Consider the following 57,671-nt stretch of genomic DNA (forward strand, 5'->3'; position numbering starts at 1 on the left):
GGTACCTCAACAGAGCCTGCAGGCACGGTTATAAACATTGTTATTACCGACAGTAACGGTGATGAGCACCCAATCACTGCCACAGTTGATGCCAGCGGTAATTGGCAAGCAACCAGCCCTGAATTACCAGATGGCAGCTACACCGTACAAGCCAGTATCACCGATGATGCAGGCAACACAGGTGGCGCAGTTCAATCAGGCACTCTTGATACCTTAGCACCGACATTAACACTGGATACCGTGGGCGCTACGAACGACAGCACTCCAGCAATCAGCGGAAGCAGCAATGCTCCAGCGGGCACAGTGATAAACATCAGCGTAAGCGACGGCACCACAACCGAAACGTTCACCGCGACAGTACAAGCCGATGGCAGTTGGTCAGCAGATGTGCCGACAGCATTAGCTGATGGAGAGCTTACTATTGAAGCCAGCGTGAGCGATAACGCCGGAAACACCACCACATTAAGTGAAACCGCGACACTCAACACCATCGCGCCGAGCATTAACATTAATGCCTTGGTTGATACCAACGACACCACACCAACCATTAATGGTACAAGTGATGCAGCCGATGGCACCACTATCAGCTTAACGTTTGTAGACAGTGCAGGAGCTGAAACCACCACGACCATCACGGTCACCGGTGGCCTATGGAGCGTTGCAGCGCCTGTTGAGTTAGCTGAAGGCGAATACACGGTCACCGCAGAAGTAGATGATGGACTAGGTAATATCGGCAGCGCCACCGAAACAGGCGAGATTGACTTAACCGCACCAAGCCTTCTTATTGCAGATAATGGTGTTAGCAATGACACGACACCGACTATCTCGGGTACAAGCGATGCGCCACAAGGCAGTGAAGTCACTATTATTGTGACAGACAGTGCCGGTGCAGCGCAAACAATGAGCGCCACCGTGCTTGCTAATGGTACGTGGTCAATTCCTGTACCGGTAGCACTTGCAGAAGGCGCATACAGCATTAACGCGAATGTTGAAGATGTGGCAGCCAACGACACCACTGCCACAGGCACTGGTGAAATAGATACCATTGCACCGACACTTGTGCTTACCAGTCCAGGCTCAAGTAGCGACATCACCCCGACACTCAGCGGCACAAGCGATGCGGTTGAAGGCACGGTTATTAACTTCACCGTAGTGGACGATCAAGGCAATACACAAACGTTCACCACCACTGTGGATGCTGATGGCAACTTCTCAGTTGAAGTACCGACTGCACTGGCTGAAGGGCCGTACACGATCACCGCCAACATCAGCGATGTGGCAGGTAACAGCACCAATATTACCGGCAACGGCACCATTGATACCACAGCACCAAGTGTGAGTGTAGATGCGCCATTATTAACAAACGACAGCACACCGACGGTTACTGGCACCAGTGATGCGCCTAACAGCACCATCACGGTTACGTTTACCGATGCAGCGAATGCAGTGCAAACTATTGATGTACAAATCGATGCAAGTGGTAACTGGAGTGTAACGCCAAGCGGCGATTTAGCGGAAGGTAATTACAGCGTCAGCGCCAGTATCACCGATGCCGCAGGCAATACAGGCACGGGTACAGACACTGGCGAAGTCGATATAACCGCTCCGGATCTTGAAATTATTCCATCGTTTTTATTAGGTAATTTAGTTTCTCTTTCGGGGGATTCTGATCTACTAGGGGGTTCTGTAATCACTATTACAGAGTACCTAGTTGGGGGATTAGTTGGTGCAACTTATACAGCAACGACAAATCCTGATGGTACGTGGGGGCTTGCAAACATAACAGTACCTTTACTAAACCTTGCCTATGTGACTGCCAGTGCAACGGATGCAGCTGGTAATGTCAGAACAATCAATACACTTGATTTTGATAACGTAGCACCAGAATTAACCGTTAGTGTCGATGCTTTATCTAATGACAGTACGCCAGTAATTAGCGGCACCACCGATATGGGGCAAGGCACTGTAATTAATATAACCGTGACTGATAGTGAAGGAGAAAGCCAAGCGTTTACTGCGACAGTTCAAGCCGGTGGCGACTGGTCTGTTGCTGTACCTGCAGAGCTAGCGCAAGGTCAATATACCGTTGTTGCAGAGGTTAGAGACAGTGTTGGTAACTTAACAACGCAGCAGGCTCAAGGTGAAATAGACAGTGTTGATCCTACATTAATTGTGAACGAAGTTAACGCGACAATAGATACAACACCTACAATTTCAGGCACAAGTAATGAGATAGGTGCAGATGTAAGCATTATTATTGGTGGTCAAACACTAACAGCAACTGTGGGTACTGATGGCAATTGGCAAGTAGATGTCCCCGTAGCACTTGTTGATGGTGATTATACGGCGCAAGTAAGTATTACCGATGACGCTAATAATATCAGCAGCACGACTATTGATTTAACAATTGATACCCAAGTACCTGTTATTGTACTTAATGATATAACTGTATTTAACACTAATACACCAATTGTAAGTGGTACTTCAACTGAACCACAGAATACGGTGGTCGATATAGTCATTACAGATAGTAATAATGACATACATACTTTAACCGCAATAGTTGATGCTAGCGGCGATTGGCAAGTTACAGCGCCAAGCTTGCCAGATGGCAATTATGATGTAGAGGTAAGTATTACCGATGATGCTGGTAATACAGGCTCTGATACAGGTTCGAGTTTTGTTGATACTCAAGCACCAAGTATTACTATAAATGCATTAGGTACAATTAATAACAGCACGCCAACTATTTCAGGCACATCCAATGAACCTGAAAACACGAGTATTACAGTAACTGTGACCGATGGAGATAGTACCGAGACTTACACAACTGTTGTTGGTGCAGGAGGTGCTTGGACTGTAGATATTACAGATGTACTGACTGATGGTGAAGTTACAGTTTCTGCAAGTGTTACTGATGCCGCAGGGAATGAATCAGTTGCAAATAGTACCGCAACTTTAAATACCAATGCGCCTACAATTAATATTAATACAATTGTTGATACGAACGATCAAACACCAGCAATATCAGGCACAAGTAGTGCAATAGATAACTCGGTGATCACAGTCGTTATAACTGACGTTAATAACGTTTCACATACTGTAACTACGACGGTAGTAGGCGGGATTTGGAGTGTTGATGCGACAACTATTCTTCCTGAAGGTGAGTTTACTGTTTCGGCAAGTGTAACTGAAGGAAGCTTAACGAGTAATACAACAGGTAGCGGTGTTATCGATTTAACCGCGCCAACGCTTAGTATTACGCCGCTTGTAACTTTAAATGATACAACGCCTACAATTTCAGGCACAACAACCGCACCGCAAGGCGCATTAGTTATTATTTTAATTACTGATAGCTTAGGTGCAGAGCAAACGGTTAATGCTACGGTTGGTGCAAATGGCACATGGTCAGTCGCTGCAAGTACAGAGTTGAGCGAGGGCACTTACACGGTTTTAGCTTCAACAACAGATACTGCCGGTAATCCTGTAAACACAAGTATTACAGGGGAAGTTGACATAACAGCGCCAGTTGTGACCATTAACGATATTGCTGGAAGTACCGATCTAACTCCAAGTATTTCAGGGAATGTGACAGGTGCCATGGTAGGTGATGCAGTTGCTGTGGTATTTACCGATGCACTAGGGAATAAGCATACTGTAAATACAACAGTTCAAACTGGTGGTGTATGGTCTGTAGAGGCAACTAGCTCTCTATCACAAGGAGATTATTCAGTTGAAGTCTCTGTTACTGATAGCGCTGGTAATACCGGGGACGCAACAAATACAGCAACCATTGATACAATTGCTCCTGAGATTAGTATTAATCAAAGTTCATTAATACTGACTCAAGATAGCACTCCATTAATTACAGGCACATCTAACGAAGCAAATACAAACGTTATAGTTACCTTTACTGATTCTGCTGGAGTTTCTCATCAAATGACCGTTCAAACCGATGGCAATGGAGACTGGCAAGCGGCTGCTAATAATATTTTAGCTGACGGTGTTTACAGTGTTAGTGCAACTATTAGCGATGCTGCGGGCAATACTTCGGTCGACAATAAAACCGGTGGTGAGGTTGATACCGTGGGACCAGAGCTAACAATTGTGCCTTCGTTCCTATTAGGTCAGTTGGTTTCTTTATCTGGTACATCTGATTTGGGCGAAGGTAAAACCGTTACGGTTACTCTAGAGCTTGCAGGTGATTTACTCGATTTAACATACGATGTAACCACAGATGCAAATGGTGATTGGGAGCTATTAGGCCTAGCCGTTAATGTTATTGGCTTATCAGTTATTGAAGCCTCGGCAACCGATGATGTGGGTAACACCACCACTATTACGACTGCTGATGTAGATGCTTCAACCCCAGTACTAAATGCGGTAGTTGACTTTGCTACTGGTGAGGGCGATTTACCAATAATTAGTGGTACGACCGACCAAGCACCAGGCACTGAAGTGCTAGTTAAAGTGGTAGATAGCGAAAATGTAGTACAAGAGCTTACGGCTATAGTGCAAGCCGATAATACGTGGGCTGTGCAGGTTCCTCAATCATTAGCTGAGGGGACATTTAGTGTAACAGTTGACGTGTTAAGTGAGGTCGGTATTACTACCACGCAACTACTTACCGCAGTGGTGGATACAATATCGCCAACACTTGGCTTACAGGTTATTGGCACAACATCAGATTCAACGCCAATAATCCAAGGTACCAGTGATTTAATTAATGGTGTTGTTGAAATACAACTAGATGGCGGCACTGTACTAACTACTACAGTTGATGCTTTGGGAATATTTACACTTGAAGTTGATGCATTATCTGAAGGGCAACACGTTGCTAATGTGAGTATTACTGATGATGCAGGTAATGTAGTTACCGATACGCTTGAATTCGTCGTTGATACGCTAGTACCAGTGGTTGGAATTTTACCACTGAGCATTAGCAATACAGATATATTAGAGCTTTCAGGTACATCACCAGAGGCGGAAGGCACAAATATTGATGTAACTGTTATTGGTAGTAATGGCAACGAAACCGTATTTAATACTTTAATTGATGGAGATGGCAATTGGTCTTTAGTAACTACTAGCTTATCAGATGGTATATATACTGTTTCTGCAAGTATAACTGACGCCGCAGGTAATACAGGGCAGTCGGCCATTGAGCAAGTAACGATAGATACTATAGCGCCAGCGCTAGGAATTGATGCGTTTGGTGTACTTAATACGCTAACACCTACTATTGAAGGGACAAGCGATGAAGAGGTAGGAAGTTTAATTACCGTAAATATTACTGACTCTACAGATACATTATATGTAGTTACCACTTCGGTATTAGGAGACGGAACATGGCTTATTGTTACTCCTTTACTTGCTGAAGGTGACTTAACAATTGAGGCAATAAGTACAGATGATGCTGGGAATATAGCAACAGTTACGCAAACGGGCACTATTAGTACAACCTTACCAGGTTTGTTAATTAATCAAATTGTAGATACAAGCGATACAACGCCAACAATTACAGGTACCACAGATATATTAGCAGGTGACGTACAGGTAGTTATTACCGATAGTAGCGGTACAGCAACGACATATAACACCCAAGCTATTGCAGGTGTATGGACTCTAATACCTACAACACCATTAGCTGAAGGTGCCTTTACTGTAAGTGCTACAGTTGAAAACTTAGGGCTTACAAGTTCTACAAGCCTAGGTGGCATTATTGATTTAACACCACCAACAGTTGAAGTTAACCAGTTACCTGTTACTAATAACCCGTTACCAACAATTACAGGTACAAGTGATGCACCAGCAGGTACAAATGTGAGTGTTGTTATTACCGATGCTAATAATGATTCACAAACTATTACCGCTCAAGTTTCAGGAAGTGGCACATGGTCAGTAACAGCTACCACCGCGCTTAGTGAAGGTAGCTTTAGTGCAACAGCATCAATAAGCGATACAGCGGGTAATTCTGCTAGCGATACTATGGTGTCAAGCACAGACTACACAGCGCCAACTGTAGTCATAGATCCAATATTGGTAGGGCAAGATACAACGCCTACTGTTACGGGGTCAGTTACTGGAAGCTTTGCAGGTGCAGCGGTTATAGTTATGTTTACTGATTCAGCTGGTGCCACTCACAATGTTCAAACAACAGTTGGAGCTGATGGGACGTGGAGTGTGACATCAGCAGAAGTACTTCCTGAGGGCAACTACAGCGTTGATGTAAGCATTGTTGATGGTGCAAGTAATACTGGTACGCAATCATCAAGTAGCGCAATTGACTCAGGTATTACAATTGATTCAGGATTGGTACTAACTACAGATCAAAACCCAGTTATAACAGGTACAGCCGCTCCAGGTGAGTCAGTAACGGTGATCTTTAGTGGCGCTACAGAGGCAACTGAAACAGTATTTGCTGATGCATCTGGTGAGTGGAGCGTAACAGCTAATACTACCTTAGCTGATGGGGCTTATACAGTAACAGCTGTAGCGACCGATAGTTCTGGAAACGCAACATCAAGCGGTAGTTTATCTGGATTGGTTATTGATAATACACCGATCAACTTTACAGTAGAACCTGAGTACTTACTTAATTTATTGGGTATAGGGATATTGGTTGGTTACGAAGGTACATCTGATGGCGGTGAGGGAAGTAAGGTCTATATTTTCGACTCATTAGTTTTAGGCATTGATTTAGCATTAACTTCAGCGCCATATGCAGTTGTAGATGCTCAAGGTAATTGGGACTCTACTAATTTAGATCTGAATCTTTTAGGTTTACTGGGTACAGGTCTTGAAAACACGCATTTCTATACTGTGGACGAAGCTGGTAATTATCAAGTTAAAAATGGAAATGATGTATTTATAGAGTCAGGCAATATTTACGATAATGGAGCAAGCGCTGCTTCTGGCGATACAATCCCTGCATCATTTAGCGAAGAGTCGGCTCTAGGCGATACAATTCCTAATGAAGTTTCAAGCAGCAACGTATTAAGCACTGAAACAATTGACTTAGGTAACTTGAGTGGTCTGTCAACACCTGAGCAAACGGTCCAAATGAGTTCGGCGGAACCGCTTAATATTGATGACGTTATTATTAGCGAAGATGCAGAGCAGCTTATAGCGCTAAATACACTGGTTGAGGACGAAGGCTCTGCAATTGCTTATACTCCAGCTCAAAGTGGGGGAAGCATTGATGCAGCAGCACCTGCGGTTGATGTGCAAAATCAATCGGAAGAGATGATTAAACACTTAATTGAAAGTAGTAATAATCAAACGGATATTTAATATTAATAGAGCCCTCTTAATTATTTATTAAGGGGGCTTACATTATTAAGCAAATGGATATTATTTATAACGAAATTTAAGAACAAAGGACATTAAAAAAGCCTTATTGATATATCAATAAGGCTTTTTTAATGTAAAATTTTGGGCTTACGCTTTTAAATTACGAACCAATTTACTCTCGGTATTTACAGATTTACCGGCTTGATCGTAGGTCATTGACGTTGGTGCGCCAATTAATATCTCTTTTAATTGTTTAACACTAAGTTGCGCTTGGCGGGCAGCATGAGCATTAACATTATTTTGTTTTTGGCATTGCGCAAGTTGAGTTTTAACTTGGCTTATTAGCTCAGATATTTCAGGATTTTGTGTATCGTTACTGGCAATAAGCTTACTTAGCTCTTTATCAAGAGTGCTTAGCTTAGTTAAAAAAGACATTTTTTGTTGGGTAATTTCTTTTAAACCAGCACCACGTCGTGAAGCAATAGCAGTAAGCTCGTCGTTTAATAGCGTATGCAAAGAATCTAAACAACTTACTTGTTGGTTTAGTTTTACGCTAATTAAACTATTATGATCAGCCATACACATTAAACTCAAAATCAGCTAAGTTTTTAGCAAGCTTTTCACTGTCCACTTGATATTTACCTTCGGTTATTGCTTTTTTAAGCTCAGCAACTTTATCGCTGTCAAATCCAGACGATTGCTGTGCTTTATCTTGAAGCGTTTTTAATTGCTGCGCTTGCGGCGTTAAGCTTACAGAGTCACTTGCTGCTTTAGGCGAAGGAGTCTGCGTCGCTTGTGTATTTGCGTTATCTTTTTTTAAATCAACTTGTTGTTGCTTTGCATTTGTTAACGCATTAGCTTGTTGATTACTGCCATTAACTTGATTAACCATAATAATAAACCCGTATATTACCCAACTTATGCCATGTTATCGGCATATACGTAGGATACTTTAGTATAAATCTAAATTAAATATTCACCTGAACAGACTCTACACCATCTACTCGCGCATTTAAAACTTTACCTGATTTTTTGTTTTTTATTTGTATTTGTTCGCCCAAAGTACCGTCTTCTAAAGCAATACCTGTGGTTTTAATTCTAAGGCCTCTAAGGTTAGCGTAAATATTAACAGAGTCACCTTTACACACCATACAAATTTGGTTTAGTAATACTGGCATACCACTTCTAATATTTCGTTTACTTCTGCTGCCTATTAGCATTGTGGGGTCATCTAAGTACTGTATTCGTACAAAGTGAGTTGGTTTCATTTCAATACTTAAATGCGATTTAGTTATTACTTCACCGCGGGATAAATTAGCGGTGGCAACAACAACTGGGGCCATTTCAACAACTCTTACATGAACGTATTGAGCCCACGTTTGCGCATCATTGCACTTAGCTTGTAAGGTTACTTGGCGGTTAAATGGTGGCTCATCGGATGTTGATAATTCAAGCTCAGTATTACAGACACGATCAGGAATGCGACTATCTAAAGGCAGTGCACTTAATTGAGTATTAGTATTTTGCAATGTACCAATCTGCTTAGCTATATAAGCAACGGCCATGTCTTGTAATAAATCTTTACTAAACACTTTAGCTTGCAAAGGGAATACAAAGCACAAGCTAGTAACAAAATAAAAAACACTGTATCTTCTGATTTTTTTTAACAAACTCATAATGTTTCGACTATGCTTATGGTTTCAAACAGGGTATAAATATTTTGCGTCAAAAAGTAGACGCACCCGCGATGTTATGTAGCTTTATAAATAGAAAGCAATTATCGTTCCGTATTATTTGTTTTCTTTAGGAGATTTGAATGGCAGGCATTTTAGACTCAGTAAACCAACGCACACAGTTGGTTGGGCAGAACCGCCTAGAATTACTTTTATTTAAGCTCAGAGGGCGTCAGCGTTTTGGTATTAATGTATTTAAAGTGAGAGAAGTGCTGCAATGCCCTCCACTAACAAGCATGCCAAAATCTAATCCGTATATTCGTGGTGTTGCACATATTCGTGGTCAAACTATTTCAGTAATTGATTTATCAATGGCTGTAGGTGGGCGCCCAATCGACAACATTAAAGACAGCTTTATAATCATTGCTGAATACAATCGCTCTGTGCAAGGGTTTTTAGTGGGCGGAGTTGAACGTATTGTAAATATGAATTGGGAAAAAATAATGCCACCACCATCAGGCGCCGGACGTTATTCATATTTAACAGCAGTGACCGAAATCGAAAATGAATTAGTCGAAATTCTCGATGTAGAAAAAATTCTCAACGAAATTTGCCCAGTAAACACAGAAGTAAGTGCTGAAGTTGCACAAAGCGGCGATATTCAAAAAGATTTAGGCGAACGTATCGTATTTATTGCAGACGACTCTGCTGTTGCGCGTAATCAAGTTAAACGCGCCCTAGAGCCGTTAGGCGTGCAAACAGAGCTTGCCAAAAATGGTAAAGAAGCACTTATAAGATTAAAAGAAATAGCAGAGCTTGATTGTAAAAACGATATTACTGAGCGAGTAGCGTTACTTATCTCAGACGTTGAAATGCCAGAAATGGACGGCTATACCTTAACAGCTGAAATAAAAGCAGATCCCAAACTTGCACCTTTGCATGTTATTTTGCATACCTCTTTGAGTGGTGTTTTTAACCAGGCTATGATTGAAAAAGTCGGGGCAGATGACTTTATTGCTAAATTTAACCCAGACGAATTAGCAACAGCGGTTAAAAAGTGGGTTCATTGTGATTAACAAAAATAGGTGCTACTAACTTGAATAATAAAGATTTGCAGCAAAGTGAATACGACCAGTTTCGTTCGTTTTTAGAGCAGCAATGCGGCATTGTTTTAGGTGAAAACAAACAGTATTTAGTTAAAAGCCGACTTGCTCCGTTAATGACTCGATTTAATGTGGGATCTTTATCGGAGTTGGTTAGTAAAACTCTCGGGCCTCACGAGCGGCAATTAAGAGCCGCAGTGGTTGATGCAATGACCACAAACGAAACGTTGTGGTTTAGAGATCAATACCCGTTTGAGTTGCTCCAAAATAAGCTTTTTCCTGAGTTTAAAGACTTAAGAAGGCCTTTAAAAATTTGGTCTGCTGCCAGCTCATCAGGACAAGAACCCTATTCAATAGCTATGTCAGTAGCTGAATTTAATACTAAGCAACCTGGTGTGCTTCGTATGGGTGCACAAATTATTGGTACCGACATATCTAATACCATGCTTGATATGTGTAAAAATGCAGAATATGACGCGCTTGCACTTGCCAGAGGGTTATCTGCAGAGCGTCGTAAAAAGTTTTTTAAAGACAGCGGCAATGGTATGGCACAAGTAAACGATACAATAAAAAAACAAGTTAGTTTTAGGCACCTGAATTTGCTTGATTCTTACGCGTTAATGGGCAAGTTTGATATTATTTTTTGCCGTAATGTACTTATTTACTTTGCGCCTGAAATAAAAGCTAAAATTATTAATCAGTTTGCACAAGCATTAAACCCAAAAGGGTACTTATTTTTAGGAGCGTCAGAGTCCCTAACTGGTCTAAGTACTGAATTTGATATGGTTAGATGCAACCCCGGTATCATTTACCAAAAGAAATAACTAAGTTAATTCATTTCCCTAAAACGACGCACCAAGCGTCGTTTTTCTATTTAGATACATAGTCTTATAAAAATATAACACTTCCTAATATTAATGGCTTATTTTTTGCTTTATTCATGGGTAAGTCAATTTTTTGGAGAAGGTTATGGCTATCAGTTTTGATAAAGCATTAGGTGTGCATCCGCAAGCCATGTTGATCCGTTCACAGCGAGCTGAATTAATTGCAACTAATATAGCTAACGCTGATACGCCTGGCTATAAAGCAAAAGATATTGATTTTGCCTCTGCATTAAAAGCGGCAAGGTCAACCCAGCAAAGCGGCAATACTATGGTAAGAACTAATGATAAACACATTGGTGGAGGTACTCATAGTATGGGCAGTTCAGAATCATTTCGCTTGCCAAATCAATCAGATACAGGTGATGGTAACTCGGTTGATATACAAGTGGAACGAAACTTGTATACACAGAATGCTATGGAGTATCAGGCCAGCTTGCAATTTTTAAGCGGTAAATTTAAAGGCCTGAATAAAGCTCTCGGTAGTCAAGGATAAAAATTATGAGTTTATATAATGTTTTCGATATTGCAGGTTCGGGTATGAGCGCACAAAACGTTCGCTTAAATACTACAGCTAGTAATATTTCTAATGCTAATACCATTAGTTCATCTCAAGACAAAACGTACCGAGCGCGCCAACCTGTATTTGCGGCTGAGCTAACAAAGGCTTCAGCATCAGTAAGTAACCAACAGGGCTCCGCAGTTGGTGTTAAGGTTTTGGGCATTGTTGAAAGTAATGCACCATTACAAATTGAATATAACCCAAACCATCCAAGTGCGGATGAAAATGGCTATATCTATAAACCCAACGTCAATGTTGTAGAGGAGATGGCAAATATGATTTCTGCCTCTCGTTCTTACCAAACAAACGTGCAAGTTGCTGATGCAGCAAAGCAAATGCTAAGTAAAACACTGTTGCTAGGGCAGCGGTAACCGAGGGTAGGTTATGAGTAATGATATTAGTACATCTTCATCCTATTTAGACTCTATACGCTGGCAAGAATCGCAAGTAGCGACCAGTGATAATGAGAGTGATGCGTTAACACAAGAAGACTTTTTCTCTTTGTTAACTCAGCAATTATCGTTTCAAGATCCCAGTAACCCTGCGGATAACGATCAAATGATTGCGCAAATGACTAGTTTCACAATGGCGCAAGGCATCAGCGATTTAAATTCAAATTTTGATAGCTTAGCGTCATCTATGACATCAAATTCAGCATTGCAAGCATCAACACTTGTTGGCAAGCAAGCTTTACTTGAGTCAAACACCCTGGATTTAAATGAAACGGGTGATGCCAGAGGCTCTGCAGTGGCAGAAGAAGCCGTTGATAACTTAAAAATTAAAGTGACAGATGCATCAGGTCAGCTAGTGAGAACTATTGATATGGGTTCTCAATCAGCAGGTGCAGTACGTTTTGCGTGGGATGGCAAAAATGAAGCCGGTGAGCGTTTACCTGAAGGTGAATACTCAGTAACCGCCGAAGGAAGTACTGACGGCGAATTTTCAAGCTTGCCCATTGCTACATTCAAGAACATTGAAAGCGTTAATATTAATGGCTCAAGTGGCATTATTATTAACACTAAAGAAGGTGCGGTTAGGCTGACAGATGTAGCAGAAATCGCGTAATAAATTTTAGTATTTTTCGCCTGCTAGCAGGCCACAGACTAACAGGTTAGAGGTGAATTATGAGCTTCAATATTGCATTAACCGGCCTTGCTGCCGCGCAAAAAGATTTAGACGTAACGGCAAATAATATTGCAAACGTTAATACCACAGGTTTTAAAGAGTCACGCGCTGAGTTTGCCGATGTTTACGCTTCATCAGTGTTTAGCTCTGGTAAGACTAAAAATGGTGACGGTGTGCAAACAACCATGGTTGCGCAGCAGTTTCACCAAGGCTCACTACAATTTACAAATAACTCACTTGATTTAGCAATCACTGGTGAAGGTTATTTTGCGATGACCGACGATTTATCTTCGCAAGATTTAACATATACACGTGCGGGTGCATTTAAGCTTAACCAAGATAACTTTATGGTTGACGCAAAAGGTAACTTTTTACAAGCATTCCCTGTTGACTCATCTACAGGTGATACAACGTCGGTAAGTTTGAGCACAACTGATCCAATTCAAATCCCTGATTCGTCTGGTTCACCTCGCGCAACAGAAAATGTATTTTTGTCGTTTAACTTAGATGCAACGGCGGATCCAACAGGTCTAGATTTTGACCCTACGTCTAGTGGTACTTATAACTCATCTACGTCAACAACGGTATATGATTCACTAGGTGAACCACATATTTTACAATACTTTTTTGCTAAAGAAGATGATGCCGCAGCAGGTGGTACAGATAACAGTTGGGAAGTATACGCAACACTCGATGGCAAAGTAGTTGATGGCACAACTGGTGGAGAACAAACAACGACACCTTATACACCACTGACTACCCTAGGTTTTAACTCAAGTGGTTTGCCATCAACAACAGGTGGTGTGGCAAATACAAATACAACTACTTTTGATGAAATATTACTACCAGCGGGTTCTGGCGCTGGTTTATCAACATTACTAGACAATGGTGCAACTTTCCCTGGTACTGGTATTGAGCTTAACTGGCGCGATGAAAATAACACGGCAGGACGTATCCCAACTCAGTATTCAAGTGGTTTTGAAGTAAAAGCACTCGATCAAGATGGCTCAACAGTTGGTCGTTTAGCCGGAATTGATATAGGAACAGACGGTAAAATTGTCGCTTCTTACAGTAATGGTGACTCAACATTCCTAGGCCAAGTGGCTATGGTACGTTTTCCAAATTCACAAGGGTTATCACAAGTGGGTGATACAAGCTGGAAGCAAAGTATTGATTCAGGTGAACCTGTAGCGGGTGAAGCTGGTTCGGGTACATTTGGTGGAATTAACTCATCAGCGCTTGAGCAATCAAATACAAACCTTACTAATGAACTCGTAGACTTAATTACTGCACAGCGTAATTATCAAGCAAACTCACGTGCGCTTGAGGTTAACTCAACTATTCAGCAAAGTATTTTGCAGATTCGATAAGCTAAACCCCATTAAATATATTAGGCTGCATTTTTGCAGCCTTTTTTATAAGTCCTCTTTGTAAACCCTTCTAAATACCTCTCAATGTTGCGTCAAATTTAATCTGGCACCTATTTTGCATTTATAAGTTCAGAGATTTTTTATGTGAGTCGATACTATGGACAAAATGGTCTACATTGCGGCCTCTGGCGCTAAGCAAAGCCTACAAGGGCTTGCTTTAAAAGCCAATAATTTGGCAAATGCAAATACAACGGGTTTTAAAGCCGACTTTGCGCAAGCACGTTCTATGCAAGCGTTTGGCGAAGGTTTGCCTACACGTGTATTTTCAATGCAAGAGCGTCCGGGTTCAAACATGGTATCGGGTGGCATTGTTCAAACCGGGCGAGACTTAGATATCGCGATGAGCGATAACGCATGGCTTGCTGTGCAAGATGCCTCCGGTAATGAAGCTTACACAAAAGTGGGTACGTTAAACGTTACTGCTCAAGGCATGCTCGTAACCAGCCATGGTCGTCAAGTTATTGGCGAAGGGGGACCTGTTATTTTACCTGTCCCAGTCGAAAAAATAGGGTTTAGTCAAGATGGCGCTATTCAAGTTCGACCACAAGGCGCTCCCGCTAATTTTTTAGAAGAAATAGACACGCTTAGAGTGGTAGAAGCAAATAGCTCTCAGCTCGAAAAAGGTAACGATGGTTTATTTAGGCCAAAAGCCAATGTAATAGTAGATACCTCTGCCAATGTAAAAGTTTTAAGTGGTTCGCTTGAAATGTCGAATGTGAACCCAGTTCACGAAATGGTCGACATGATAAGCCACCAGCGCCAATTTGAATTACAAGTGAAATTAATGAAAACAGCTGAAGAAATTGACGAGCGTCAAGATCAGCTGTTACGCATTGTTTAACTTTAAAGTGAGGACACGATTATGAATCCAGCATTGTGGATCAGTAAAACGGGGCTAGACGCCCAACAAACCGATATATCGGTTATTTCAAATAACTTAGCGAATGCGAGTACCGTAGGTTACAAAAAAAGTCGCGCTATATTTGAAGATTTACTTTATCAAAATATTAATCAGCCGGGCGGTCGTTCATCGCAAGATACCGAAATGCCATCGGGCCTAATGTTAGGTGCGGGTGCAAAAGTTGTAGCTAACCAAAAAGAGTTTACGCAAGGCAACATGTTGACCACCGAAAACTCACTAGATTGGATGATTTCTGGCGAAGGTTTTTTTGAAGTACTGCAACCAGATGGCAATATTGCTTACTCGCGCAACGGCCAGTTTACTACCGATGGCGATGGACGAATTGTTACATCGGGCGCAGGTTATGTGATTCAGCCAGAAATGAATGTACCAGATGACGCGCAATCAATTACGGTTTCGCAAGACGGCGAAGTATCTGTACGTGTTGCAGGCCAAGCCGATAACGTGGTCATTGGTCAGCTGACTATTAGTGATTTTATTAATCCGTCGGGTCTTGAGCCAATCGGTCAAAATCTTTATACCGAAACCGCTGTAAGTGGTGCGCCGGTACAAGGTAATCCTGGTGTTGAAGGGTTAGGTAGCATTATTCAAGGCTCACTCGAAACTTCAAACGTAAATGTAACTGAAGAGCTCGTAAACCTAATTGAAACTCAGCGTATTTACGAAATGAACTCAAAAGTAATTTCGGCCGTTGACGAAATGATGAGTTATATCAATCAACAGCTTTAATAGAGTAGGGGGAATTATGCGTAATATTATTTTATTTACAGCGGGCACATTATTTTTAAGTGGCTGTATGTCTACGCAAAATAGTGAAGTAGTGCAGGACGACCCTTACTACGCACCTATGTACCCCGAGCCTATTTTAGAGCCGCTGGTAGCCACAGGTTCATTGTTTAATACTCATACATCAAACGACTTATATTCTGATAAAAAAGCGCTACGTACTGGCGATATAATTACGGTTAAATTGCAAGAGTCTACTCAAGCAACAAAAGCCGCTAAAACAGAAACAGACAAAGAAACCGACGCAAGCTTAGACCCAGTGATTGGCTTAGGTGGTCTACCTGTAAATATAGGTGGCGATAGTATTCAGTTTGGCATTGGTAGCGATTCGTCGTTTACGGGCGATTCAAAATCAAACCAATCAAACAGCTTAGTGGGCGATATTTCGGTTAATGTAATGCGCGTTTTACCTAATGGTAACTTAGTTATTCGCGGCGAAAAATGGCTAACGCTTAATACCGGTGAAGAGTTTATTCGTTTAGAAGGGCTAGTACGCCCTCAAGACGTAAGCGCCGATAATACGGTTGAATCAAACCGCATTGCTAATGCACGTATTCAATACTCAGGTAAAGGGCAAACGCAAGAAGCGCAAAGTCCTGGTTGGCTTACACGTTTCTTTAGCAGTTCGCTGTTTCCATTTTAGAGGGTAACAACATGAATAGCCTTAAAGCTTTATGTTTAGTTGCGTTATTGGGTTGGCAGTTTACTGCCAGTGCTGAGCGCATAAAAGATGTGTCTATGGTTGAAGGCGTGCGCTCTAACCAATTAGTTGGTTATGGCTTAGTGGTTGGTTTACCGGGCACTGGTGAGCAAAACTCATATACACAACAAAGTTTTAGAGGCATGTTGAACAGCTTTGGTATTACGCTGCCTTCAACTCAAAGTCCTAAAATTAAAAATGTTGCCGCTGTTGCTGTGCATGCAGAATTACCCGCATTTAGAAAGCCCGGGCAAACAATAGATATTACGGTTTCTTCTATTGGTAGTGCAGGCAGTTTACGTGGCGGTACTTTACTACAAACTTTTTTAAAGGGTGTAGACGGTAACGTGTATGCAATTGCACAAGGAAGCTTAATTGTTGGTGGCTTAGGCGCACAAGGCCTTGATGGTAGTAAGGTTGTAATTAACACCCCTACAGTTGGTCGTATACCAAATGGCGCAACAGTTGAACGCACTGTAGAAAGCCCATTTATGCAAGGCGATTACATTACCTTCAACCTAAACCGTCCAGACTTTACAACGGCAAAACGCCTAGAAAAAACAATTAATGACTTAGTTGGCCCAAATAGCGCACAAGCAATTGATTCTGTTTCTATCCGTGTTATTGCACCACGCGATGCATCCCAGCGTGTATCGTACTTATCGACACTCGAAAACTTAGAATTTAAACCAGCTGACATGGCCGCTAAAATTATAGTTAACTCGCGCACCGGTACAATTGTTATTGGCAAAAACGTTAAGCTTCAGCCTGCGGCTATAACTCACGGTGGCTTAACAGTAACAATTGCAGAGCAACAAAATGTGTCACAACCAAACCCGCTAGCAAACGGTGATACAGTTGTCACACAGCAAAGTATTATTGATGTAAACCAAGACGACTCGCGCGCCTTTGTATTTAATCCAGGTGTAAGCCTTGACGATTTAGTTCGCGCAATTAACGAAGTAGGCGCAGCGCCTGGTGACTTAATGGCTATTTTAGAAGCACTAAAAGAAGCCGGCGCAATTAACGGACAGTTAGTTGTTATATAAATAACCCAAGTCAATAAATAACGTATTACTTAAGCCCTATATTTTTGAAGCTAGGGCTTTTTATTTACAGCAACTTAAGTTTATTATTTTTATCTTCCTTGTTTTATCGGTAGTGGCTCAATTTTTGCATTTTTAACTGCATTATTCATTTTGTGTCAAAAAGCCGATGGAAACTAATCACCTCGATAAACAAAACTTTTTTGATTTAGGCAACTTAGATTCACTTCGTAAAGAAGCCTTAACGAGTGGCGATGCATCAACTGATGCTTCCAAAGCTGCGCTCAAAAAAGCGGCCGCACAATTTGAAGCTATTTTTACGCAAATGTTGCTCAAAGGAATGCGCAAAGCTAACGAAGCATTTGAAGACAAAGACAGCCCATTTAATTCAAGTGGCGTAAAGTTTTTTGAAGAAATGCACGATCAGCAACTTTCAACAGAGCTTTCATCAAATGGATCGTTAGGCCTTGCCGATTTAATTGTTCAGCAGTTATCGCCTGAGTCTAAAAACTTTATGCCAGGCTCGGTGCTTAGAACAACCAACGATATTTTCAGCGATACGCAAGTCGGATCAGCTCTTCCTCATGAGCAAAAAAATAAGCAACCCGATCTTATCGTTAAGAGTACTAAAACCGATATTGCTGAGCCTAAAGTCGATACTACAGAGTCTAAAACCGATAGCCCAACATTTAAAAATGCAGAAGAGTTTGTAAGTTCAGTGTGGGAACACGCTAAAACTGCAGCGCAAAAAATAGGTTTAAACCCAGCGGTAATGGTTGCTCAAGCGGCACTTGAAACCGGTTGGGGTAAACACATTATTAATAAAAGTGACGGTGGCAGCTCAAATAACTTATTTAATATTAAGTCAGATAAAAGCTGGGAAGGCGATAAAGCAAGCAAAGTAACGCTTGAGTTTGAACAAGGCACACCCGTTAAAAAACAAGCCAGCTTTAGAGCCTACGATTCAATTAAAGATAGCGTGAACGACTTCGTTGATTTTTTAACGCAAAACCCACGCTACAAAGAAGCATTACAAAATACAGCAAAACCAAATGACTTTTTAGATTCATTACAAAAAGCAGGTTATGCAACCGATCCAAATTATGCCAGCAAAATAAAAAAAGTACTCAATAGCAGTCAGCTAAAAGACATTGCGGCAAACGTGATCCGCCAAGGAGTAGAGTAACATGTCGTTTAATTTATTAAACATTGCCAGTTCTGGGGTTAGAGCAAGCTCGGAGCTATTGCAAACGACAAGTAAAAATATCGCCAATGTAAATACCGTAGGCTACGTACGTGAGCGTACTGAATTTACCACTATGGTTGATAACCAAGTAGGGCGAGGCGAAACATACCGATTACTAAACGAGTTTGCTCAGTCACAGCTAAATCGTGACACCTCTAATAAATCGTTTTTCGATCAGTTTATTACTGAGGCTAATCGAGTTGATACTATTTTTTCTGAAGAGTCGAACAACCTTTCGACCGGAATTAACTCTTTATTTAATAACGTGCAAGAAGCGCTTAATCAGCCGTCATCTACCGTTGCCCGCTCATTAGTAATGACAGATGCGCAAAGCTTAATTGATCAAATGGATAGACTTTCGGGCATCGTGCTTGATCAAAAAAGTGTAGTGAACGAGCAGCTCGAAATATTTTCAGATGAAGCAAACTCACTAATTCAAAGTATTAGCACGCTAAATCAAAATATTGCAGCAGTTAATGGCACTAATAACGCCGCAGATGCAAGCTCTACCTATAACGAACGCGATAAAGCAATACGCGACTTATCAGAGCTCATAGACATAGAAACGCTTGATGGTCCAAATGGCGAAAAACTCGTTTTTATGGGCACAGGCGAAGCGGTTGTTATGCAAAATGGCGCATTTAACTTATTTTCGATGACGGGTGACCCCGATCCTAATTTTAAAGAATTCACGCTTGACGTTAATGGTGGCAAAGCAGTGCCGCTTGAAGTTGATGTAAGTAAACTTAAAGGCAAAATTGGCGGCTTACTTGCTTTTAGAGATGACATATTAGTTCCTGCGCAAAACCAAATTGGTCAAATGGGCTTAGCGATAGCTGACGCATTTAACGAACAAAACAAATTGGGTATGGATGCAACAGGTCAGCTAGGGGGGAATATTTTTAATATTCCTACCGTTGGCGCTTATGCGTATCAAGCTAACACAGGTACTGCCGGTATGACTGCAACAGTAGAGCCAGGTAAGGGCAGTGAACTTCCTGCCAGTGACTTTATTATTACTTATACAGCTAATGCTAATGAAGTAAGTATTCAGCCTATAGATAACAAAGGCGACCCGTTAGGTCAGCCTTCACTTGCTGATATATCTTCAGGTGTTATTGATTCATCGACTACTACCGGAGAATCATTTGGCCTTCAAGTTAATGTATCTGGGGCAGGTGTTGAGGGCGACCAATTTCAAATAAAGCTTAATTCAGATGCCGCTTCAAGTATCACACTTGCAACAGGGCGCGCAGAAGATTTAGCACTAGCATCGCCTATTCGTACTGCTAATGATTTAAATAATATAGGTACCGCTACTATTTCAGCGGGAGAAGTAAAAAGTGTTACCTCCGGTGGATTTACTTCAACACCAAGCTTAACAAACGGTGAAATAACGCTTGTTAAAACAGGTAATGCTAACGAATATCAAATTACTGATAATAGCGGAACGAGTACTTTTACTATTACGCCTCCTGCAAAAGGAATGTTATCGCAAGCGGGTGCTCCATTTGATACCTACGGATTCGATTTTGATATAGAAGGTACGCCAGCAACAGGCGACACCTTTACACTTGAGTTTAACGAAGGCGGCTTTGATGATAACCGTAATGGTTTAAAATTAGCTGATTTACAAAATGGCGAGTTAGTCCGTTTAAACGTAGAAACAACAGCAACGGCCGACAACCATAAAACGTTCAACCAAGCTTATTCAGGATTAGTGAGTGATATAGGTGTTATAACTGGCCAAGCAATCACAAGTGGGGCTGCATTTGACGCTCTAGCACAGCAATCTGAGGCATGGTACGAGTCGTTATCTGGAGTAAACCTAGATGAAGAGGCCGCAAATTTACTGCGTTTTCAGCAATCATACTCAGCATCAGCACAAGTTTTAGCAGCAGCTCAAGAAATTTTTGACACCTTATTAAATGCGGCGAGGTAATTATGCGTTTATCAAATAATTTAATGTACCAAAACAACATAAATAAAATACTCGACAACCAACAAGGTGTTGCAAATGCTCAAGAGCGAGTAACAACAGGTGAAAAGTATTTAACCACCTCAGAAGCGCCAGCTGCTATTTCGCAAGGAATGCTATATTCAAATAAAATACAAACAAACGAGCAATACACTAAAAATATTAACCAGCTAAATGGCCGCCTCGAAACAGAGGAAACCATATTGCAAAGTATAAATACCAATATTCAACAAGCGCAAGAACTCACTATTCAAGCTGGTAATGGTGTTTACACTAAAGACGATTTAAAATCGATTGCATCAGAACTTAGTGGCATTCAACAAACGCTAGCTAACTTAATGAACACCCGATCAGAAGACGGAAAATTCATATTTTCAGGATACCAAGACAGCACGCAGCCGTATCAGTTTGATTCTGCAGCGGGTGAGTACACCTATAATGGCGACCAAGGGCAACACCAAATAACTATAGCTGAAGGTGTATCAATTAAAGCGAGTGATAACGGCTTTGATACGTTTGAAAAAACTAACGCGCGATTAAATGTAGAATCTAACACGGCAAGTGTTTCAGGCTCTATTACAGCGGCAAGTGTATATGTTGACGGCCAAGCTGAGTTTGATAAGTTTCATCAAGCAAATTACAACGCAGACCCAACAGCTTCAGCAACTGCAAATACATATAGCGTATTAGTAAGCCCAGGTGCTACAGCAACAGATCCACAAACCTACGAAATATACCGAGACGGCGCAGCACTAACCCCCGCAGTAACTGGCGAAGTTAACGATGATACAATTGAATACGCAGGTATGAAAATTGAATTTGAAGGCACAGCACCAGGTCAACTCGATTTTAGCCTTGAAAAACCAGGCAAAGAAAACGTACTTAATACATTGCAAGCACTTATTACCGGCCTTAACGACGGTACACTTGAAGGTGATGACTTTCAGCAAGTACTTGCTGATGGCTTAGTGCAATTACAGAATTCTAGTGAGCAAGTAGTATTTACCCAATCAAGTTTAGGCGGGCGTATGAACGCGCTTGAAAGAGTAAGCGATTCTAACTTAGCACTCGATATTCAAAACAAAAGTAATCTTTCTGATTTAGTAGAAGTAGACATGGCAGAAGCTATTAGCGAACTAACTAAACAAGAAACGGCACTGCAAGCATCGCAAGCAACTTTTGGCCGTTTAACTAACCTCTCGTTATTCGATTACTTATAAGCAAGTTATAAGCAGAAATACCTTGCCGCTTTACCTACTTTAAAGCGGCAAAAAAATGTCACTCCTTTCTAAATAACTTCACTCTTTATTTACAATTCAATAAATTATTTATTTTCATTTAGAAACAACCACTTAAAAATAAATTAAAGTTGGCACATTAAATGCTTTTCTTATTGTAAGAAATTATCGAACAGTGGTTCCTGTTAAATCGTGTTGAACCACACTCTGTTTAAACCTAGGAGATGGTAAAATGGCTTTATCAGTAAATACTAATGTGTCGTCACTAAACGCACAGCGTAACTTAACTAAATCTGGCGAAGGCTTAGCAACTTCGATGGAGCGTTTATCATCAGGTATGCGTATTAATAGCGCAAAAGATGATGCCGCTGGCCTACAAATTTCAAACCGTTTAACATCGCAAATAAATGGCCTAGCCGTTGCTCAGCGAAATGCCAATGATGGTATTTCAATGGCACAAACTGCTGAAGGGGCTATGGATGAGTCAACAAGCATACTTCAACGTATGCGAGAGCTGGCACTGCAGTCAGCGAATGGTTCAAACTCAACTGAAGATCGTGAAGCTTTACAAAAAGAAGTATCAGCACTGCAAGTGGAGTTAACTCGTATTGCTGAAACTACATCGTTCGGTGGCCAGCAATTACTAAATGGTGACTATGGTAGTAAGGCATTTCAGGTTGGCGCTAATGCTAATGAAACAATTAATGTTTCACTCTCCAGTGTCGCGGCTGATAAAATTGGAACTAATCAAGTGAACCTACAAGGCGATACGATAGGGCTTGGTGAAGCTATTTCAGGTGTAAGTAGTGGGGTTGGTAGTGGGACATATACAATATCTGGCCGTGAAGATGCGACTGTAAGTATTGCAGCAAAAGCCACTGCAGAAGAAATTTCAGACTCAATAAATAGCTATAGCAGTGCAACAGGTGTAACTGCTCAGGCACGTGCTGAAGCTGAAGTCAGCATTACTACTGGTGCGGATGATGGCGAATCTATTAGCTTTGACTTAAATAATGAAAAAGTTTCTTTTGTAGGAACCGGTACAATTGCCGGTGACAAACAAGCAATGGCAGAAGCTATTAATTCTAAAACGGATGAGCATGGTGTAACTGCAACATTAGAAAATGGTGAACTTAGTATATCTAATAATACAGGTGCAAACTTAGAATTGACTAATTTTGCAGAAAGTAATGCTACTACTTTGACAGTCATGTCATTAACAGGCGTATCTTACAATGGTAATACTAATGATACACCAATTGCATTTTCTGCAGCCTCAACTGATTTGCTTGTATCAGGCACAGTACAGCTAAATTCTGCTGAAGTATTTAGCGCACAAGGTTCTGTGAATACATTAGCTACGGCTATTACAGCAGAAGTTAGTACTCTTGTGAATGTAGAAGATATTAATGTCACAAGCCAAAAAGGTTCTCAAGATGCATTATCAGTAATTGATAATGCAATTGCGAATATAGATTCGCAACGTGCGAGTTTAGGTGCTGTACAAAATAGATTCGAGCACACAATTAATAACTTGGCGAATATATCGGAAAATGTTTCGTCGTCACGTAGTCGTATCCAAGATACCGATTTTGCAACAGAGACTGCAGAAATGACGAAAAACCAAATTTTGCAACAAGCGGGTACTTCAATACTATCGCAAGCTAATCAAGTACCTCAAGCCGCAATTAGTCTATTAGGCGGTTAATTATTGATTTCACATATAATTGAATATAAAAACGCACTTTTTTTGAAGTGCGTTTTTGTTATTTGATATTAGCAAATTAATACCTATTAGTTCGTGGTTATTTTTATTATAAAACAGAGTGTTAACTTTTTTATTTTAAATAACTCAATTTATTTCTAAAATATTTCTAAAGATAATAAACCTCCTGCCGTTAACTTAATCAGTAAGGAGCTGAGCATACATTTGTGACAGCTCTTGGTTAAATTAAAATAGCAACATTACGAAAGTAATCAGGAGTTTTATTATGATTTCAGTAAATACAAATGTATCTTCACTAAACGCTCAGCGTAACTTATCTCAATCAGGTTCTGACCTAGCTACTTCGATGGAGCGTCTATCATCAGGTATGCGTATCAATAGCGCAAAAGATGATGCGGCAGGCCTACAAATTTCAAACCGTTTAACATCTCAAATCGACGGTTTATCAGTAGCGCAAAGTAATGCTAATAATGGTATTTCAATGGCGCAAACTGCTGAAGGCGCGATGGATGAGTCAACCAGTATATTACAACGGATGCGTGAACTTGCACTTCAATCTGCCAATGGTTCTAACTCAACAGAAGACCGTGAAGCATTACAAAAAGAAGTATCAGCTCTACAAGTAGAGATGACACGCATTGCAGAAACGACATCATTCGGTGGTCAGCAATTACTAAGCGGTGACTTTGGTTCTAAATCATTCCAAGTTGGTTCAAACGCTAACGAAACAATTAATGTGTCACTTTCAAGTGTTGCTGCAGATAAAGTGGGTTCAAACCAGATTAATCTTAGAGGCGCTACTGCCGGCTTAGGCCAAGCAGCTAGCGGAGCAACAAGTGCAAATGCTGTGGTTGCTGGTGATTATGTTATTTCTGGTAGAGAAGAGGCTACAGTAGCTATTGCAGCAGGGGCAACTGCAGAAGAAATATCTGATTCTATTAATAGTTACAGTAGCTCTACGGGTGTAACAGCACAGGCTCGTTCAGCTGCTGAAATATCAATGGGTGTTGCGGCAAAGGAAGGTGAATCAATTAGTTTCGATCTAAATGGTAGTGGTATCGAAGATGCTGATGATATACCAACTATTTCTTTTGTTGGCACTGGAACTGCCGAAGGCGACCAAAAAGCGATGGCTGAGGCTATCAATGCAAAAACGGATGACCATGGTGTAACTGCTACTGTTGAAAATGGCAAACTGACTGTATCTAATAATACAGGCGAAGATATAGATATAACTAATTTTGCTGAAAGTGACGCAAGCACAGCGGCTACAATGACAGTAAGAAGTATGTCTTACGATGCAGCCTCTGCAGTGTCAACAGAGACGGGGGCTACACTATCAGCAGCGTCAGATTCCATTATTGTTGGTGGAACAGTTCAATTAAATTCTGCAGAAGTATTTACAGGAACAGGTGCAGTTACCTTTGCAGCGGATACAAATGCTACAGTCAGTACTCTTGAGAATGTTGAAGACGTTGATATAACAACTCAGCAAGGTTCGCAAAATGCACTTGCAGTAATTGACAATGCTATTGCAAGTATCGATTCACAGCGAGCCAGTTTAGGTGCGGTTCAAAATCGTTTTGACCATACAATTAGTAACTTATCGAATATATCAGAAAATGTATCAGCATCACGTAGCCGTATTCAAGATACTGATTTTGCAACAGAAACAGCACAAATGACGAAAAACCAAATCTTGCAACAAGCCGGTACATCAATTTTGTCGCAAGCGAATCAGTTACCACAAACAGCACTTAGCTTATTAGGTTAATAAGTCAAGCGCTAGCTTAATGGTTAGCTAGTACATAAAGTCAGTATTAGCTTTACAATAAAAGGAGGTGGCTTTAGCTACCTCCTTTTGTGGTTTGAGAATATAAACTAAGCTATTGTTGGTTTAATTAAGTACGAATAGGAATCTGTTATGAATACAATTACTTCAAACGCAGAAATTACAACATTACCAACCCCCGTTGCTGGTGATGATAGGCAAGTAGGGCAAGCGGCTCATTCTTTAACTGAGCGAGCGGTTGATGATGTAAAGCAAACGGAAGTGCTCAATCAACAAAAGCTACATCAAAGTCAATACAAAAATAATAATCAAGATGAAAAAGCTCAGCCGTTAGAGCGCGAAAAACTAGAACAAATGGCGCAACAATTGCAAGACTTTATGGGGGAAATGAATCGCAGTTTGCAATTTAAAGTTGACGAAGATTCAGGACGTGATGTAATTAAAGTACTAGATAAAAACAGTGGCGAAGTTATTAAACAATATCCTTCTGAGGAAGTATTAAGTTTAGTGTCTAAGTTATCTGAAACAGCGGGCTTGTTAATAGATCAAACCGTATAACTATTAACGTTATTTTGTTTTTTTAATGTGTAAAGAGGTGGTGTAATGTCGATAACATTTAATGGCTTAGGTTCGGGTTTAGCAGTAGCAGATATTGTTGATGCTTTGGTTGCAGCCGAGCAAGCACCTGCTGAATCACGTTTAACAAAGACAGAGAGTGCTCTCACCACTGATATATCGGCTATAGGTGCTTTAAAGCTAGCACTAGAAAAAGTCCAGGAGTCAATGGCAAAACTTGGCGATAGCGATGAATACCAACAACGTACGGTATCGGGAAGTGACGATAATATACAAATAACCGCCGATGAAGACGCTCAACCGGGTGGATATTCTATAAACGTTAATAACTTAGCAACAGAGCATAAGATACTCTCAGAAGCTTTTGAAGAAGACAGCGCCATTGGGGAAGGCACACTTACCTTAACGTCAGGCGATGACACTTTTGATATTGAAGTTTCTGATGAGGCAACCCTCGCTGATATTCGTGATGCTATAAATGATAGCAGTAGTAATAGCAGTATTAATGCAACAATCATCACTGATGATGAAGGTCAGCACTTAGTGTTGGCAGCTAAAAATAGCGGTATTGAAAATAAAATTACAGTAGCTGTGAGCGATATCGATGGAGAGCATACCGATATGAACGGTTTGTCGGCATTAGCGTTTGATGCTGAGGGGGTACAAAATTCAACTGAAATTATAGAAGCAAAGGATGCGTCCATTACTATTGATGGCACCCTTACTGTAAGTAGTTCAACCAATAAATTCGAAAATGTTATTGATGGTATTACCCTAACTGCAAAAAAAGTTCACGATGAAGATGACGATATTAGCGATGTATCGGTTACTGAAAATAATAACAACATTCAAAGTGGGCTTAATAGCTTTATATCAAGCTATAACGAATTATTAGAATTGAGTAAAGATTTAGGCACATCTTCAGATGGAAGTGCGGGCGTAATGTCTGGCGATTCGTTATTGCGGGGGGTTATGTCTAAATTACGAAGTACTATTACAGGCTCAGTAGAGCTTTCAGGTGGGAGTTCACTTAGCTTGGCTCAACTGGGTGTGTCTACAGATAGATATGGTGTTTTAAGTTTAGATACTGATACGCTCAATGAAAAAATTGATGATAATATTGACTCAGTAGAAGAGTTTTTTGTCGGAAATAAAGACGAAGATGGTGATGGGTTTGCGTCTACATTTGATGAGTTTTTAAGTTATTATACAGACTCCGATGGCATTATTGAAAATAGAATTGACACTAGAAAAAACCAGTTAGAAGATGTCGACGATCAAAGAGAAAGTTTGGCCGCGAAAATGGAGTCTTTGTCGGCGCGCTTATATTCTCAATATAATGCAATGGATTTACTTGTTGCTAGCCTTAATAACACAAGTACATATGTACAAGCACAGCTTGAGAATATGCCTGGTGTAGTTAGGCAATCAAATTAAGAGCTCAATAATAAGTATAAAAAACCGCTAAACTTAAGCTTGGCGGTTTTTTATTTGCTAGATTATTGGTCATATATTTGTTTAGAAAGAAGGCTCTTATTTAACCTGTTGACTAAGTGGCTTTATAAGCTTTAATCGCCCTTCCTGATTTTTTATGATTAATAATCGCTTTAGATGATTCGTTTTTTGCGTTATTTGCTATAACTAAAATCGTGTTTATTTGTAGTTGAATTACCTGTAATTGTTCTGTACTAGGTGCTTCACTGCTTTTACACCATTTTCTTATCTCAATATTTAAAGTATTTAAACTAAGCTGAGCTTCAATAGCATTATTGTCGTTAACCGATAACTCAATTTTATCGAGGAGTGTATGTATGCGTTCTGAAAAACTGGTTAATTGTTGTGACGATGAATGTAAGTCCATAATTAAATTAAGCCACGGGATTACGAACGCTCATAGGTATGCTACCCCAGCCTTCTTTAATTTCTTTTATAATACTTGAAACTTCAATAATTTTTTTAACATCATTATTTAAGTTTGCTTGAGTTAAGGTGCGCTGACAATAGTCGTAAAGTGCATATAGATTATCTGAAATACCTCCACCTTCTTCTACGTCAAAGTTTAGCGCGTCTTGTAAGGCGCCTAGCAACAAAATACATGCGGAAATATTTTCGCCTTTTTTTGCAATCTCTTTTCGCTCAATGAATCCTTTTGTTGCTGCTAAGCGACCAATTATATTGCTGAAAATAAGGTTTATTTGTTCATAGGGTGTCATTTCTGCAATGCTACTTGCACGTACTTGACTATATTTTTTTAATGAAGAATGAGCCATGGATGAGTCCTAAATTTGAAGTGAAAGATGTTTTATTTTAGCAATAATAATGCCAAATATTTAGCCAATATAATATTATCGGCTTTTAAGAAAAATACTTAAGTAGATAATAGATGAAATATCATATTTATCTATATAGATATTGGCATATAACTTGGATGTATTTTTGTAATATTAAATTCTTCAAATGCTATATGGTTTAGCCTTTGAAATTATTGCTAATGTTAGACAATGCTTTGCCGCTATTTGCTGCAATATAACTAAACATATAAAATAAGTTACTGCTAAACTCAGGGAGTGTATTTTGAACACTGTAGACAACGAATTAAAAAAAATGATGTTACACGCAACATTATTAGCGAATTTGACTTTATTAAAAGAAAAAATGCCGCGAGTTTACGATGCTTTTAAAGATTATAAACCAACGAACACAGGCGTAGCAATTGATAGTAATGGTAATGAAAATTTATATAATAATGGCAAATTTGCTTACACTGAAAGCCCCCGCGAGTTTGCAAAAAAACAAGTCGATAAATTTTTAAAGAATCCTATTTATTCCCATTATAATATTAAACATGCTGTTGATGTAGGTATTGTTTTTAAGCATTCGGCATTGCTTAAGTCTATTAATAATGTGAGAAATGAAGAAACGGATAGTAAGGTAGGTAGGCCAACGAATGAAAATAGACTTGAATTTGTGTGTTTTCTTGGTGGTGGTTTAGGGTATCAAATTGAAGAATTACTTAATAAAAAAGCAGTGCGTAATGTTTTTCTATTTGAACCTAATTTTAATAGCTTTTACGCTTTATTACATTGTATTGAGTTAAGGCCATTATTTAATAAGTGCTTGAGTCAAGGGGGAGTATTTACAATAAGGGTAGGCGGAGATGAGCATACAATTAGTAATGAAATATCAAAGCTATTAATGGAACAAGGTCATTTTAATATGAGTTTAATTCATTTTTTTCAACACTATGATAGCCCTTTAATGACAAAATCTATGGATAAAATGAAAGAAGTGGCTCATAGATGGCATGGAGGATGGGGTTTTTTTGAAGATGAAATAATTGGTATCTCTCATACTTTATCAAATTTGAAAGCTCGATTTCCCGTTTTAAAAAAGACTTCGTTATTTAAAAATCCGCTAAAAAATATACCTGTATTTATTGTTGCTAATGGACCATCGTTAGATTCAGCAATTGAGTTTTTACTAGAAAATAAAGATAACATTATTATTGTCTCATGTGGTACGGCTTTGAAAGCACTGCTTGTAAATGATATTAAGCCAGATATGCATATAGAAATGGAAAGGACGGCAGGCTTATCAAAACATATTGAAGCAATTGAGAATGCAGCTAATATTACCGTTAAGCTGAATGAGTTAAATATTATTGCTTTAAATACTGTTTATGATGGTATTTTAAAACGCTTTAAAACAGCGAATTTATTAACAAAAATTAACGATGGTGGTGGGTTTTTAATTCAGCGATTAGATAAAAAACAAATGTATTCTTACCCTGTAGGGACTAATCCTACGGTAACAAATACTGCTTTAGCTGTGGTGACTGAGCTTGGATTTGATAAGGTTTATTTAGTGGGTGCTGACTTTGGCTTTATTTCTAATGAGCATCATCATTCAAAACATAGTGCTTATTATGATAGTGATTATAAAGATAAGGAAGTAATGATAGAAAATATGCAAACAGATAAGTGTGTTAAAGGGAATTTTACAGATACAGTATTTACAAATAATTTATTTGACTTATCTAAATCAAATATTGAAGTGTTACTAAGGCATCATCCGCACGTTAAAGCTTTTAATACCTCTAATGGAGCATACATTTATGGAGCTCAACCAAAGCGCATTGTAGATGTTAGAATAAAAAATAAACTTATAAATAAGTCGGCTAAAATAACTTCTTTATTGCAAAATGCAACATCATTAACATTACTTTCGGAAAAGAGAATGGATACATGCATTGTTGAAATTCAGAATAAAACGAAAGCTTTTTTAGAGCAATTAATTACTGTAACGTCTCCTTATTTTACTACAAGAGAAGAATTAGTTGATGCGTTTGCATTACAGCATAAAATGTTATTAAACATGCGCGATGAAGATGATGTTATTTATATTTTAGTTCAAGGTACGTTTAAATATTTTCAAACGTATATTATGGCAAATACATACTTCTACGATAATTTAGATAAGCGAATTGAGTTCATGAATGCCTGTATCGATGCTTTTCATGAACATTTAAATGATATCTATCAAGAGTTTATTTTTTCATATAATAAGCCAGCTAAAGTGTAATGTTTAACTGTGATAATGTATTACCACTCCTTAATTTTTAGAGTGTGCCTTAACTCTGTCACTCAATGTGTGAAATTTATAGTAAGAATGAAGCTACTAGGATGAGATTAGTGGTTAATAAAACAATGCCTTTACTATCCAGTATCGGTAATTGAAAAATTTTAGAGGATTATATGAGTAAATATCATTCTGAGCTATTTAAAGAGATAAATAGACTTGCTAGTCAAAAGATATTACTGACTCCGATTGGTTTGTTTAGGAAAGCTATTAGTAAGCGATTAAGAGCAATACACTTATTTCAGGTTGCGATGAATAAAGCTTCTCATTTATTCGTCCGGTTAAGTAAGCGATATATTACGCTTTATAAACCAACCGTATTGATAATCGACAGTAATAACTATTTTGTAAATAAAGTGGATGATTTTCAATTTACTTTCGACTCTCTACTTGAAGAATCAAGTAGAGGTAAATTTATTACATATATAGCATACAATTATATAAAGAGTTACGGGAGTCGTTTACCTTTTGACTATGACTATTTTAACGGTGAAGTTGCCAAACTTGAGCTTATTGCTAATAAAGTAGTTGATGGCTTTATAGCAGAAAATAGTTTTTCGAAAACGATATATATTCCGTTTGAGCCATTAGGGCATGTTATTAACTATAAGCTAGAGCAGTATGCATTTGAAGATTGGCTTAGGGTTGAGAAAGGAGATGTAGTACTCGATTGTGGAGGAGCTAATGGCGATACCGCTCTGTATTTTGCTGCGAATGGCGCTGAAAAAGTCTATTCTTTCGAATTTTTGAAAAGTAACATTAAGAAGTTTATAACTGTTCTTGATAAAAATAGCCAGTGTAAAGGACAGGTGTCTATTGTTGAGAAAGCGCTGTGGGATCGCTCAGGAATAAAGCTTAGCTTTGAGGATAATGGGAATGCGTCAACAGTATCTGAAGCTAAAATAACCGAAGATAATTTTGTTGAGACTATTTCAATTGATGATTTTCTTCTACAACAAATTAGCCGTGTTGATTTCATTAAAATGGATATTGAAGGTGCTGAATTAAGTGCTTTAAAAGGGGCTAAAGAGTCAATCATTAAATATAAGCCTAAACTAGCCATATGTGTTTACCACAAAGATTGTGATTTAGTAGAAATCCCCAAATTTATCTTAAGCCTAGGATGCGGTTACAAACTTAATTTTGATTATTATACCGACACAGGTGCAGAAGCCGTTTTATATGCCAAAGTGGTTGATTGATTAAAAATGAATAAAAAGTACATTATATTTGCACCAACTTACAATGAGAATGTTGGTGGGGCTATTGCTATGCATAGACTTTGTCATTTAATTAACAAGTTAGGTGGTGATGCTTATTTATGGGACGATGGGGAGTCAAATTTTAAAACGTGCGAAGCTTTTGATACTCCAACGATTTTCACGACAAATCTGCAAGATTATATAGTTGTTTATATGGATGTGGTGAGTGGAAACCCGCTTTCATGTCCGCATATTGTAAGATGGTTTTTAAATAAGCCAGGTTTTTTTACAAGTAATATTAATTATGGCGCTAATGAATTATATTTTTTCTTTCAAGAGGTATTTAAAGATCCAAATTATGCCGCACAGCATAGGCTATATGTCATGTATTTCATTAAAAATTTATATAAAAATAATCGCCGTAAAGATAGGGTAGGGAGTTGTTATATGATGAGAAAAGGTCTTGGCAGAACTATTGTTCATGACCTAAATAATTCAATCCTCTTAGATGGTAAGCCTCACCATGAGTTAGCTTTAATTTTTAATAGAACCAAATATTTTTATTGTTATGATTTGCATTCAGCATATACTTATTTTGCGTCATTATGTGGTTGTATTCCTATTGTGATACCTCAAGAAGAATTAAATGAATTTGAGTGGCAACCAGAGGAAAGACTCAGGTACGGTATTGCTTATGGAAATACTGTTAAGCAAGTTGAATATGCCAAGAAAACTACTCATAAGTTGGCCCAGTTAATTGCTGAATTTGAGCAAGAATCTGAAAAACATGTTGAAAATTTTATTTCTGTAAGCAGAAAGTTCTTTAAAGGAGCACAAAAATCTCAAGAACAGCTTAAAAATGAGCGACTTCCTTATATTTCAGGACTCAAATTAGCCAAAAATAAAATTATACTTTTTGGTGCATCAGAAACGTTAAGAACTTTTAATTCAGTCTTTACTATTGAGGATATTCAGTTTGAATTTATTATCGATAATGACTCCAATAAACACGGAACTACCTTTTTAAATAAAGACGTTTATAATCCAAACGTTTTATTTAAATGTGATGAATTATTTGATGTCTTAATTACTTCTTCTTTTCATAACGAAATAAAACAGCAACTAGCGTCCTTTGATAATATAGAAAATATTTATAGTATTTTCTAAATTATAAAGCCGAATCCTAGAGTATCGCTTTTTTAAAAAGCCTCTCTTCTGGAATGTTATATAGAGACAACCTCTTTCTGATTTTCTCATAACCTTGCGAAGCAGATATTAAAATGGGTAAATTTGAATGAAGGATTCTTTCTGGAGTGTATACCGGAATACCTTTATATTCATTACAAGTAAAGTACTCTTCATCGACAACAAAAAATGCGACTTTATTTTCGTTGAAATAAAGCGAATTTTCTAATAAATATTTAGTCTGCCAGCCTATTCCCCAGATAATTAAATCTTGCTTCATTGATGGACTTGCTAGAAATTTATCAAATCCATGGAGTTCTAGATGTTTTTCAACTGCTGCTAGGTCGTTCTGGTTTATTTTTGCTAATCGTGCTCTTAATAAGTCATCATAGAAGACAGTCGAGTAGTTATTACTTATCAAAAAGCCGTATAATAAAACGGCTGCACTAATGAGCTTTGTGCTTAGAATGTCATACTTAAAGTCACAGCTTATTTGATAGCTACAGCCTCTCAAAATAGGTTGTGATATAAGTTTGTTTATAAAAGAAGTTATTTCAACTATTGATGAATTATCTTCCCTTAGTATATATTTAATAGTTATATTTCCAGAATTTACCTTAGCGTATTGAGCTAAGTTCAATAAGACATCATTTAGCTTGTTTTTACCTCTTACATTTGTAAATGTCTTCTCAGTACCAGCATCTATACTGGTTACTAATTTTACGTTAGTTTTGTGTAGTGCTTTAGCAATAGAAGTAGAAAATTTTACTGAATTAGATAAAAGGCGTTGAGTTGTGGTTGGTGAGTTATTTATTAATTCAGGTAATAAATAGTCGAAGTCCTTACCAAGGCTAGGTTCCCCGCCACCCCACACAATGGTCTGACAACCTTGAAGGTATTTGAGTCCCTCTTTAGAGGTTAGGGTTTTCTTTACATCATAGCTACTTTTTTTCCCCCCATAATATTTATCATCGCAGTAAATACAACGTAAATTGCAAACAGAATGTTGCTCTAAAGAAAGGTATTTTATACGTTCTAAATTTTCTTTTTGCCAATGTTTAAACTCTAGGTAAGGACAGCCATCACAGTCAGTTTTTGAGCCATCATTTAGAGAGGTTTTTAACCGTTGTTTTGCTTGTTTAATATCTTGGACGGAAACATTTTGGGTAATATTATTAATGAGTACTACATCGCCTTTCAATTCATTACTTACAAAAAATCGTTTACAGCAAGCTCTGATTTGATCGGGTGCTAAAAAGAGAGAATCTTCAAGGTCTTTACAGCTCCAAAGGCTGCTTGCTATGTTTTGAGTTTTATCAAAAAATTCAAGCAGCTGATCTTTATTTTTTAGTGGCTCCATATTTATTAGATAGTGAGATAACTTATGGTACTGTGTGTTATTAAGTCTAAAGCAGTCTGAGATATGTTCTTTATAAAATAGTTTTAGTTCCGATAGTATTTGCTTTACTTCTTCAAATGAGCACTTCTTTAAAAGGTGTACACCTTTTATTCTGGTTGCAATTATAGAAATAGCACCTTCACTCAATTCATGTTTAAAAGTAGTTAATAAGTTATTAGAATCTAAAAAAAACTTTATTTCTTCATAAGCTCTTATAAATCCTAAAATATGCTTATAAGAAGTTGAATTTACAATAGAGTTTTCTCTGCTATTTTTGATATATACAATTTCATCAAATAATTGTATTTTTTTCGCGTACCAATAACATTTAAATAAGAAGTCAGCATCTTCATGAAAGCCTGCTGCAAATTTTATGTTGTGTTTACTTATTAATGATCGTTTGATTGCAGAAAAAATAACTGACCCATCCATTTTCAACGATATATAATCAGCTAACATTTCATTTTTAATTTTTGTTATAGAGACTCGATCAGATTTTATTTTGTATTGTTTCTTATTATTTAATGACCAAGAGTAAGAAACTATATCAACCCCTGTGTATCTCGATATATAGGTATTTAATTGCTCGAACCCAGATAATTCGAGTTGATCATCAGCATCTACGAAAAGTAACCACTCACCTTTTGCATTTTCAATAGCTTTATTTCTAGCTATACCTGGACCGTTATTCTGATTTAATCTAAAGCATGAAACTGCCTTATTATTTTTAGCTGACGTAAATGCATGTTTAAGCAATTTAAAAGTGTTATCTGTAGAGCCATCATCAACAATTATCCATTCAATGTTTTTAAACTCTGTTGTGAAAGTGATAACATGATTTATAAACTCTTTAACATACCTCTCAGCATTATATATTGGGGTGATAATTGAATATTTAATTGTCATACCTCCCTCAAAGTATTTTTAGTAAGAGATGAAACTTTTAAAAAGTCGTGGCTTTGTATTGGTAACTTCTCTGTTTGTTTTATTGCGTAGGTATCATATTTGTTTGTGCTTTTAACTATTAAAGAGGCTGCACCAATAAAGTTATAACTTGCTATTTCAATGTTATTACCAATGGTAGCACCGACGCCAATAATGGTGTTATCACCGATAGTCACATCACCAGCAATTGTTACACCAGAGTTAATCCATACATTATTACCAATATTACAGCCATGTCCAATGTTAACACCTGTAGAAATAAACGTGTTTTTACCAATAGTTGATCCTACATGGATGGAAGTGTTTTCTAATATAACAGTCCCTTCATCAACTTTAACTCCATGTTTCTGCGGGTATTCATTTAGCTGTAATTTAGCTGCCCTGTAACCAAATTGCTTCATCCTCAGAAAAATATTCTCTCTGACTTTATTCATTACTGGAAAGCCTATAGCGACAATAAATTCAATATCGTTCGGATCTAAAATTGAGGTTAAAGTTTCTAAATTAAATACAGGTAATTTTTGAAACGTATCTGACGTTTTATATTGAGAATCTATAGCAAAACCAACGACGCTGTAGTGCTCTTTAAAGTATGGATAGTAGGTTAAGGCCATATTGCCACAGCCCACAATTACTAATTTTTTCAAACTTTTCTCCAAAGATAGTTCACTTGTTAGTTTTTATATAAATAAATTGCATATTGATTTTATTTGAGAGTTAGTCTGACCGAAGTAAAGAGGTAGGCATAAAACTCGTTTTGCTACATATTCAGCTTCAGGCAACGACCATTTCACTTTTCTCTGTTTAACTATAGGCATCTGGTGAAGAGCTGGATTAAAGTATCTTCTAGGATAAACATCATGTGTGTTGAGCCTTGTAATCGTATTGACTAAATCAGGTTCCTCTTCAAACAATACGGGCATATAAGACGGTGAAATCGTTGAAGCACTTCTTTTATCTTGAAAATTGACTCTGGAATTTAATAACTTAGTATAAAATTCTTTTTGCCTAAATCTATCTTCTTCTATCATTGTGAGATCATCAAGAATTGCTAGACCCATTGCAGCGTGAAATTCACTTAATTTTCCATTTATACCTGGGTGAAATGCTTTCTCACCTTCAAGTCCAAAATTAATCATTGAACTTGCTATTTCATGTTCTTCTGGGTTTGAAAATACAATTCCACCTCCTTCAACAGTATGAAATAGTTTTGTAGCATGCAGGCTAAAACAGCTTATATCACCATAGCTCAGAATATTTTTACCTTTAGAGCTTCTTGTTGTAATTGCATGAGCTGAATCATATATTACATTAAAATTAAATTTATCTTTGAGCTTTTTAATTTTCTCTACATCACAAGGTGTTCCAAATGTATGTACGGGCACAACACAGTCTACTTTTTTACCTGAACTAAGAATTTGTTCTAATTTATCTATATCTAAGTTCCACGTTTTTCTGTCTATATCACAAAAACCTACATTAGCGCCTTGCCATTCAAGCGCTGAATAGGTTGCATGAAAAGAAAATGGTGTAGTTATTACTGATTGATTTTCTAACTGCTTTAAACGAAATGCAATTTGTAAAGACATGGTGCCACTAGATGTAAGTAATAGGTTTTTTATATTTAACCGTTCTTCAAGTCTTGTGGTTAACTCCCTGACGAGAGGACCATTATTGGTAAGCCATTTATTTTCATAAATACTTTCAACATATTTTATATATTTTTTTATTGAGGGTAAATAAGGGGATGTTACAAAAACCATTTAGGCTCCAAAAAGTCTTGAGTGAGAGTCTACAATCGGTAACTCTATATGCTTAGATTACAAATTAAAGGTTATAAAAGGCTTACGTTACTTTTTGAATCGCTATCATATCTATCTGAATACATTTCAGTGCTAAAACCAACGCTGATGTTAGTGAGTTTAGATTTTTAACGCAATAATCAATAATAGTTTATGATGTTAAAGCAAATTATGTACCGTTAATTCGATTTTTGTTCAACATGCTTATTAATATTTGAGATATCACTGTGTGTGGTAAGCGCGTATATGAGTTGCTCGTAGCTAAAAGTAGGATCATAATTAAAGTGTTCGTAGAGCGCACATAACATTTTATAATCGTCATGCTCATCAAGGGTTATTCTAAATTGGCTATAGTCAGCTTCTGCGCTTAGATTGAACACACTTAAATTTTTGAATTTATTCATACCTAAAGTAACGTGCTCTCTATCAGCTTTCATAGTCGCTAACTTTGATGTGTACTCTAAAAGAGAAAAACTAAAAATGCATGTGTCTAATCCTCTAGGGAAGCCAGAGTGAGGACCTAAAGAAACAATGTCGAACTGTTTTTTTTCAAATATGCCGATAGCAGTCTGAATCCATTTTGGATCAATAAAAGGGCAGTCACTCGTTAGCCTTATAATAACGTCATCAGCTTTTGCATCAAAAAATTTAGCCGCATTGAAATATCTGCCAAGAACATCTTCTGTATCGCCTCTATAAAATCGAATGTCATTTTTTTGACATATATTGATAATAGGGGCTTCAGTACCATCATTAGTTGTCGCTATTATTATATTACTTTTGAAATTAATTAGCCGATCTAACATGGTTTCTAATATGCTGTTAGTCCCAAATGGTAAAAGAACTTTACCTGGTAGGCGAGAAGAGGTCATCCTAGCTTGGATAATGATATATAATTTACTCATTAAACATTAATTTTTTATTAGTATTTATACGGCTAAAAGATAGCATATTTATACTAACTGTAAAGTATGGGCGTGTTTCTAAGTAAAATCATTTTTATTGGAATGTTTTTTGCTTTTCAACCTCGCTTTTAAATTTGGAGTGAAAACGTGTTCAATTCGGAAATAATTATAAATGGTCAATATGTTGGGCATGACTATCCTTGTTACATTATTGCTGAAATGTCAGCCAATCATGGACAATGCTTAAATAAAGCGAAAGAGCTTGTTCATGCCGCTCATGAAGCCGGTGCAGACGCAATAAAACTGCAAACATACACAGCTGATACATTGACCATGGATTGCAAGCTATCACACTTTGAAGCTACAGGTCCGTGGAAAGGTCAATATTTGCACGATTTATACAGAAAAGCTTTTATGCCGTGGGACTTTCATGCTGAGTTATTTGAGCTAGCAAAAAAACTAGGACTCACCTGTTTTTCGTCACCTTTTGATAAATCGGCGGTGGATTTATTAGAGCAATTTGATGCACCAGCATACAAAATTGCATCGCCAGAATTAATCGATCATCAACTTATAAGAGATGTAGCCGCTACAGGTAAACCAATGATTATCTCCACAGGGGGAGCAACATTAGCTGAAATTGCAGATGCGGTTAAAGTAGCAGCCGATGCAGGAGTGACAGAGTTAGCGTTAATGAAATGTACGAGTACTTACCCAGCACCGGCTGAGTCGATCAATTTAAGAACCATTCCTCATATGCAGCAAGTGTTTGCTTGCCCTGTAGGTCTATCTGACCATACACTAGGAAATGATATACCAATAGCATCAGTTGCTGTCGGTGCGTGCATGATAGAAAAGCATTTTGTTTTAGATAAATCAGATGACACGGCAGATAGCTTTTTCTCAATGACACCAAATGAGTTAAATGCCCTAGTACATGGAGTTAGACAAGTTGAGAAAGCAATGGGGAAAATTGATTATCCGGCAGAATCATCGCAGACCCGCCGTTGTGTTTATATAATCAAAGATATAATAGCAGGTGAGCAATTAACTATGCGTCATCTTAGGCAAATGCGCCCTGGAGGAGGAGAAATAATGCCAAAAGAATTACCGCAACTTATTGGACGCAAGGTCAATAAAACCCTCACGTGCGGTGCTCAGTTATCTTGGAGTGACTTATTATGAATGAGACAAAGCAGGCATTAGTAAAATCTATTCAACAGTTTATTTTTGAAAGAGGCGTTATTATTGAAGATACAGACATTGAAAATTATAATTTTGTTGCTGCTGGGGAGTTAGATTCATTTGAAATACTTAGCCTGATCATGAATTTAGAAACTGAGTTTGATATTTCGGTCCCACCTGAATTATTGGTCAGCCCAGAGAATGCGAAAATAGGTTCTTTAGCGTCTGCATTAATGAAATTAAATGATAGTTATTAGAGTTGATACATTAAATGGCTTGGGTCATTTTATGCGTTGTAAGTGGCTTGCTGTTGAATTAATTACGTTAGGTAACAAAGTTACCCTTATAGCCGATACCGAGATGCCTTTTTCACTTCGTTCAGGTTTACAGGAGATTTTAGTATTACCTAAAGCGAATACTCAACGATGTGATGCAAAAAACTGTTTGAGATTAATAAAAGCACAACACATGGCGGTTGAAAAGGTGATTGTTGATAACTATCACCTTAATCGAGAGTGGGAAGCTGAGATGGCATCTCATGTCCCTATTGTTATTGCGGTAGATGATATTCAAAGAGAGCACTTTGCTAATTTAATTATTGATAGTAAATGGTGTGGCGACTCGACTCAATTTTTGTATAAAAACAAAGTATCAAAACCCCATGCTGTATTTTTAGGGCCAAAATTTGCGATGTTATCTCCTGAATATAGCAAAGCGCCGAGTGTAAAACGGTGTAAAAACCATATTATGTTTTCTCTAGGTGGAGGGGGGGATTGGAGCCAATTAACAATTATAATCGAGTTATTATTAAAATTAGCCCCTCAGCTTAAAGTTGTTGTTATTATAGGGCCAAATGCAGTCTCGACTTCCGGTTTGCAACAACTTTCTAAACGTTTCCAACAACTTAATTTAATTAGCTCAGCTACCTCGTTAAGTCTTTATTATCAATCGTGCTCTTTATTTGTTGGTGCATTGGGTACATCTTTGTATGAACTAGCCGCAACAAAAACACCCGCGTTAACTTTTTCAATTGCACAAAATCAAGAAAACCAACAAGAAGCGTTAGATGATCTAGGACATTATTTTCATATAGACGATCTATTGACGCGTGAGCCTGAACGAGTAGTTAAATTAGTGTTGATATTATTAGAAAACATAGAATGTTTACATAAGTTACGAAAGAGTGCTGCTATTGATATTGATGGGAAAGGCGCTTCAAGAGTTGCAAAATACATTACTGATGAACGCTTTATTAGCAACGTAACTGAAATTTCGAATTCGCAAACAGCGTTCGAACATCAGTACATAGCAGACAATATAACCATAAGAAAGGTAACTGATAGGGATATTAATACCTATTTGGCAGCAAGGAATTTACCGAATAATACGTGGCGTATGACAATTACTGAAAAGATTGACCCAATAGAACATATTTGTTGGTGGTTTTCAAACTCGCGTGAGTCTTTTGTTATAGAGGATGAAGGACAGCCTTTGCTATATATTTGGCATCAGCTTTATAAATATGAGAATCAAAGTTACTTAATTGGAGGCTGGTTCGCTGCAAGTGATAAAGTTAACTTTGCACATGCTCAGCTAGCATTGCATTGGCAACTAAAAGAAACCGATAAAAATCACCCTGATGTAACGTGGTTAGCGGTCATTAATAAACAGAATAAATTTGTGAATTTGTTAAACCAACGCGCTGGATTCACTTCTATTAAAGGTGATGATGTAAAAATTGCTGCTACTCAATTTTTATTTCCAAACGCTACCGATACTGAGTTTAACTTTGTGGCAAGAGGTAACGCACATGAGTAAAGGTATTTACGATCGTTTCGCTGATAATGTACAACATACTCCTAGTAAAGTAGCTGTTGTTTTTATGAAGCAAAGCGTCACTTATAGAGAATTAAATCAGCAAGTTTTAAAGTTAGAAAGCCACTTTTTAAAGAATGGAATGCGTGAAGGCCAACGTGTTGCCCTTTTTGCTCCAAACGGTATTGAGTTTGTTGTCGCATTACTTGCAGTCGCTAAATTAGGTTTTGCTGTTGTTCCTCTGCCAGTTAGTTTGAAAGGACAAGCGTTAATTACGGCATTGAAAAAAACACCCGTTACGATGGTCATTGCATGGCCAACGATCAGTAAGGTTATATTGAAAGCGAATATAATAGCGTCCCAAAATGTGATTACTTTAGGTCAGAAAGTAGCTGATGAACCGACATGGGAGGATATTCAATTATCTAATGAAAAGTATGCTATAAAAAATACTATAGATTTAAATGCCCCGTTTATTATTACGATGACATCGGGATCTACAGGGCAACCTAAACCGATTATTTTGAGTCAGGCATGCAAAATTAATCGCGCATATAATGCAACGATTAACCGCTATAATCTTACTTCCCAAGACGTTATTCTGGTTGCGACACCTATGTATCATTCACTTGCTCAAAGAGGGGTCTTAATGCCTTTGATGCTCGGTTCTACCTCCATCATATTACCTAAATTTAATTTAAAGCACTGGCTTGATGCGGTGGAAACGTATCGAGTGAGTTTTTTATTCGCCGTTTCAGCTCAACTTGAAAGTCTTGTTAAATACGGTGTTGGTGACTCTAATTTAGATTCTTTAAAGTGCGTTGTATCTTCATCTGCAGTCTTAGAAGAACTCACTAAGAAAAAGCTATTATCCCTTTTGCCATGTAGATTTCATGAATGTTATGGTGCTTCAGAAGTAGGTGTTGTGACTGACTTTGCTGTATCTGAAAAGCCAGAGCAAAGTGGCAGTGTAGGACAGGCTCTTTCATTTGTTTCGTTAAAAATAATGGACAATAAAGGACGAGAGTTAGCGCACAATGAAATAGGGGAAATATGTTGTAAAACAAGTACTTTATTTAACGGTTACCTTGAAATGCAAGCACAAACAAAGAATGCATTTTATCTAGATGGCTTTTTTAGAACGGGAGATTTAGGGTATATTGATACAGAGGCCTTCCTTTATTACGTGGGACGAAAAAAAGAAATAATTTCCAGTGGAGGCATAAATGTATTTCCTCAAGATATTGAAACAGTAGTGAAATCTATCGAAGGTATAGCAGAGTGTGTTGCTTTTGGTGTTAATGACGATACATTAGGTGAAGTTATAAAGCTTATTTATGAACAATCAAGTGAACAAAGCTTAGAGAAAGATATAAGAAAAGTATGTTTGAGTGAGCTCACAGATTACCAACAACCAAGGTTTTTAGAGCGCGTATTGTCATTGCCAAGAAATGCGATGGGTAAGGTACTGAGAAATGATGCAAAACGTCAGTATAGTTAGCATCATTTACCTTTCGAAATTGAATTTACAGGGCTCTATTTAGGCAATGAAGAACCTATGGAGTGTAGTTGATTTGCCAATAAAGGCGATTACGCAGTATAAATGCCAAGCAGGTATAGCCCTTGGGTGTTTTCAAGAACCATTTATTCTTCGCTAATCGTTTTAGGTCATTAGAATACAACCTCACTCCGCGGTTATATAGCCCGTTAATTCCCCTATACAGGCAAGCTTCAATCAGTGCTCGTCAACATGCCCTTGTGTAATAGTTGAAAAGTTAAAGTATCACCTTTTGCCAGTTTCCTTCTTCAGCTGATCGCTTTGCAGCCTCAAACAGGGCAAGCCCGTGTTGTGCTTGTTCAAAACCAAAAACATATTCAGAGTTTTCTTTATTCGCGTGTATATGAGCGTGAAGCGCTTTTGCTATGTCAGCATATAAGTTTGCAAATGCTTCAATAAAGCCTGTTGGATGCCCAGGTTTCATACGATTGTAACGGAGTTGGTTCGCATACTGGCATTGGCCTGCTCGATCTAAAATCTCTCGTCGGCCATCATTGTAATTCAATTCAAGCTCATCAGGATTTAGCTGAAACCATTTAGCACTCCCTTTAGTGCCATAAACCCGAACAGATAAACCATTTCGGTGGCCAATTGCCGTTTTTGACATCCACATTGACCCAACTACACCTCCAGGATATTTTAATAACATATTTACATCGTCAATCAAGTTATCAAATTCGGAATGATTTGCGAACTGAGCACATGTAGACTCAGGCTCTATTTCTAATAAATAACTAGATAAATGATGGAGATGGACGCCTAAATCGAGACAAATAGTAGGTACATCATAGTCTTTTAATCGCCATTTTTGAGGTGAACTAGGTTTACCTGCTATATCGGGTGGGCGTTTAAACCCCTCTTGTGGCATTTCTAGATGAATCTTTTGGATATCACCGATTTGACCGTGGGCTATAATGTGCTTTAACTCTCGGACCATAGCATAGCCGCTATAGTTAAAAGTAACAGCGAGAAAATGGTGATTGGAATCATAAATAGCGTCAATTTTTTTAGTGTCATCTACACCGCAGGTTAATGATTTTTCGCAAATAATAGGTATGTTTTTTGATAAAAGTTGGAGTATGACTTCTGTATGGTGAGGTGTTGGCGTTAACACGACAACAGCATCAATTTTTGATTTTTCAGCATCAATCATTGTTTGCCAGCAAGTATAAACCCGCTCCTTTGGAATATTCCAGTTTTCAGCAGTTTGCAGGTTAACCTCTTTATTACGGCTAAATGCACCTGCTACTACTTGGAATTTATTATCTAAATGAGCAGCTGAAAAGTGAACATAACCTACGGCTGAGTTATTACCCCCGCCAATAAAAGCTATTTTTAATGGAGATTTGTTATCCATACTTACACCTTAGTTGTAATTATTGTTTTACTAAGTAATTTTTTAGCGTTTGTATTACTTTATCTTGTTGTTCAGGAGTTAAAGTAGGGTGCAGCGGTAGTGTTATTGCCTGCTTATAAAAACGCTCTGCATTTGGAAAGTCACTTAACTTAAACCCTAAGTTTTTATAATAGGGTTGTAAATGAATGGGAATATAGTGCACATGGGCATTTATACCACACTCTCTCATATGGCAAATGACTGATTTATGATGTTTAGAGTCTGAATTAACTAAACGCATAATATACAAATGATAACTCGAGTAGTGATTTACAGATTGCTTTAAGTGTACTAAGTTCGAATGGGTTAAAGTGTCATTGTATACATTAGCAATGTCATTGCGCTTTATAATAAATTCATCAAGCTTACTCAGTTGACTAAGGCCAAGTGCTGCTTGTATATCGGTCATTCTATAATTAAAGCCAAGCTCTATTTGTTGATAATACCAAGGGCCGTGGCTTGGCTCTGTCATTTCTACTGGCTCGGATGTGATACCGTGGCTTCTTAATCTTTTTAAACGTTTTGCTAACTGCTCACTATTGGTGACGGCCATACCGCCCTCAGCACTTGTAATAATTTTTACAGGGTGAAAGCTAAACACAGTAATATCTGAGAATTCACAACATCCAACCGGTTTGCCTAAATACTTAGCACCAATAGCGTGAGAGGCATCTTCTATAATTTTAAAGTCATATTTTTTCGCAAGTCGATGAATCGATTGCATATCGCATGATTGACCCGCTAAATGAACGGGGATTACCACCTTAGGTAAACAGTGGCTTTGCTCTGCCAGAATCAATTTCTTTTCGAGTTCAGCGACTGAGATATTGCCGGTGTCTAAATCAATATCAACAAAATCAATTTTTGCTCCACAATATAAAGCACAATTTGCGGAGGCAACGAATGAAATAGGGGACGTCCAGACGATATCATTGTGGCTAACATCAAGGGCTAAACATGCGATATGTAAAGCCGATGTCGCACTATTTGTGGCACAGGCGTGGTTAGCATTACAATAATTAGCTATAGCAGATTCAAATTCGGGAACTTTTGGGCCTTGAGTGAGCCAGTCTGACTTTAAAACATCGACAACAGCGTCTATATCATCTTGTGAAACTGATTGCTTACCGTATGGGATCATTTAATTTCTTCTTATTAAACTAATGCTTGGATATTGAATTCTTTAATTTCTTTAAGAGTCATATAGTGTGAATTATGCAATGAGTTATACTCAAATCCTTGCTCAACTTTATCACCTTTTTCACCGAGTGCGTTTATAGTAAAGTCATTACTTCGACTGCTAAACTTGATTCCAGGTGCTATAACAAAATGGTCATTGTATTCATAAGTCTCAAAGCATAAATCAGCAGGGCACATTACTTCATGCAATTTTTCACCAGGACGAATACCGATAATTTTAATTGGTAAGTCAGGTGCCATTGCTTTAGCTAAGTCGGTAATACGAATAGAAGGAATCTTAGGAACGAAAATTTCACCGCCTAACATACGCTCAAAGTTAGTTAATACAAAATCTACACCTTGCTGAAGGTTTATCCAAAAACGAGTCATTTCTTCATGAGTGATTGGAATATGATCTCGTTTTTCATTAATGAATTTTTGAAAAAGAGGAACTACAGAGCCGCGAGAACAAACCACATTGCCATAACGTACAACAGAGAATGTTGTGCGATTGCCGCCTGCTATATTATTAGCGGCAACAAATAATTTGTCTGATGCCAATTTAGTTGCACCGTATAAATTTATTGGGTTAGCTGCCTTATCTGTAGACAATGCAATTACTTTTTCAACATCATTATCAAGGGCTGCATCAATAACATTTTCAGCTCCGTTAATATTAGTTTTAATACATTCCATCGGATTGTATTCGGCAGCAGGTACCTGCTTTAACGCTGCAGCATGAATAACGTAGTTCACTCCACGCATTGCGCGAATTAACCTGCCTTTATCTCTTACATCGCCAATAAAATAACGCATACAAGGCTGATCGAACTCTTGTTGCATTTCAAATTGCTTAAGCTCATCTCGTGAAAAAATAATTATTTTTTTAGGATTGTAGCGCTCAAGGAGCGTTTTTACGTATCTTTTTCCAAATGAACCAGTACCGCCAGTGATTAAAATTGTTTTATTATTGAACATAGTACTACCCGGGTTATTTATTATTGGCATTTTATTACACGTAATCGTAAATTTTTAATACATATCTCAATACTTTAACTACTAAGCAAGCAAAGTGCCAAGTTAATTTAGTAAAATGGTGATACAAAGTATGGGGATTGGTAAATCAAGGTACAATTTAATCAGTTAAAATCATAGTGGCTATGATAATACTTTATAGCTACAAGCTAAGACTTTAAATCAAATAAAGCAGAGTGATAATAAATTTAGAGGCTAATAAACTATTCGAAAAGTAGATTCTGCTTCAGATGATACAAAGAGAGTTTTTAGAAAAATCTATCTTTTTCTATTAACAACCAAAACAATAGATAGAACCTATTTTAGATTGCTTTAGCTTTTGCACTTGATAATTAATTCTTAAGTATGATTGATTTAACTAGCCCGTCTGTTTTTTGGCGTTTATGTCAAAAAACTGCCGCTATCACTTGCATCCATGCTGAACTGGCTTACAATTTAACTAATTATACAAATTAGTGAAAGTACGGCTCGCTAAATATGATCTTGATTTTAGATAATAATAACAACCGCGCAATAGGATTAAATGCTTCACTTGGCTTTATTGGTGAAGCTGTTCAACTATTAAGCGAAGACTGCTTTGAACAAGAATGCAAAAAATATCAGCAGCAAGAATGCATGATTATTTTAGGAGCGTTGCAATCACTTGACCACGAAAGCTTAATTAAACGCTATCCAACATTACCGTTTTTATTAATTGGCGAAACGCTAAAACCACTATTAAGTATAGCTAATGTGGTAGGGCTTATTTGCGAGCCATTTAATCACGAAGTGACAACTCAGTTACTTCACGATTGCCAGCAGTATCAGCGTATGCTGCCTAATGAGCATAAGCATACTAAACCACATAAAATTTTTGATGGACTTGTTGGTGAAACAGAGGCCGTAAAAGATGTTCGCTTTTTAATTGAACAAGTGGCAAAAACCGACGCTAATGTTTTAATTTTAGGCGAATCAGGCACAGGTAAAGAAGTGGTTGCCCGTAATGTACACCTGCTTTCAAAGCGTATTAATGGACCGTTTGTGCCTGTTAACTGTGGTGCTATTCCGGCTGAACTGCTCGAAAGCGAGCTATTTGGCCACGAAAAAGGCGCATTTACTGGTGCTATATCGGCTCGTAAAGGGCGGTTTGAACTAGCTCAAGGCGGGACGCTATTTTTAGATGAAATAGGCGATATGCCACTGCAAATGCAAGTTAAGTTGCTGCGAGTATTGCAAGAACGCAGTTACGAGCGTGTTGGTGGTACAAAGGCTATTCAGGCTGATGTACGCGTTATTGCAGCCACACATCGTAATCTTGAAACAATGATTGAAGAGGGCAGTTTTAGGGAGGATTTATATTACCGCTTAAATGTATTTCCTATCGAAAACCCATCGCTGAGTGAACGTGCTGATGATATTCCGCTGCTTTTAAAAGAGTTAATGCGCCGTGTTAACGACCAAACAGGTTCTACCGCTAAGTTTACCGAGCGCGCAGTTGAGAGCTTAAAAGAACATGCTTGGCCTGGTAATATTCGTGAGCTTGCTAACTTAGTGGAACGTATGGTTATTATGTTTCCTGAAAAAGTGGTTGACATTCCTGATTTACCTAACAAATATCGTTACATTGAAGTTGAAGCGTACGAGCCAGAATACCCTGAAGAGTTAATGGAAAAAGACGCCTTTAACGATATATTTAGCACCGGTTTTAGTGATTACGAAAGTGAGCCAGACGCTGAGTTTAGCCAAACGGGTAGTGGGCTATTACCAGATGATGGTATTGAACTTAAAGACTACTTAGCCGAGCTTGAAATTAGCTTAATTACCCAAGCGTTAGAGCGCTATGATTACGTTGTAGCTCGCGCTGCAGAAATACTAGGTGTACGCAGAACAACACTCGTTGAGAAAATGAAAAAGTATAATCTTTCAAGAGATTAAGGTTTAAAAGCAGCTGTCAGTGTTTAGTTATAAATTGGCCAAACACAGTAGATAAATAACCCCTCGTTTTGTAGGTGCGGTTTTATACCGCACTTTACTTAAAAAATATTAGCAAGAGCGCGAAGTAAATTCGCACCTACACGGTTTTTACTTTTGTTGTAGACGCTAGATTTCCTCGCGTGAAAAGCGTAGCTTTTAATCATTTAAATAAAGCGTTATTTCACAAAGAGAAAAATGAGGGTAAATGAGAAACCATAGTCAACTTACGCGTTACTTCTCTAAAGCGCAGCGTCTCTTAACCTCTTTGTGAACAAATCACTTTTATGGTTATAAATCAATTACCTACTAAAAGCTTTAATGATTTCTTCTTTTCTAAAACAATCATTACTGTGATCGTTAACCATACCGCAGGCCTGCATGTGAGCATAAATCGTTGTTGGTCCTAAAAACTTAAAACCCCGTTTTTTTAAATCTTTCGCAAATGCGGTTGATGCTTCTGTAATTGCTGGGTAGTCCTCAATGCTATTTAAATTACTTATAATCGGCTTATTGTTCACAAACTGCCACTGGTAGTTACTAAAACTTCCAAATTCTTCTTGTATTTCTATAAAGCATTTTGCATTGTTAACGGTTGCCGCAATTTTTAAGCGGTTGCGCACTATGCCCTCATTAAGCATTAATTTCTCAACGTCGTCTTGTGTGAATTGTGCCACTTTTTGTACGTCAAAATTAGCAAATGCTTTTTTATAACCGCTGCGTTTTTTTAAAATTGTGTACCAGCTTAAGCCAGCTTGCGCGGATTCAAGCGTGATAAATTCAAACAGTTTTGTATCATCATAAAGGGGGACGCCCCATTCTTCATCATGGTAAATAACGTAGTCGGGTTTAATGGTGTCGAGCCAAGGACAGCGATGTATCATTATAATGTCTCATTTTATTATTTTATACTTAGAAACCATTATATAGTATGGTTTTAATTTTTAATTTCGTTAAGGATAATTATGGCTCCATATGTACCTCAAAGTAAGCAAGTTAGAACTGCGGAGTATGCGTTATTAGATCGGACATTCGATGATTTATTTCCTATTTGCCGCTCTATCACAGGTGTTGGTTTAGAGCGTTCGCTAAAATATTTTCAAACATTAATGCCGCTACAAATAGAGACAGTACCTTCCGGTACTCAAGTATTTGATTGGACAGTCCCTCCCTCATGGTTGTTTAAAAGAGCAAGGCTTTGGGGGCCTGATGGCACGTTAATATGCGATACAGAGATACAAAATTTACACGTGGTAAATTATTCTGAGCCAGTAGATATGGATATTGAATTTGAGCAGCTTATAGAGCACTTACACACTATTGCAGATCTACCTACAGCAATTCCTTATGTTACTAGCTATTACAATAAAACATGGGGCTTTTGCCTAGCTTTTGATGAGTTTAAAAAGCTGAAAGCAGGCACATATAAAGTATTGATCGAAAGTACATTCGATAATAATGGAGGAGTCCCTTTTGCTCAAGGAGTACTCAGTGGGGAGAGTGATAAGGAAATTCTTTTAACAAGTTATTTATGTCATCCCTCTATGGCGAATAATGAATTAAGTGGCCCATTAGTGTTACTTGGTCTATTTAATCGAATAAAGAACTGGCCAAAAAGACGGTTTAGTTATCGCTTTGTATTAAACCCTGAAACGATAGGTTCACTGTGTTTTTTATATAAATACCATGAACATTTAAAAGTCAATTTGGAGGCCGGTCTTATTTTAACTTGTTTAGGTGGCCCAAATGAAAAAATGAGGTACAAAGCGAGTAAACGTAAAAATACATTATTTGATAAATTACTCGATATGGAATGCCCCAATAAATGGGTGACAATTCCATTTTCTCCTTTAAATGGATCGGATGAAAGGCAATATTGTGCACCAGGCTTTAATCTTCCAATGGGGCAAGTGAGCCGAACCAGCTATGGGAATTATAGCGGATACCACAATTCATTAGATGATAAAGAGTTTATGGATATTAATGCTGTCATAGCATCTATTGATGAAATTGAATCGTTACTTATTAAAGCTGAATATGGTGGAAAGGTAACTAACTTATGCCCGTTTGGTGAGCCGCAATTAGGTAAAAGAGGTTTGTATCCGAATTTGAACTCACATCTTAGTAACCAAAAATCAAGTGACTCCATGTTAGATGGGCGTGAAGAGCTTAATGCAATTTTAACTATTTTAAGCGAAGCTGATGGCACAAAAGATATGGCTGATATCGCACTAGCTATGGATATGAGCTTATTTGAACTAACTAGTATTATTAATAAGTTAGAGAGTCATGGGTTAATCGAATTTAATAAGGAATAAAAGTGATGAGTATTGTTTTTATATGTGGATCTCATCCACGGCATGCTTATATTGCGAAGGTACTCGCAGAAACAGGTTATTTAAAGCATTTAATTATTGAAACGAGAGAAGAGCACGTACCTTCTCCACCGGATTCATTGAGCGAAGAATTAAAAGTATTATTTAATCATCACTTTAGAGAGAGAAGCCGCGTTGAAACATTATTTTTTGGGAAAACAGTATGGCCTAATGTGCCAATAACGAAAGTAACAAAAAATGAACTTGATTCGGCACAAGTAAAAGAAATCATAGCTAAGCATGCAACTACCCTTTTAATTTCTTATGGTTGTCATAAGTTGAGTACTGATACTTTGAGTAATGCAACAAAACATAAGTGGAATTGCCATGGTGGTCTCTCTCCTTGGTATAAAGGAGCTATCACTCATTTTTGGCCTAGTTACTTATTAGAACCACAAATGACAGGAATGACTGTTCATAAACTAACTCAAGAGCTTGATGGTGGCGAAATTATACATCAATGCGTATCGCCTTTAGTGAGAGGTGATACGCTTCATAAATTAGCGGCGAGAGCTGTCGTTGAGTTATCAAAAGAATTGCCACAACTTGTTAAGTTAGCGATAGAGAAAGAAGAGATCCCCTCTAAAGTAAATAATAGTAGTGGTATGCTTTGGCGATCTGCACAGTGGTATCCTCATCATCTGGAAGTTATATATAAGCATTTTGAAGATAAAATTGTTGATGCATATTTAGATAATAAACTTATAAATAAAGAACCAGAACTATTTAGACAGTTCTAATATATCTTAAAATATAATGTTTAGAATGTTAGTGTCATTTTTTCGGCGTCTTAAAATTACTGTAATTCAATGAAATTAAAGGTAATTAAATTTGGTACAAATTGTGCAGTAGTCAGGTATAGATGTTTTTATTGAGATTTGATTATGGCCCTTGCTAGCGTGCTAAAACCACAGTTTTTTTCTGCAAATCAGTATAACCCATGTTTACTTCAAGAGGAGTACATTGGTGAATTAAGCGATCTGCGCAAGCAAGCAAGTTGGCTTTCGCATTTGGTTGATACCATGCCAGCAGGCGTGGTTGTACTTGATGGCAAAGGGTTGATTGCAAAAGCGAATCAAATAGCGATTGATATGCTTGGTGAGCCACTTGAAGGCGAACGCTGGTTTAACGTAATTCAGCGCTCTTTTAGGCCACATCAAGATGATGGTCATGAAGTGTCTTTAAAAGACGGGCGCTTAATAAAACTTGATATTACAGCTTTAGCACCAGAGCCTGGGCAACTTATTTTAATGACGGATTTAACCGAAACTCGCCGCTTACAAAAACGTGTTGCACATATGCAGCGATTAAGCGCGCTGGGCAAAATGGTTGCATCATTAGCGCACCAAGTACGTACGCCGCTCTCAGCCGCTATGCTGTACGCTGCTAATTTAGGGTCTAAGCGCTTACCCGAAGCATCTCGCGATAACTTTCAAACAAAGTTAATGTCGCGTTTAAAAGATTTAGAAACTCAAGTGAACGACATGCTGTTATTTGCTAAAAGTGGCGATCAGCAAGTTGTTGAGCAAGTTTCAATGCAGCAGCTTTTAACAGAAGTTAAAGCGGGCGCTGATGCGATGGTCGCACTTAATGAAAGTGAGCTGGATGTAAGCTTACCAGAACCCGATATACAAATAGTTGGTAATAAAACGGCATTGGCCAGTGCTATTCAAAATCTTGTGCACAATAGTATTCAAGTTATCGGCGGCGGTGCAAAAGTAAAAATTAGCGCACAAAGAGATTTAAAAGATTTAGATATGGTTCGTATTAGTGTGAGCGACAATGGCCCCGGTGTTGATTTAAGCCAAAGCGATAAAATTTTTGAACCATTTTTTACTACAAAAAGTCAGGGCACAGGTTTAGGACTTGCTGTAGTGAGTTCGGTAGCTAGTGCGCACCAAGGCCGTGTTGATGTGACCAATAATACGCAGGGTGGTGCCTGCTTTAGCTTGTTACTGCCTATTAAGGCAACATCTAAACTAGAGGGTTCATTATGAGTAACACTATTTTAGTTGTCGAAGATGACGCTGGGCTTCGTGAAGCCTTAATAGATACCCTTGAAATGTCGGGTATTGAATGTGTTGCAGCTAACAGTGCTGAGCAAGCAATGTTACTGCTTAAAAAAGAACAATTTTCGCTTGTTGTAAGCGACGTGCAAATGGGCGCAATGAGTGGACTTGATTTACTACGCAGTATTAAATTAAACCACCCTGATTTACCTGTATTGATGATGACGGCGTACGCCACAATTGACGATGCGGTAGAAGCCATGCGCCTAGGTGCAATTGACTACATGGCTAAACCATTTGCACCTGAAGTGCTGTTAAATATGGTGAGCCGTTATTTGCCTGAAAAAGCAAAAGAAACCGACGGACCTATTGTTGCCGACCCAACTAGTATTCAATTATTGGAGCTTGCGAGTAAAGTCGCACGCTCTGATGCAAGTGTAATGGTACTTGGCCCAAGTGGTTCAGGTAAGGAAGTACTCGCTCGTTATATTCATGATAAGTCGAGCCGATGTAATGAGCCTTTTGTAGCGATTAACTGCGCGGCTATTCCTGAAAACATGCTCGAAGCCACGTTATTTGGTTACGAAAAAGGAGCTTTTACGGGCGCGATTCAAGCATGTCCGGGTAAGTTTGAGCAAGCACAAGGCGGTACTATTTTACTTGATGAAATTACTGAGATGGACTTAGGGCTACAAGCTAAACTTTTACGCGTACTGCAAGAGCGTGAAGTAGAGCGTTTAGGGGGTCGTAAAACAATCCAGCTCGATGTACGTATTTTGGCAACCAGTAATCGTGATTTAAAAGAAGCCGTGTCTGAAAATCAGTTTAGAGAAGATTTATATTACAGGCTTAATGTTTTTCCACTAATGTGGCGTCCATTGTGCCAACGCCCTGGCGATATTATTGTATTGGCTAAGCATTTAATTGAGCGCCATATAAGTAAAAGCAAAGAGCCTATGGCGTATTTAGATAAAGCTGCCGAGCAAAAGTTACTGGCTCACGCGTGGCCTGGTAATGTGCGCGAACTTGATAACGTTATACAGCGTGCACTTATATTGCGAAGTGGCGATACAATAAACGAGCATGCTATTTTTATCGAAAACTTAGTATCTAATAACTTTGTTATGGAGCCATCATTGGCACCAGCGCAAACAGTATCGCCAACAGAATTAGCTCACGCAGATAAAGGTGTTGATAAAAGCACGTTAAGCTCTGCATATTATGATGAAAAATCGCATGTTGAGGTTGAACCTAAGCAAGGCTTACTAGCGGCGGATACCGGTAGTTATAAAGATGAGCTTAAAGACAAAGAGCATCGCATTATTTTAGAAACCCTTGCACGTTGCCAAGGCAAGCGTAAAGACGTTGCCGAAACGTTGGGCATAAGCCCACGAACTTTACGTTATAAACTAGCGCAAATGCGCGATTTAGGTATTTCACTTCCTGTATAGCCTCCTATAAACCCTAAGTTTGCGTTGCGAACTTAGGGTTGTCAAAACTCTGACTAACACAAATTAAAGTTAACCTATTGTATTTTAATGATTAATTATTTGGCATGCTTTGTGCTTTATTACTTGTAAGAGTTCACTGCGTGTCAGAGATAAATTATGAAAATTCAAAACAGTGCTGTATTTCAAGAAATGCAATCAATGGCTTTAGAAGCCGGCCGTAATAATCAAATAAATAAATTGCCGACTCAAGTTCAACCTACTTCTACTTCCCAGTTTGGCGACATGCTAAGTGATGCACTAAATTCAGTGCATGGATTACAACAAGATGCCGCTCAAAAAGTAACAGCAGTTGAGATGGGTGATCGAAGTGTATCGCTTGCTGAGGCGATGATTGCTTCTCAAAAATCGTCAGTTGCTTTTGAGGCTACAGTACAGGTTCGTAATAAACTTGTTGAAGCTTATAAAGAAATCATGAACATGCCTGTTTAATTAGGTAGTGGAGAATTATTGTGGCGCAATCTAACCAATCTACAGACCTAGCACTTGCTGGTGGCGGTATTGACCAAAGTGGTGGTGATGATCAACAAGAACAAAAGTCAGGCTACTTAAGTGCTTTAAATGGTGTTGATGTATTGCGCCAAGTAACATTGGTTATAGCATTGGCTATTTGTTTAGCTATCGCGATTTTTATTATTATTTGGGCTCGTCAGCCAGATATGCGCCCGTTAGGCAAAATGCAAACTGAAGAGCTGATTCAAACGCTCGACTTTTTAGATGCGCAACAAATTGAATATCAACTAGATGGCAATGTGGTATCGGTTGATGAAAGCGAATACCAAAATATTAAATTGTTAATGACCCGCGAAGGGTTAGAGCAAGGGCCAGCATCTGGCTCTGATATAATTATGCAAGATATGGGCTTTGGTGTAAGCCAACGCTTAGAGCGCGAACGCCTAAAACATGGCCGCGAGCAACAACTTGCCCGCACCATTGAAGAGCTTAATAATATTACTCGCGCCAAAGTATTGTTAGCTATTCCTAAAGAAAACGTATTTGCGCGTAGAGAGAAAAAACCATCAGCAACTGTTGTATTAACGCTTAAGCGTGGTCGCTCACTTGACCGTGAAGAAGTAGATTCTGTTGTTGATATGATTGCTTCGGCAGTACAGGGTTTAGAGCCTATGCGAGTTACTGTTACCGATCAAAATGGTCGATTACTAAATTCAGGTTCGCAAAGCTCATTAGCAGCACGCTCTCGTAAAGAATACGATTTAGAACGTAAGCGCGAACAAGAGTACCTTGAAAAAATAGACAGTATTTTAATACCGGTTGTTGGACTTGCAAACTATACAGCTCAAGTTGATTTGAGTATGGACTTTAGCTCGATTGAGGAAACTCAAAAGCGTTATAACCCAGACCTACCAGCGGTTAGAAGCGAAACCACATTTGAAGAAAATAACATTGGCGGCCTAGCTGTTGGTATTCCAGGTGCGCTTACAAATCAGCCACCGTTAAACTCGAACATTCCTGAGGTTGCGGGGCAAGGTGGTGCAGGCACAGCTACATCACCAACACGCAGCCACAAAGAAGCAACGCGTAATTATGAACTCGACACTACAATTTCTCATAAGCGCCAGCAAAGTGGTGTAATACGTAGAATAAGCGTATCAGTTGCTGTTGACTACATTGCTAAAGTGGGAGAAAACGGTGAAACAACCATGACTCCACGCTCGGTAGAGGCATTGTCAAATATTCGTCGCTTACTACAAGGTGGTGTAGGTTTTGATATGCAACGTGGTGATGCACTTGAAGTCGTAACAGTGCCGTTTGTACGTGAAGAAACAAATTTAGCAATAGAAGTGCCACTGTGGGAACAAGACTGGTTTATGAAAATAGCCCGCCTTGTATTAGGCGCCTTAGTTATCATTGTATTGATAATGGCAGTAGTAAAACCAATGCTTAAACGCTTAATTTACCCAGACGATACACTAGAAGAATACGACGAAGATGCATTAAGTTCAGGCGTAGATATTGGCGACAACACGCTTGATATGCTAAATAAAGACTTTGATTCTGCTTCGGTTGGTTTCTCAAGTGATGGTACACTGCAGTTACCGGATTTACATGGCGACGAAGATTTACTTAAAGCAATTCGTGCCCTTGTAGCTAACGAACCAGAACTATCATCACAAGTAGTCAAAGCGTGGTTAACAGAAGATGACTGATCAAGAACAAAAACAACTCCCGCCAGCCTTTGATGTTGATAAGCTAGATGGGGTAGATAAAGCCGCTATATTACTTTTGAGTTTATCAGAAGAAGATGCCGCGCAAATCCTTAAACACTTAGAACCTAAACAGGTGCAAAAAGTGGGTATGGCGATGGCTGGGTTACAGGACTTATCACAAGCTAAGATTAGCGCTGTACACAACTTGTTTATAGAACAAATTCAAAGCTTTAGTACCATTGGTTTTCAGTCAGAAGACTTTATTAAAAAAGCGCTTACAGCAGCACTTGGTGAAGACAAAGCCGCTAGCCTTATTGACCAAATTGTTATGGGCTCAGGCGCTAAAGGCTTGGATTCATTAAAATGGATGGACTCTAAGCAGGTAGCAAACATTATTCGTAATGAGCATCCACAAATTCAAACCATTGTATTATCGTACTTAGAGCCAGAGCAGTCTGCTGAGATTATTGCTCAGTTCCCTGAAAAAGTGCGCTTAGATTTAACCATGCGTATTGCAAACCTCGAAGAAGTTCAGCCGGCAGCACTGCAAGAGCTAAACGAAATTATGGAAAAACAATTTGCCGGCCAAGCAGGTGCACAAGCCGCTAAAATGGGTGGCTTAAAAGCAGCTGCAGATATTATGAACTACCTAGATACCAACGTAGAAGGGCAGTTAATGGACTCTATTCGTGAACATGACGAAGAGATGTCGCAGCAAATTCAAGATCTTATGTTTGTGTTTGAAAACTTAATGGATGTTGAAGACCGTGGTATTCAAGCAATCCTACGAGAAGTACAACAAGACGTATTAATGAAAGCAATTAAGGGCACCGACGATGCGCTTAAAGACAAAATACTGGGCAATATGTCTAAGCGTGCAGCCGAAATGCTTGCTGATGATTTAGAGGCTATGGCACCGGTACGTATAAGCGAAGTAGAAGCGGCGCAAAAAGAGATTTTATCAACAGCGCGTCGTTTATCTGACTCAGGTGAAATTCAGCTGGGCGGCGGCGGTGGCGAGGAGTTCCTGTAAACTATGAGCAAACTCAAAGGACGCACACTTCGGGCTGATGAAGCAGATGAATTATTAAAAAACTGGGCTATTCCAGATGTAGCACCAGATGAGAGCAGCTTTGGCAATCGCTCTACGGCTTACGGCACACCGCTTAGTGAGTTGTACAAAAAAGAATTAGCCGAAGAAATGCCTATTGATGAGCCACAAGAACCAGAGCTCCCTGCGCTTACCATGGTTGAGCTTGAACGCATTAGACAAGACGCGTACGAAGAAGGCCTTAAGCAAGGTCATGAGCAAGGCTACATAGACGGTTTTGAAAAAGGCG

47 protein-coding genes and 1 pseudogene (1 of these 48 running past the window's edge) are annotated in these 57,671 nt (G+C 38.5%); 35 read left to right on the forward strand and 13 right to left on the reverse strand.

Features of this window, described 5'->3' with window-relative positions; translation table 11 throughout:
• Positions 1–7,293 (forward strand): Ig-like domain-containing protein (locus I6F54_RS10830; protein ID WP_197141343.1); only part of this gene is annotated, 7,293 nt, incomplete at its 5' end.
• A 147-nt stretch (positions 7,294–7,440) separates the two neighbouring features.
• Here the strand turns inward: I6F54_RS10830 and flgN are convergent.
• The 3 genes from flgN to flgA all read right to left on the reverse strand — a co-directional run bounded on the left by flgN (position 7,441) and on the right by flgA (position 8,969).
• Positions 7,441–7,872, reverse strand: coding sequence for a flagellar protein FlgN (flgN, locus tag I6F54_RS10835; RefSeq protein WP_024589967.1), 432 nt, complete (start codon positions 7,870–7,872; stop codon positions 7,441–7,443).
• Complete coding sequence (gene flgM / locus I6F54_RS10840) at positions 7,865–8,185, reverse strand: flagellar biosynthesis anti-sigma factor FlgM (RefSeq protein ID WP_007581856.1); 321 nt, start codon at positions 8,183–8,185, stop codon at positions 7,865–7,867. Before flgM ends, flgN begins: the two co-directional genes overlap by 8 nt.
• A gap of 76 nt (positions 8,186–8,261) precedes the next feature.
• Positions 8,262–8,969 carry a flagellar basal body P-ring formation chaperone FlgA gene (gene flgA / locus I6F54_RS10845; RefSeq protein ID WP_165729499.1) on the reverse strand — a complete coding sequence of 236 codons (708 nt, stop codon included), beginning with the start codon at positions 8,967–8,969 and terminating at the stop codon, positions 8,262–8,264.
• Positions 8,970–9,109: 140 nt separating this feature from the next.
• Here flgA and I6F54_RS10850 point away from each other — a divergent pair, with 140 nt between their 5' ends.
• From I6F54_RS10850 to fliD, 18 genes and pseudogenes are all read left to right on the forward strand, one after another.
• Entirely contained in the window at positions 9,110–10,042 is a 933-nt protein-coding gene (locus I6F54_RS10850) for a chemotaxis protein CheV (protein WP_007581858.1), read from the forward strand.
• Positions 10,043–10,062: 20 nt separating this feature from the next.
• Complete coding sequence (locus I6F54_RS10855; protein WP_007581859.1) at positions 10,063–10,893, forward strand: CheR family methyltransferase; 831 nt, start codon at positions 10,063–10,065, stop codon at positions 10,891–10,893.
• Between the two features lie 145 nt (positions 10,894–11,038).
• The gene (gene flgB, locus I6F54_RS10860) at positions 11,039–11,446 is read left to right on the forward strand and encodes a flagellar basal body rod protein FlgB (RefSeq protein WP_002959431.1); all 408 of its coding nucleotides are present in this window, start codon (positions 11,039–11,041) and stop codon (positions 11,444–11,446) included.
• A gap of 5 nt (positions 11,447–11,451) precedes the next feature.
• Positions 11,452–11,883 (forward strand): flagellar basal body rod protein FlgC, encoded by a 432-nt coding sequence (gene flgC / locus I6F54_RS10865; RefSeq protein ID WP_007581860.1) that lies wholly within the window; start codon positions 11,452–11,454, stop codon positions 11,881–11,883.
• A 13-nt stretch (positions 11,884–11,896) separates the two neighbouring features.
• On the forward strand, positions 11,897–12,577 hold the full coding sequence (locus tag I6F54_RS10870; RefSeq protein WP_007581861.1) for a flagellar hook assembly protein FlgD: 681 nt from the start codon (positions 11,897–11,899) through the stop codon (positions 12,575–12,577).
• Between the two features lie 59 nt (positions 12,578–12,636).
• Positions 12,637–14,007 (forward strand): flagellar hook protein FlgE, encoded by a 1,371-nt coding sequence (gene flgE / locus I6F54_RS10875; protein ID WP_197101054.1) that lies wholly within the window; start codon positions 12,637–12,639, stop codon positions 14,005–14,007.
• Positions 14,008–14,164: 157 nt separating this feature from the next.
• The gene (locus I6F54_RS10880) at positions 14,165–14,908 is read left to right on the forward strand and encodes a flagellar basal body rod protein FlgF (RefSeq protein ID WP_197141345.1); all 744 of its coding nucleotides are present in this window, start codon (positions 14,165–14,167) and stop codon (positions 14,906–14,908) included.
• A gap of 21 nt (positions 14,909–14,929) precedes the next feature.
• A complete protein-coding gene (flgG, locus tag I6F54_RS10885) occupies positions 14,930–15,718 on the forward strand; it encodes a flagellar basal-body rod protein FlgG (protein WP_002959420.1) in 789 nt (262 codons plus the stop codon).
• A gap of 16 nt (positions 15,719–15,734) precedes the next feature.
• The gene (gene flgH / locus I6F54_RS10890) at positions 15,735–16,418 is read left to right on the forward strand and encodes a flagellar basal body L-ring protein FlgH (protein WP_010553251.1); all 684 of its coding nucleotides are present in this window, start codon (positions 15,735–15,737) and stop codon (positions 16,416–16,418) included.
• An 11-nt stretch (positions 16,419–16,429) separates the two neighbouring features.
• A complete protein-coding gene (locus I6F54_RS10895) occupies positions 16,430–17,524 on the forward strand; it encodes a flagellar basal body P-ring protein FlgI (protein ID WP_165729500.1) in 1,095 nt (364 codons plus the stop codon).
• A 166-nt stretch (positions 17,525–17,690) separates the two neighbouring features.
• A complete protein-coding gene (flgJ, locus tag I6F54_RS10900) occupies positions 17,691–18,707 on the forward strand; it encodes a flagellar assembly peptidoglycan hydrolase FlgJ (RefSeq protein WP_197141347.1) in 1,017 nt (338 codons plus the stop codon).
• A gap of 1 nt (position 18,708) precedes the next feature.
• Positions 18,709–20,709: a flagellar hook-associated protein FlgK gene (gene flgK / locus I6F54_RS10905; RefSeq protein ID WP_197141349.1), complete on the forward strand. Its 2,001-nt coding sequence runs from the start codon at positions 18,709–18,711 to the stop codon at positions 20,707–20,709.
• A 2-nt stretch (positions 20,710–20,711) separates the two neighbouring features.
• Complete coding sequence (flgL, locus tag I6F54_RS10910) at positions 20,712–21,965, forward strand: flagellar hook-associated protein FlgL (protein WP_197141351.1); 1,254 nt, start codon at positions 20,712–20,714, stop codon at positions 21,963–21,965.
• 250 nt (positions 21,966–22,215) lie between these two features.
• Positions 22,216–23,691 carry a flagellin gene (locus I6F54_RS20430; protein ID WP_197141353.1) on the forward strand — a complete coding sequence of 492 codons (1,476 nt, stop codon included), beginning with the start codon at positions 22,216–22,218 and terminating at the stop codon, positions 23,689–23,691.
• A gap of 283 nt (positions 23,692–23,974) precedes the next feature.
• Positions 23,975–24,334: pseudogene (locus I6F54_RS20500) on the forward strand (flagellin N-terminal helical domain-containing protein); the annotation flags it as partial.
• A gap of 663 nt (positions 24,335–24,997) precedes the next feature.
• Positions 24,998–25,483, forward strand: a complete 486-nt coding sequence (locus I6F54_RS20505; RefSeq protein WP_442960972.1) for a flagellin — start codon at positions 24,998–25,000, stop codon at positions 25,481–25,483.
• A 150-nt stretch (positions 25,484–25,633) separates the two neighbouring features.
• Entirely contained in the window at positions 25,634–26,059 is a 426-nt protein-coding gene (locus tag I6F54_RS10925; RefSeq protein WP_197141357.1) for a flagellar protein FlaG, read from the forward strand.
• 45 nt (positions 26,060–26,104) lie between these two features.
• On the forward strand, positions 26,105–27,514 hold the full coding sequence (fliD, locus tag I6F54_RS10930; RefSeq protein WP_197141359.1) for a flagellar filament capping protein FliD: 1,410 nt from the start codon (positions 26,105–26,107) through the stop codon (positions 27,512–27,514).
• A gap of 112 nt (positions 27,515–27,626) precedes the next feature.
• Here fliD and I6F54_RS10935 read toward each other — a convergent pair whose 3' ends face one another.
• The gene (locus I6F54_RS10935; RefSeq protein ID WP_197141361.1) at positions 27,627–27,938 is read right to left on the reverse strand and encodes a hypothetical protein; all 312 of its coding nucleotides are present in this window, start codon (positions 27,936–27,938) and stop codon (positions 27,627–27,629) included.
• A gap of 7 nt (positions 27,939–27,945) precedes the next feature.
• On the reverse strand, positions 27,946–28,347 hold the full coding sequence (fliS, locus tag I6F54_RS10940; protein ID WP_197141363.1) for a flagellar export chaperone FliS: 402 nt from the start codon (positions 28,345–28,347) through the stop codon (positions 27,946–27,948).
• A gap of 304 nt (positions 28,348–28,651) precedes the next feature.
• Here fliS and I6F54_RS10945 point away from each other — a divergent pair, with 304 nt between their 5' ends.
• The 3 genes from I6F54_RS10945 to I6F54_RS10955 all read left to right on the forward strand — a co-directional run bounded on the left by I6F54_RS10945 (position 28,652) and on the right by I6F54_RS10955 (position 33,084).
• Positions 28,652–30,658: a motility associated factor glycosyltransferase family protein gene (locus I6F54_RS10945; protein WP_231617019.1), complete on the forward strand. Its 2,007-nt coding sequence runs from the start codon at positions 28,652–28,654 to the stop codon at positions 30,656–30,658.
• A gap of 173 nt (positions 30,659–30,831) precedes the next feature.
• Complete coding sequence (locus tag I6F54_RS10950; RefSeq protein ID WP_197141365.1) at positions 30,832–31,917, forward strand: FkbM family methyltransferase; 1,086 nt, start codon at positions 30,832–30,834, stop codon at positions 31,915–31,917.
• A gap of 6 nt (positions 31,918–31,923) precedes the next feature.
• Entirely contained in the window at positions 31,924–33,084 is a 1,161-nt protein-coding gene (locus tag I6F54_RS10955; protein ID WP_197141367.1) for a hypothetical protein, read from the forward strand.
• A 16-nt stretch (positions 33,085–33,100) separates the two neighbouring features.
• Here the strand turns inward: I6F54_RS10955 and I6F54_RS10960 are convergent, their stop codons facing one another.
• The 4 genes from I6F54_RS10960 to I6F54_RS10975 form a co-directional block, all read right to left on the reverse strand.
• Positions 33,101–35,407 (reverse strand): glycosyltransferase, encoded by a 2,307-nt coding sequence (locus I6F54_RS10960; RefSeq protein WP_197141369.1) that lies wholly within the window; start codon positions 35,405–35,407, stop codon positions 33,101–33,103.
• Positions 35,404–36,093 carry a PglD-related sugar-binding protein gene (locus tag I6F54_RS10965; protein ID WP_197141371.1) on the reverse strand — a complete coding sequence of 230 codons (690 nt, stop codon included), beginning with the start codon at positions 36,091–36,093 and terminating at the stop codon, positions 35,404–35,406. Before I6F54_RS10965 ends, I6F54_RS10960 begins: the two co-directional genes overlap by 4 nt.
• Positions 36,094–36,126: 33 nt before the next feature.
• A complete protein-coding gene (locus I6F54_RS10970) occupies positions 36,127–37,209 on the reverse strand; it encodes a DegT/DnrJ/EryC1/StrS family aminotransferase (protein ID WP_197141373.1) in 1,083 nt (360 codons plus the stop codon).
• Positions 37,210–37,427: 218 nt separating this feature from the next.
• A complete protein-coding gene (locus I6F54_RS10975) occupies positions 37,428–38,153 on the reverse strand; it encodes a cytidylyltransferase domain-containing protein (protein ID WP_197141376.1) in 726 nt (241 codons plus the stop codon).
• 147 nt (positions 38,154–38,300) lie between these two features.
• On the opposite strand from I6F54_RS10975, the gene pseI reads away from it, so the two are divergent.
• Genes pseI through I6F54_RS10995 form a run of 4 tightly spaced genes read left to right on the forward strand, consistent with a single transcriptional unit; the run spans position 38,301 to position 42,654 of the window.
• Positions 38,301–39,338: a pseudaminic acid synthase gene (gene pseI / locus I6F54_RS10980; protein WP_197141377.1), complete on the forward strand. Its 1,038-nt coding sequence runs from the start codon at positions 38,301–38,303 to the stop codon at positions 39,336–39,338.
• Positions 39,335–39,595 (forward strand): acyl carrier protein, encoded by a 261-nt coding sequence (locus tag I6F54_RS10985; RefSeq protein ID WP_197141379.1) that lies wholly within the window; start codon positions 39,335–39,337, stop codon positions 39,593–39,595. Before pseI ends, I6F54_RS10985 begins: the two co-directional genes overlap by 4 nt.
• Entirely contained in the window at positions 39,582–41,156 is a 1,575-nt protein-coding gene (locus tag I6F54_RS10990; RefSeq protein WP_197141381.1) for a pseudaminic acid biosynthesis protein PseG, read from the forward strand. Before I6F54_RS10985 ends, I6F54_RS10990 begins: the two co-directional genes overlap by 14 nt.
• Positions 41,149–42,654 (forward strand): class I adenylate-forming enzyme family protein, encoded by a 1,506-nt coding sequence (locus I6F54_RS10995; protein WP_197141383.1) that lies wholly within the window; start codon positions 41,149–41,151, stop codon positions 42,652–42,654. The genes I6F54_RS10990 and I6F54_RS10995 overlap by 8 nt, the downstream gene beginning before the upstream one ends.
• Before the next feature lie 274 nt (positions 42,655–42,928).
• Here the strand turns inward: I6F54_RS10995 and I6F54_RS11000 are convergent, their stop codons facing one another.
• The 3 genes from I6F54_RS11000 to pseB are packed head-to-tail and all read right to left on the reverse strand — an operon-like array spanning position 42,929 to position 46,264.
• A complete protein-coding gene (locus I6F54_RS11000) occupies positions 42,929–44,068 on the reverse strand; it encodes a Gfo/Idh/MocA family protein (RefSeq protein WP_197141385.1) in 1,140 nt (379 codons plus the stop codon).
• A 19-nt stretch (positions 44,069–44,087) separates the two neighbouring features.
• Positions 44,088–45,248: a UDP-4-amino-4,6-dideoxy-N-acetyl-beta-L-altrosamine transaminase gene (gene pseC, locus I6F54_RS11005; protein WP_197141393.1), complete on the reverse strand. Its 1,161-nt coding sequence runs from the start codon at positions 45,246–45,248 to the stop codon at positions 44,088–44,090.
• 14 nt (positions 45,249–45,262) lie between these two features.
• Positions 45,263–46,264: a UDP-N-acetylglucosamine 4,6-dehydratase (inverting) gene (pseB, locus tag I6F54_RS11010; RefSeq protein ID WP_197141401.1), complete on the reverse strand. Its 1,002-nt coding sequence runs from the start codon at positions 46,262–46,264 to the stop codon at positions 45,263–45,265.
• Positions 46,265–46,798: 534 nt separating this feature from the next.
• Here pseB and I6F54_RS11015 point away from each other — a divergent pair.
• A complete protein-coding gene (locus tag I6F54_RS11015; RefSeq protein WP_197141403.1) occupies positions 46,799–48,235 on the forward strand; it encodes a sigma-54 dependent transcriptional regulator in 1,437 nt (478 codons plus the stop codon).
• A 338-nt stretch (positions 48,236–48,573) separates the two neighbouring features.
• Here the strand turns inward: I6F54_RS11015 and I6F54_RS11020 are convergent, their stop codons facing one another.
• On the reverse strand, positions 48,574–49,155 hold the full coding sequence (locus tag I6F54_RS11020; RefSeq protein ID WP_197141405.1) for a DNA-3-methyladenine glycosylase I: 582 nt from the start codon (positions 49,153–49,155) through the stop codon (positions 48,574–48,576).
• An 81-nt stretch (positions 49,156–49,236) separates the two neighbouring features.
• Here I6F54_RS11020 and I6F54_RS11025 point away from each other — a divergent pair, with 81 nt between their 5' ends.
• The 8 genes from I6F54_RS11025 to fliH all read left to right on the forward strand — a co-directional run.
• Positions 49,237–50,589: a DUF4910 domain-containing protein gene (locus I6F54_RS11025; RefSeq protein WP_197141407.1), complete on the forward strand. Its 1,353-nt coding sequence runs from the start codon at positions 49,237–49,239 to the stop codon at positions 50,587–50,589.
• 5 nt (positions 50,590–50,594) lie between these two features.
• Complete coding sequence (locus tag I6F54_RS11030) at positions 50,595–51,386, forward strand: formyltransferase family protein (RefSeq protein ID WP_197141409.1); 792 nt, start codon at positions 50,595–50,597, stop codon at positions 51,384–51,386.
• 144 nt (positions 51,387–51,530) lie between these two features.
• On the forward strand, positions 51,531–52,643 hold the full coding sequence (locus I6F54_RS11035) for a sensor histidine kinase (RefSeq protein ID WP_007581877.1): 1,113 nt from the start codon (positions 51,531–51,533) through the stop codon (positions 52,641–52,643).
• Positions 52,640–54,106 (forward strand): sigma-54-dependent transcriptional regulator, encoded by a 1,467-nt coding sequence (locus tag I6F54_RS11040; RefSeq protein ID WP_197141411.1) that lies wholly within the window; start codon positions 52,640–52,642, stop codon positions 54,104–54,106. Before I6F54_RS11035 ends, I6F54_RS11040 begins: the two co-directional genes overlap by 4 nt.
• A gap of 156 nt (positions 54,107–54,262) precedes the next feature.
• Positions 54,263–54,595: a flagellar hook-basal body complex protein FliE gene (gene fliE, locus I6F54_RS11045; RefSeq protein ID WP_007581879.1), complete on the forward strand. Its 333-nt coding sequence runs from the start codon at positions 54,263–54,265 to the stop codon at positions 54,593–54,595.
• 20 nt (positions 54,596–54,615) lie between these two features.
• On the forward strand, positions 54,616–56,331 hold the full coding sequence (gene fliF / locus I6F54_RS11050; protein ID WP_007581880.1) for a flagellar basal-body MS-ring/collar protein FliF: 1,716 nt from the start codon (positions 54,616–54,618) through the stop codon (positions 56,329–56,331).
• Entirely contained in the window at positions 56,324–57,364 is a 1,041-nt protein-coding gene (gene fliG / locus I6F54_RS11055; RefSeq protein WP_007581881.1) for a flagellar motor switch protein FliG, read from the forward strand. Before fliF ends, fliG begins: the two co-directional genes overlap by 8 nt.
• Positions 57,365–57,367: 3 nt before the next feature.
• On the forward strand, positions 57,368–57,671 hold the start of the coding sequence (gene fliH / locus I6F54_RS11060) for a flagellar assembly protein FliH (RefSeq protein ID WP_024592741.1). It continues 503 nt past the right edge of the window; only the first 304 of its 807 coding nucleotides appear in the window; the start codon lies at positions 57,368–57,370; its stop codon lies off the right edge, out of view.

Source organism: Pseudoalteromonas sp. SWXJZ10B, from assembly GCF_015864475.1.
Classification (GTDB): domain Bacteria; phylum Pseudomonadota; class Gammaproteobacteria; order Enterobacterales; family Alteromonadaceae; genus Pseudoalteromonas; species Pseudoalteromonas arctica.

Bases quoted from the DNA above. Each gene is read 5' to 3' on its own strand.
- I6F54_RS10960 (WP_197141369.1), bottom strand. From the start codon at position 35,407: ATGACAATTAAATATTCAATTATCACCCCAATATATAATGCTGAGAGG.
- flgL (WP_197141351.1), top strand. From the start codon at position 20,712: ATGCGTTTATCAAATAATTTAATGTACCAAAACAACATAAATAAAATA.
- flgK (WP_197141349.1), top strand. From the start codon at position 18,709: ATGTCGTTTAATTTATTAAACATTGCCAGTTCTGGGGTTAGAGCAAGC.
- fliG (WP_007581881.1), top strand. From the start codon at position 56,324: ATGACTGATCAAGAACAAAAACAACTCCCGCCAGCCTTTGATGTTGAT.
- I6F54_RS10975 (WP_197141376.1), bottom strand. From the start codon at position 38,153: ATGAGTAAATTATATATCATTATCCAAGCTAGGATGACCTCTTCTCGC.
- I6F54_RS11035 (WP_007581877.1), top strand. From the start codon at position 51,531: ATGGCCCTTGCTAGCGTGCTAAAACCACAGTTTTTTTCTGCAAATCAG.
- I6F54_RS11030 (WP_197141409.1), top strand. From the start codon at position 50,595: ATGAGTATTGTTTTTATATGTGGATCTCATCCACGGCATGCTTATATT.
- I6F54_RS10850 (WP_007581858.1), top strand. From the start codon at position 9,110: ATGGCAGGCATTTTAGACTCAGTAAACCAACGCACACAGTTGGTTGGG.
- I6F54_RS10995 (WP_197141383.1), top strand. From the start codon at position 41,149: ATGAGTAAAGGTATTTACGATCGTTTCGCTGATAATGTACAACATACT.
- fliS (WP_197141363.1), bottom strand. From the start codon at position 28,347: ATGGCTCATTCTTCATTAAAAAAATATAGTCAAGTACGTGCAAGTAGC.
- I6F54_RS10955 (WP_197141367.1), top strand. From the start codon at position 31,924: ATGAATAAAAAGTACATTATATTTGCACCAACTTACAATGAGAATGTT.
- flgC (WP_007581860.1), top strand. From the start codon at position 11,452: ATGAGTTTATATAATGTTTTCGATATTGCAGGTTCGGGTATGAGCGCA.
- flgG (WP_002959420.1), top strand. From the start codon at position 14,930: ATGAATCCAGCATTGTGGATCAGTAAAACGGGGCTAGACGCCCAACAA.
- I6F54_RS10925 (WP_197141357.1), top strand. From the start codon at position 25,634: ATGAATACAATTACTTCAAACGCAGAAATTACAACATTACCAACCCCC.
- I6F54_RS10970 (WP_197141373.1), bottom strand. From the start codon at position 37,209: ATGGTTTTTGTAACATCCCCTTATTTACCCTCAATAAAAAAATATATA.
- flgM (WP_007581856.1), bottom strand. From the start codon at position 8,185: ATGGTTAATCAAGTTAATGGCAGTAATCAACAAGCTAATGCGTTAACA.
- I6F54_RS10990 (WP_197141381.1), top strand. From the start codon at position 39,582: ATGATAGTTATTAGAGTTGATACATTAAATGGCTTGGGTCATTTTATG.
- I6F54_RS10880 (WP_197141345.1), top strand. From the start codon at position 14,165: ATGGACAAAATGGTCTACATTGCGGCCTCTGGCGCTAAGCAAAGCCTA.
- flgN (WP_024589967.1), bottom strand. From the start codon at position 7,872: ATGGCTGATCATAATAGTTTAATTAGCGTAAAACTAAACCAACAAGTA.
- flgJ (WP_197141347.1), top strand. From the start codon at position 17,691: ATGGAAACTAATCACCTCGATAAACAAAACTTTTTTGATTTAGGCAAC.
- I6F54_RS10895 (WP_165729500.1), top strand. From the start codon at position 16,430: ATGAATAGCCTTAAAGCTTTATGTTTAGTTGCGTTATTGGGTTGGCAG.
- I6F54_RS11000 (WP_197141385.1), bottom strand. From the start codon at position 44,068: ATGGATAACAAATCTCCATTAAAAATAGCTTTTATTGGCGGGGGTAAT.
- I6F54_RS10985 (WP_197141379.1), top strand. From the start codon at position 39,335: ATGAATGAGACAAAGCAGGCATTAGTAAAATCTATTCAACAGTTTATT.
- I6F54_RS11025 (WP_197141407.1), top strand. From the start codon at position 49,237: ATGGCTCCATATGTACCTCAAAGTAAGCAAGTTAGAACTGCGGAGTAT.
- I6F54_RS11040 (WP_197141411.1), top strand. From the start codon at position 52,640: ATGAGTAACACTATTTTAGTTGTCGAAGATGACGCTGGGCTTCGTGAA.
- I6F54_RS11020 (WP_197141405.1), bottom strand. From the start codon at position 49,155: ATGATACATCGCTGTCCTTGGCTCGACACCATTAAACCCGACTACGTT.
- fliD (WP_197141359.1), top strand. From the start codon at position 26,105: ATGTCGATAACATTTAATGGCTTAGGTTCGGGTTTAGCAGTAGCAGAT.
- pseB (WP_197141401.1), bottom strand. From the start codon at position 46,264: ATGTTCAATAATAAAACAATTTTAATCACTGGCGGTACTGGTTCATTT.
- flgH (WP_010553251.1), top strand. From the start codon at position 15,735: ATGCGTAATATTATTTTATTTACAGCGGGCACATTATTTTTAAGTGGC.
- flgB (WP_002959431.1), top strand. From the start codon at position 11,039: ATGGCTATCAGTTTTGATAAAGCATTAGGTGTGCATCCGCAAGCCATG.
- I6F54_RS10935 (WP_197141361.1), bottom strand. From the start codon at position 27,938: ATGGACTTACATTCATCGTCACAACAATTAACCAGTTTTTCAGAACGC.
- fliE (WP_007581879.1), top strand. From the start codon at position 54,263: ATGAAAATTCAAAACAGTGCTGTATTTCAAGAAATGCAATCAATGGCT.
- I6F54_RS20505 (WP_442960972.1), top strand. From the start codon at position 24,998: ATGTCTTACGATGCAGCCTCTGCAGTGTCAACAGAGACGGGGGCTACA.
- I6F54_RS10870 (WP_007581861.1), top strand. From the start codon at position 11,897: ATGAGTAATGATATTAGTACATCTTCATCCTATTTAGACTCTATACGC.
- I6F54_RS11015 (WP_197141403.1), top strand. From the start codon at position 46,799: ATGATCTTGATTTTAGATAATAATAACAACCGCGCAATAGGATTAAAT.
- flgE (WP_197101054.1), top strand. From the start codon at position 12,637: ATGAGCTTCAATATTGCATTAACCGGCCTTGCTGCCGCGCAAAAAGAT.
- pseC (WP_197141393.1), bottom strand. From the start codon at position 45,248: ATGATCCCATACGGTAAGCAATCAGTTTCACAAGATGATATAGACGCT.
- flgA (WP_165729499.1), bottom strand. From the start codon at position 8,969: ATGAGTTTGTTAAAAAAAATCAGAAGATACAGTGTTTTTTATTTTGTT.
- I6F54_RS10950 (WP_197141365.1), top strand. From the start codon at position 30,832: ATGAGTAAATATCATTCTGAGCTATTTAAAGAGATAAATAGACTTGCT.
- I6F54_RS20430 (WP_197141353.1), top strand. From the start codon at position 22,216: ATGGCTTTATCAGTAAATACTAATGTGTCGTCACTAAACGCACAGCGT.